At 51.6% G+C, this 57,671-nt stretch carries 54 protein-coding genes and 1 other annotated feature (1 of these 55 running past the window's edge); of the genes, 11 read left to right on the top strand and 43 right to left on the bottom strand.

The genetic code is table 11. The features are described 5' to 3' along the window. Positions 1-142, bottom strand: the 5' end (the start) of a protein-coding gene (locus PT964_RS09620; protein WP_274363146.1) for a dihydrodipicolinate synthase family protein. Its footprint begins 788 nt before the window's first position; only the first 142 of its 930 coding nucleotides appear in the window; it begins with the start codon at positions 140-142; its stop codon lies beyond the left edge, outside the window. Between the two features lie 285 nt (positions 143-427). Here PT964_RS09620 and PT964_RS09615 point away from each other — a divergent pair, with 285 nt between their 5' ends. Together PT964_RS09615 and PT964_RS09610 are read left to right on the top strand one after the other, a co-directional pair. After that, positions 428-1,102: a FadR/GntR family transcriptional regulator gene (locus PT964_RS09615; protein ID WP_274363145.1), complete on the top strand. Its 675-nt coding sequence runs from the start codon at positions 428-430 to the stop codon at positions 1,100-1,102. 19 nt (positions 1,103-1,121) lie between these two features. Further along, the gene (locus tag PT964_RS09610; protein WP_274363144.1) at positions 1,122-1,823 is read left to right on the top strand and encodes a FadR/GntR family transcriptional regulator; all 702 of its coding nucleotides are present in this window, start codon (positions 1,122-1,124) and stop codon (positions 1,821-1,823) included. A gap of 77 nt (positions 1,824-1,900) precedes the next feature. Here the strand turns inward: PT964_RS09610 and PT964_RS09605 are convergent, their stop codons facing one another. The 23 genes from PT964_RS09605 to PT964_RS09495 form a co-directional block, all read right to left on the bottom strand. Continuing rightward, the gene (locus tag PT964_RS09605; protein ID WP_274363143.1) at positions 1,901-3,661 is read right to left on the bottom strand and encodes a glycoside hydrolase family 2 protein; all 1,761 of its coding nucleotides are present in this window, start codon (positions 3,659-3,661) and stop codon (positions 1,901-1,903) included. A gap of 62 nt (positions 3,662-3,723) precedes the next feature. Next, positions 3,724-4,836 (bottom strand): Gfo/Idh/MocA family protein, encoded by a 1,113-nt coding sequence (locus tag PT964_RS09600; RefSeq protein ID WP_274363142.1) that lies wholly within the window; start codon positions 4,834-4,836, stop codon positions 3,724-3,726. A 133-nt stretch (positions 4,837-4,969) separates the two neighbouring features. Then, entirely contained in the window at positions 4,970-7,180 is a 2,211-nt protein-coding gene (locus tag PT964_RS09595; RefSeq protein ID WP_274363141.1) for a DNA topoisomerase III, read from the bottom strand. Between the two features lie 122 nt (positions 7,181-7,302). Continuing rightward, positions 7,303-8,385, bottom strand: coding sequence for a hypothetical protein (locus PT964_RS09590; RefSeq protein WP_274363140.1), 1,083 nt, complete (start codon positions 8,383-8,385; stop codon positions 7,303-7,305). Between the two features lie 215 nt (positions 8,386-8,600). Continuing rightward, the gene (locus PT964_RS09585) at positions 8,601-10,475 is read right to left on the bottom strand and encodes an Ig-like domain-containing protein (RefSeq protein ID WP_274363139.1); all 1,875 of its coding nucleotides are present in this window, start codon (positions 10,473-10,475) and stop codon (positions 8,601-8,603) included. 13 nt (positions 10,476-10,488) lie between these two features. Beyond that, positions 10,489-12,582: a hypothetical protein gene (locus PT964_RS09580; protein ID WP_274363138.1), complete on the bottom strand. Its 2,094-nt coding sequence runs from the start codon at positions 12,580-12,582 to the stop codon at positions 10,489-10,491. Positions 12,583-13,063: 481 nt separating this feature from the next. Further along, positions 13,064-13,876, bottom strand: a complete 813-nt coding sequence (locus PT964_RS09575) for a carbohydrate ABC transporter permease (RefSeq protein ID WP_274363137.1) — start codon at positions 13,874-13,876, stop codon at positions 13,064-13,066. Further along, entirely contained in the window at positions 13,876-14,760 is an 885-nt protein-coding gene (locus PT964_RS09570; RefSeq protein WP_274363136.1) for a carbohydrate ABC transporter permease, read from the bottom strand. The genes PT964_RS09575 and PT964_RS09570 overlap by 1 nt, the downstream gene beginning before the upstream one ends. 104 nt (positions 14,761-14,864) lie before the next feature. After that, positions 14,865-16,169, bottom strand: a complete 1,305-nt coding sequence (locus PT964_RS09565; protein WP_274363135.1) for an ABC transporter substrate-binding protein — start codon at positions 16,167-16,169, stop codon at positions 14,865-14,867. Positions 16,170-16,188: 19 nt separating this feature from the next. Further along, a complete protein-coding gene (locus PT964_RS09560) occupies positions 16,189-16,983 on the bottom strand; it encodes a sugar phosphate isomerase/epimerase family protein (protein WP_274363134.1) in 795 nt (264 codons plus the stop codon). After that, complete coding sequence (locus PT964_RS09555) at positions 16,980-17,816, bottom strand: helix-turn-helix domain-containing protein (protein ID WP_274363133.1); 837 nt, start codon at positions 17,814-17,816, stop codon at positions 16,980-16,982. Before PT964_RS09555 ends, PT964_RS09560 begins: the two co-directional genes overlap by 4 nt. A 33-nt stretch (positions 17,817-17,849) precedes the next feature. Further along, positions 17,850-18,908, bottom strand: a complete 1,059-nt coding sequence (locus tag PT964_RS09550) for a zinc-binding dehydrogenase (protein WP_274363132.1) — start codon at positions 18,906-18,908, stop codon at positions 17,850-17,852. A 252-nt stretch (positions 18,909-19,160) separates the two neighbouring features. Beyond that, the gene (locus tag PT964_RS09545; RefSeq protein WP_274363131.1) at positions 19,161-19,463 is read right to left on the bottom strand and encodes a DUF3846 domain-containing protein; all 303 of its coding nucleotides are present in this window, start codon (positions 19,461-19,463) and stop codon (positions 19,161-19,163) included. Between the two features lie 3 nt (positions 19,464-19,466). After that, entirely contained in the window at positions 19,467-19,646 is a 180-nt protein-coding gene (locus tag PT964_RS09540) for a small acid-soluble spore protein H (protein ID WP_274363130.1), read from the bottom strand. Between the two features lie 72 nt (positions 19,647-19,718). After that, on the bottom strand, positions 19,719-20,636 hold the full coding sequence (locus PT964_RS09535; protein ID WP_274363129.1) for a response regulator: 918 nt from the start codon (positions 20,634-20,636) through the stop codon (positions 19,719-19,721). Further along, on the bottom strand, positions 20,608-21,906 hold the full coding sequence (locus PT964_RS09530; protein ID WP_274363128.1) for an ATP-binding protein: 1,299 nt from the start codon (positions 21,904-21,906) through the stop codon (positions 20,608-20,610). Before PT964_RS09530 ends, PT964_RS09535 begins: the two co-directional genes overlap by 29 nt. Before the next feature lie 106 nt (positions 21,907-22,012). Then, positions 22,013-22,663 (bottom strand): amino acid ABC transporter permease, encoded by a 651-nt coding sequence (locus tag PT964_RS09525; RefSeq protein ID WP_274363127.1) that lies wholly within the window; start codon positions 22,661-22,663, stop codon positions 22,013-22,015. Continuing rightward, the gene (locus PT964_RS09520; RefSeq protein ID WP_274363126.1) at positions 22,651-23,337 is read right to left on the bottom strand and encodes an amino acid ABC transporter permease; all 687 of its coding nucleotides are present in this window, start codon (positions 23,335-23,337) and stop codon (positions 22,651-22,653) included. Before PT964_RS09520 ends, PT964_RS09525 begins: the two co-directional genes overlap by 13 nt. A gap of 76 nt (positions 23,338-23,413) precedes the next feature. Continuing rightward, positions 23,414-24,220 (bottom strand): transporter substrate-binding domain-containing protein, encoded by an 807-nt coding sequence (locus PT964_RS09515; protein ID WP_274363125.1) that lies wholly within the window; start codon positions 24,218-24,220, stop codon positions 23,414-23,416. A gap of 23 nt (positions 24,221-24,243) precedes the next feature. Then, a complete protein-coding gene (locus PT964_RS09510) occupies positions 24,244-24,972 on the bottom strand; it encodes an amino acid ABC transporter ATP-binding protein (protein ID WP_274363124.1) in 729 nt (242 codons plus the stop codon). Between the two features lie 203 nt (positions 24,973-25,175). Then, positions 25,176-26,132 carry a D-2-hydroxyacid dehydrogenase gene (locus PT964_RS09505; RefSeq protein WP_274363123.1) on the bottom strand — a complete coding sequence of 319 codons (957 nt, stop codon included), beginning with the start codon at positions 26,130-26,132 and terminating at the stop codon, positions 25,176-25,178. Between the two features lie 18 nt (positions 26,133-26,150). Then, complete coding sequence (locus PT964_RS09500; protein ID WP_274363122.1) at positions 26,151-26,984, bottom strand: phytanoyl-CoA dioxygenase family protein; 834 nt, start codon at positions 26,982-26,984, stop codon at positions 26,151-26,153. Between the two features lie 46 nt (positions 26,985-27,030). After that, positions 27,031-29,586: a PEP/pyruvate-binding domain-containing protein gene (locus PT964_RS09495; protein WP_274363121.1), complete on the bottom strand. Its 2,556-nt coding sequence runs from the start codon at positions 29,584-29,586 to the stop codon at positions 27,031-27,033. 195 nt (positions 29,587-29,781) lie between these two features. Between PT964_RS09495 and PT964_RS09490 the strand changes: the two genes are divergently transcribed. Together PT964_RS09490 and PT964_RS09485 are read left to right on the top strand one after the other, a co-directional pair. Beyond that, on the top strand, positions 29,782-30,717 hold the full coding sequence (locus tag PT964_RS09490) for an ABC transporter permease subunit (protein WP_274363120.1): 936 nt from the start codon (positions 29,782-29,784) through the stop codon (positions 30,715-30,717). Further along, positions 30,714-31,634, top strand: a complete 921-nt coding sequence (locus PT964_RS09485) for an ABC transporter permease (protein ID WP_274363119.1) — start codon at positions 30,714-30,716, stop codon at positions 31,632-31,634. The genes PT964_RS09490 and PT964_RS09485 overlap by 4 nt, the downstream gene beginning before the upstream one ends. Before the next feature lie 48 nt (positions 31,635-31,682). Here the strand turns inward: PT964_RS09485 and PT964_RS09480 are convergent, their stop codons facing one another. The 4 genes from PT964_RS09480 to aroC form a co-directional block, all read right to left on the bottom strand. Then, complete coding sequence (locus PT964_RS09480) at positions 31,683-32,432, bottom strand: phytanoyl-CoA dioxygenase family protein (RefSeq protein WP_274363118.1); 750 nt, start codon at positions 32,430-32,432, stop codon at positions 31,683-31,685. A gap of 115 nt (positions 32,433-32,547) precedes the next feature. After that, the gene (locus PT964_RS09475) at positions 32,548-33,750 is read right to left on the bottom strand and encodes an enolase C-terminal domain-like protein (protein ID WP_274363117.1); all 1,203 of its coding nucleotides are present in this window, start codon (positions 33,748-33,750) and stop codon (positions 32,548-32,550) included. A gap of 71 nt (positions 33,751-33,821) precedes the next feature. Further along, positions 33,822-34,604 carry an SDR family NAD(P)-dependent oxidoreductase gene (locus PT964_RS09470; protein ID WP_274363226.1) on the bottom strand — a complete coding sequence of 261 codons (783 nt, stop codon included), beginning with the start codon at positions 34,602-34,604 and terminating at the stop codon, positions 33,822-33,824. 377 nt (positions 34,605-34,981) lie between these two features. Then, on the bottom strand, positions 34,982-36,037 hold the full coding sequence (gene aroC / locus PT964_RS09465) for a chorismate synthase (protein WP_274363116.1): 1,056 nt from the start codon (positions 36,035-36,037) through the stop codon (positions 34,982-34,984). A gap of 110 nt (positions 36,038-36,147) precedes the next feature. On the opposite strand from aroC, the gene PT964_RS09460 reads away from it, so the two are divergent. Then, positions 36,148-37,044, top strand: coding sequence for a LysR family transcriptional regulator (locus PT964_RS09460; RefSeq protein ID WP_274363115.1), 897 nt, complete (start codon positions 36,148-36,150; stop codon positions 37,042-37,044). Positions 37,045-37,120: 76 nt separating this feature from the next. Here the strand turns inward: PT964_RS09460 and PT964_RS09455 are convergent, their stop codons facing one another. Continuing rightward, positions 37,121-37,663, bottom strand: coding sequence for a 50S ribosomal protein L25 (locus PT964_RS09455; protein ID WP_274363114.1), 543 nt, complete (start codon positions 37,661-37,663; stop codon positions 37,121-37,123). Positions 37,664-37,972: 309 nt separating this feature from the next. Between PT964_RS09455 and PT964_RS09450 the strand changes: the two genes are divergently transcribed. Next, positions 37,973-38,881 (top strand): mechanosensitive ion channel family protein, encoded by a 909-nt coding sequence (locus PT964_RS09450; RefSeq protein WP_274363113.1) that lies wholly within the window; start codon positions 37,973-37,975, stop codon positions 38,879-38,881. A gap of 266 nt (positions 38,882-39,147) precedes the next feature. Beyond that, positions 39,148-40,434 carry a glycoside hydrolase family 18 protein gene (locus PT964_RS09445; protein ID WP_274363112.1) on the top strand — a complete coding sequence of 429 codons (1,287 nt, stop codon included), beginning with the start codon at positions 39,148-39,150 and terminating at the stop codon, positions 40,432-40,434. A gap of 120 nt (positions 40,435-40,554) precedes the next feature. Here the strand turns inward: PT964_RS09445 and PT964_RS09440 are convergent, their stop codons facing one another. The 14 genes from PT964_RS09440 to PT964_RS09375 form a co-directional block, all read right to left on the bottom strand. After that, a complete protein-coding gene (locus PT964_RS09440; RefSeq protein WP_274363111.1) occupies positions 40,555-41,523 on the bottom strand; it encodes an aldo/keto reductase in 969 nt (322 codons plus the stop codon). 121 nt (positions 41,524-41,644) lie between these two features. Next, on the bottom strand, positions 41,645-42,334 hold the full coding sequence (locus tag PT964_RS09435; protein WP_274363110.1) for a tetratricopeptide repeat protein: 690 nt from the start codon (positions 42,332-42,334) through the stop codon (positions 41,645-41,647). Beyond that, a complete protein-coding gene (locus PT964_RS09430; protein WP_274363109.1) occupies positions 42,324-42,677 on the bottom strand; it encodes a hypothetical protein in 354 nt (117 codons plus the stop codon). Before PT964_RS09430 ends, PT964_RS09435 begins: the two co-directional genes overlap by 11 nt. Positions 42,678-42,751: 74 nt before the next feature. Beyond that, positions 42,752-43,033, bottom strand: coding sequence for a hypothetical protein (locus tag PT964_RS09425; protein WP_274363108.1), 282 nt, complete (start codon positions 43,031-43,033; stop codon positions 42,752-42,754). A 31-nt stretch (positions 43,034-43,064) separates the two neighbouring features. After that, the gene (locus PT964_RS09420) at positions 43,065-43,595 is read right to left on the bottom strand and encodes a hypothetical protein (protein WP_274363107.1); all 531 of its coding nucleotides are present in this window, start codon (positions 43,593-43,595) and stop codon (positions 43,065-43,067) included. Positions 43,596-44,177: 582 nt separating this feature from the next. Further along, positions 44,178-45,263 carry an aspartate-semialdehyde dehydrogenase gene (gene asd, locus PT964_RS09415; protein WP_274363106.1) on the bottom strand — a complete coding sequence of 362 codons (1,086 nt, stop codon included), beginning with the start codon at positions 45,261-45,263 and terminating at the stop codon, positions 44,178-44,180. A 118-nt stretch (positions 45,264-45,381) separates the two neighbouring features. After that, positions 45,382-45,657, bottom strand: a binding site (T-box leader). A 59-nt stretch (positions 45,658-45,716) separates the two neighbouring features. Beyond that, positions 45,717-46,178, bottom strand: coding sequence for a RidA family protein (locus PT964_RS09410; RefSeq protein ID WP_274363105.1), 462 nt, complete (start codon positions 46,176-46,178; stop codon positions 45,717-45,719). A 24-nt stretch (positions 46,179-46,202) separates the two neighbouring features. Next, positions 46,203-47,345 carry a trans-sulfuration enzyme family protein gene (locus PT964_RS09405; RefSeq protein ID WP_274363104.1) on the bottom strand — a complete coding sequence of 381 codons (1,143 nt, stop codon included), beginning with the start codon at positions 47,343-47,345 and terminating at the stop codon, positions 46,203-46,205. A 17-nt stretch (positions 47,346-47,362) separates the two neighbouring features. Then, complete coding sequence (locus PT964_RS09400; RefSeq protein ID WP_274363103.1) at positions 47,363-48,514, bottom strand: aminotransferase class V-fold PLP-dependent enzyme; 1,152 nt, start codon at positions 48,512-48,514, stop codon at positions 47,363-47,365. Between the two features lie 15 nt (positions 48,515-48,529). Next, the gene (locus PT964_RS09395; protein WP_274363102.1) at positions 48,530-49,432 is read right to left on the bottom strand and encodes a carbohydrate ABC transporter permease; all 903 of its coding nucleotides are present in this window, start codon (positions 49,430-49,432) and stop codon (positions 48,530-48,532) included. A gap of 12 nt (positions 49,433-49,444) precedes the next feature. After that, the gene (locus tag PT964_RS09390; protein WP_274363101.1) at positions 49,445-50,389 is read right to left on the bottom strand and encodes an ABC transporter permease; all 945 of its coding nucleotides are present in this window, start codon (positions 50,387-50,389) and stop codon (positions 49,445-49,447) included. A gap of 95 nt (positions 50,390-50,484) precedes the next feature. After that, positions 50,485-52,116: a type 2 periplasmic-binding domain-containing protein gene (locus PT964_RS09385; RefSeq protein ID WP_274363100.1), complete on the bottom strand. Its 1,632-nt coding sequence runs from the start codon at positions 52,114-52,116 to the stop codon at positions 50,485-50,487. Between the two features lie 122 nt (positions 52,117-52,238). Then, complete coding sequence (locus PT964_RS09380) at positions 52,239-53,219, bottom strand: N-acetylglucosamine kinase (RefSeq protein WP_274363099.1); 981 nt, start codon at positions 53,217-53,219, stop codon at positions 52,239-52,241. A gap of 2 nt (positions 53,220-53,221) precedes the next feature. Further along, on the bottom strand, positions 53,222-53,983 hold the full coding sequence (locus tag PT964_RS09375) for a DeoR/GlpR family DNA-binding transcription regulator (RefSeq protein ID WP_274363098.1): 762 nt from the start codon (positions 53,981-53,983) through the stop codon (positions 53,222-53,224). Between the two features lie 119 nt (positions 53,984-54,102). Here PT964_RS09375 and PT964_RS09370 point away from each other — a divergent pair, with 119 nt between their 5' ends. Genes PT964_RS09370 through PT964_RS09355 form a run of 4 tightly spaced genes read left to right on the top strand, consistent with a single transcriptional unit; the run spans position 54,103 to position 57,625 of the window. Then, positions 54,103-54,834: a sugar isomerase domain-containing protein gene (locus PT964_RS09370; protein WP_274363097.1), complete on the top strand. Its 732-nt coding sequence runs from the start codon at positions 54,103-54,105 to the stop codon at positions 54,832-54,834. Between the two features lie 38 nt (positions 54,835-54,872). Beyond that, positions 54,873-55,607: an SIS domain-containing protein gene (locus PT964_RS09365; protein ID WP_274363096.1), complete on the top strand. Its 735-nt coding sequence runs from the start codon at positions 54,873-54,875 to the stop codon at positions 55,605-55,607. Positions 55,608-55,663: 56 nt separating this feature from the next. Further along, positions 55,664-56,518: a phytanoyl-CoA dioxygenase family protein gene (locus PT964_RS09360; protein ID WP_274363095.1), complete on the top strand. Its 855-nt coding sequence runs from the start codon at positions 55,664-55,666 to the stop codon at positions 56,516-56,518. Positions 56,519-56,521: 3 nt separating this feature from the next. Further along, positions 56,522-57,625: an amidohydrolase/deacetylase family metallohydrolase gene (locus PT964_RS09355; protein ID WP_274363094.1), complete on the top strand. Its 1,104-nt coding sequence runs from the start codon at positions 56,522-56,524 to the stop codon at positions 57,623-57,625. Positions 57,626-57,671 lie beyond the last annotated feature (46 nt).

Below are 57,671 nucleotides of genomic sequence, written 5' to 3'. Positions count from 1 at the left end.
CATATAATCCTTTGATGCCGGTATCGACATAATAGCGCGCTAGTTTTCGTACTCGTTCCGCACAAATGTCCCCCGCCTCATCGTAAGCGGAATACATTGCAACAAAGACACCTTTAAATTTGCTCAAATCCCATGCTGCCATGAACTTCATCTCATTTCTTCAGGGTGTAATAGCCGGGTGAATCGTTCGGTTTCATCAAAGGGATGATCATCACCCAATCTTCTGGTCAGACCAGCTGATCATACGAAAAGAGTAACGCAACCTTGCAACCGCTGTCAATACCGTTTTTGAGTTTTGTTTTCGGGTCCTCTCGCCCTATACTTTCTTACAATATTGTTTTTATTGACAATTTCTTCGCCAAAACGTACGATCATAGTCAGGTGGTATGACCATTGGAGCGAAATTAAGAAAAGTGTGTGGTGCACTATGAATCATAAAAGGCCTTCTCTCGTAGAAATCGTTCATGACCGCATTAAGGATTACATCGTAGATCGTCGGCTGAAGCCGGGAGATCGGCTTCCCTCCGAGAAGGAAATGATCGAAGTGCTGGGCGTAAGCCGTGCGGTCGTCCGGGAGGCGCTGAAGTCGCTTCAAATGATGGGCATCGTGGATATTAAGCCCGGCCAAGGCATTGTTGTCGGCGAGCTTTCGGTTAAACCGGTATTTGAACAAATCGCCTTCCAGTGGAAGGTCGACGGGAAGAAGTTTAAGGAGCTGCTCGATACCCGCTGTGTGCTTGAACTCGGAGCGATCGATCTTGCAATCGAACATTACGATCCGACCGCCATCGAAGCGATAGAACATTGGAACCAGGTGCTTCTGGATAAGATTCGCCGGCAAGAAAGACCGGAGCGGGAAGATCTGCAATTTCACCATGCTCTCTTTGAGGCAACCGGCAATCATACTTATAGTCAGCTTAGTCAAGTCGTGCATGAGTATTTTAGCCGAAGCCGGCTTGATAAAATTAACGACATTGACGCTTATGAAACGGCCTATGAGCAGCACAGTTTAATCCTTCATTGGATCAAGAAGAAGGATGCTCCCCGGGCTAAGCAATGCATGGTTGAGCACCTGCAGCCTTTGTATGAATACTTGAAATAGAATAAAGGTGATCGTCCCTATGAAACCGATTCAAAAAGACGAGCGTTTGACGCTTAGTAAAATTGTGAGCGAAAACCTCAAGGAATACATTCTGGATCATCGCCTTGAACCCGGCCAGAAGCTTCCCTCCGAACGGGATTTGGTCAAGATGATGAATGTTAGCCGCTCCATTCTCCGTGAAGCGCTCCGCATCTTGGAAAGCACGGGGATTATTGCAATCAAGCACGGCGAAGGAGCTTTCGTTCAAGGAGACCGCGACTTATCCTCCTTGTTTGAACACATCTTCTTCATGTGGAAGGTCGGAAATAAAACTCGCGGCGACTTGCTGGAGCTGCGTTATATTTTCGAATTGACCGCTATTGAACAAGCCGTGCAGCGGGCAACCGACGAGGACTTGTCCGAATTGGAGAAATTGGCGCTTAGAATGCAAGAGGTTACCGATACGAAATCGATACAAGACGCTGACATCGAATTCCATCGCGGAATGCTTAAGACAACCCATAGCGAGCTTTTCATCCAAATGACCGATCTTATCATTGAATATTTCTCCAATGTCCCCCATGACCATATGGATATCAAGGAACGCGACAAATCGGTACGCGACCACCTGCAAATCGTAGAGGCCATACGAAAGCGCGATGCGGCTAGAGCCAAACAATTGCTGAAGGACCATTTGGATTATTCCAAAGCGCGCCTTCTATACGTCAACGAAACATTGTGAAGCGTAAAAAAGAGGCCCTTTCAAGTCCGTAGGACTTTGAAAGGGCCTTTTCTTTTTTCATTTATAACGGGTTCATTTCACCCTTCCTCTTCAATCGCGGCTTTTCGCGAATTGATCTGGCGAATGATCGAAGGATCAAACTTTGCCTTGCGTTCATAAGTGTACAAGCCGTTGACTTCTTGTTCAATATCGTACAGCTGCGTGTAGCAAAATCCGAACATCATCGGGTTTTCCAGCAGCACCTGCGTCAAGCCCTCATACCGCTGCAAAAACTCTTCTTCGCTCTGCGGTCTGTTGCCGTACCCCCACCCTTCATTGTCCTTCTGGCCGGGATTCCACCAAATTCCGCCGTACTCGCTTACGAAATAAGGCTGTCCCGCGTACGATTGCCGGTCGGCAAACGTAACGAAAGGCTTTCCGCCTGTTTTCATCGGTTCGTAACGCGCTTTGAACGTTTCGGGATTTTGATCGTAGTCGTGCACGTCGAAAATATCGGTCTCAACATGGAAGTTGCCGCTCGTGTCGATGACCGGGCGCGTAGGATCCAGCTTCTTGGTGACCTGGTAAACGATCCGCAGCACTTCGTTGTTTTGGCGGGCGCCGTTATGATCCCATGTTTCATTGAAGGGGCACCATCCGATGAGCGAAGGATGATTGAAGTCGCGCTCCACCGCTTCCATCCATTCCGGCAAAAACCTCTCCAGTCCTTTCGACGTCGTAATATCGAGCCCCCAGTTGGCGTGTTCCCCCCAAACCAAATAGCCGAGCCGATCGGCCCAATACAAAAATCTCGGCTCGAAAACTTTCTCGTGCAGCCGGGCGCCGTTAAATCCCATCGCCATAGACAGCTCGATGTCTTTCCGTAAATCGTCGTCCGTAGGCGCCGTATAAATTCCATCGGGATAAAAACCCTGGTCAAGCACTAATCGTTGGAACACGGACCGTCCGTTAATCCGGAACGCCATTCCGTCCAATCGAATACTGCGTAAGCCGAAATAAGAATCAATCGAATCGACGACCGAATCTTGCCGAATGAGCCGCAGCTTGAGATCGTAGAGCGACGGATTTCCCGGCTCCCATAAATGAGTTTCCGATAAATCAAGGGACATTCTTGCGTCAGGGCCGCTCAATGCGGCGCGGCGAATCCCGACTGAATTTCCGTCGAAGAACGCTTCGGCTTCGATAAACGTATTTGCGACGTGCCCCGCGATTGCAGCCTCGAGGTGGACGGAGGCGTTGTCCGCATCGGGGACGACTTTGAAGCTTTTCACATACGTTTCGTTCACAGCCTCCAGCCACACCGTCTGCCATATTCCCGTCGTGCGCGTATAATCGCAGCCCTGCGAATGAAATGTTCCGCTCTGTTTTCCGCGAGGCTGCAAGCCGGAACGCAAACGATCCTGAGCGTAGACGGTGACCGTATTGCTGTCGCCGGAAAGCTGCTTCGTAATATCAAAGGCGAATGGGGTATAACCGCCCTTATGAGTGCCGACCGATTGGCCGTTGATCCATACTTCCGTTTCGTAATCGACGGCACCGAAATGAAGAAGAATAGTCTTGCCGGCCCACGGTTCCGGAATCGTAAATTGCCGTTTGTACCACACCGCTTCCATGAAATCTTTATGCTCGATACCCGACAGCTTGCTCTCCGGACAAAACGGCACCAGGATGCGGCTGCTCATGGCGCGGTCGATTTCATACAAGCCTCTGGCCTTACCGCTGTTGCCGTGATCGATTTCAAACTGCCATTCGCCGTTTAAATTTATCCACTCGGAACGCACCATCTGCGGACGCGGATACTCCGGTCTCGGAATAGCCTGCGGGCTCTCTTGAATCATGACAAGTCCTCCAATCATTGTTACGTATAAATAAGGTTATCGACCTTCCGGAACACATCGATTTAATCGTTCAATTGATCCAAAGACAACGGAGTGAATGATGTAGACAAATCTTGGGCCATTCCCGTGCTCGCCGCCCGATACCCGGATTCAATGATATCTACTACGTGTCTTGCATGCTCCGTGCTCGCTATGGTAGGAATTCCGAGCGTCACCCAGTCGACCAACTGCATAATGTCTTCATAAACATGGGATTCAAGAAGTTCCTGATGAACCCCCGTTACATGAGGCTGGTGGTCGCCTTCGCGAACCAATTGTTGATCGCCGAATTTCGTTCCGATGATGGAGCCGCGCGTTCCGTAAATATTGGGAGTCCATCCTGTAATCGTTCCGGCAATCGTAGTGTATACCGTTGCATAGAACGAATTTCCGAAATCAAGCAGCAGCATCGTGGAATCGTCCATCTCATTTACGATCGTTTGACCTCTGAATGGATGTTCCGGAATTCCAATGCCTGAGAATGCGGTAACGCGTTTCGCCGGTCCTAAAATACCCGTCAGATTGTGCAAGGCGTAAACCGAGACGTCGTACATCGGGCCTCCGCCGGGCTTCTTGTAATACCATTCGGGATTAACGTTCGTTAGAATGTCGTTTCCGGTTCTGAATTCTTCGTTTAAGTGGTATGTGCCGCTGCCTGCGGACGTACCGGTAATAGCCCAAGCCAATTGGCCGAGCGAGCCGTCCAAGACAAGCTTTCTCATTCTTCGGTTCACCGGATGCAGCATCATGCCGGGGGATGCTACGACTTTTACGTTTTTCTCGGCTGCCCTCCGGATAATTTCGTCCGCTTCGTCAACCTGGGTGGTCATCGTTTTATTGAAATGCACATGCTTCCCCGCTTCAATTGCCATTAAGCCCTGCTCATAGTGGAGTCCGATCGGCGTGCAGATCGTTACGATGTCCACATTCGGGTCGGCGAGCAGCTCCTCGCAGCTTTCATACGCCGCATCGACGCCGTATTTGTCCGCCGCAGCCTTTGCCCTTCCTGGAACGGTATCGCAAATAGCCGCCAACCGGACTTTCTCCTGCGCATCCTCCTGGCTTAAGTGCGTTAACGCTCCCCGAATCGCAATCGCCCCCGCGCCTACGATGCCGATCCCAACCTTCTCCCTCATCTCAACCTCTCCTTCTATCAGAAAAATGTAACCGCTTCCCCTTCCTCTAACATTACTAGTTTTGCTGCGACAAATAAATACATAATTTATTAAAAATACCACCTGCAATTGGCATGCAAGTGGTATATATCGCTTATTTCCCCTGTTTATCCGCGCCAAGCTGAAGTTTTTTCAAAGCTTCCGCCAGCGCATTGTTGATCGGCTCCTCTTCCTTCTGCTGCGATTTCAAAAATTGCTGAACCGACCGCTTATCCATCTTGCCGCCGCCACTTTCTTTTTCGCGCCGCGCTTCGAACGCCGAAAGCTTCTCGCGATAGCCGCATGCGCATACAAAGATTCGCCCTTCGCCTTCCCCGCGCAGCTCCAGCTTCTTTCTGCATTGCGGGCAACGAGCGTTCGTAACGAGCGAAACGTTCTTCCGGCGGCCGCATTCGCGGTCTTGGCAGACGAGCAGCTTCCCCTTCTTCCCGTTTACTTCCAGCATCGGTTTTCCGCAGTCCGGACAAGCCGTGCGGGTCACATTATCGTGCCTGTACGTCTTGTCGCTGCTCTTGATGTCGGATACGATCGTTTTCGTATATTGCTTGATCTCGGTTATGAAAAGCTCCTTCTTCAGCTCGCCTTTCGCGATCCGCTCGAGCTTTCGTTCCCATTCCGCCGTCAGCGCCGGGGACTTCAAGTCGGACGGGACGAGCTCCAAAAGCTGCTTTCCTTTCGACGTGAGGTAGATGTCCTTGCCGCGCTTCTCGATCAAGAACGTATTGAACAGCTTTTCGATAATATCCGCGCGGGTCGCAACCGTCCCGAGGCCGCCCGTCGACTTCAGCGTATCGCTCAGCCGGCGCTGATCCGAAGGGAGAAAAGGCGTTGGATTTTCCATTGCCGACAGCAAAGTCGCTTCATTAAACCGCGCAGGAGGTTTCGTCTGTCCCGACGTTTGGGTAATGAGGCGGATCGGAAGCGTTTGGCCCTTTTCCATACGCGGAAGAAGCTGCTCCCTGATGTCGTCCGCCGCATCCTCCTCGTCAACCGACAGGTCGTACACCTCTTTCCAGCCAGCCTGCAGCACCGTCTTTCCGCGAGCTGCGAAATGTTCGCCGCCGATCGCCGCGTGCACGGTCAGCTGCTCATATTCGAACGGAGGGTACAACACGGCTATAAACCGCCGCACAATCAGGTCGTAAATTTTACGCTCCTTATCGCTCAGTGCGGACAGGTTCACCGGCACCTCGGTCGGTACGATCGCATGATGATCGCTGACCTTATTGTCATCGACGAATGCGGCGGATGCCGAAATCGCCTTATTCCGCACTTTTGCCGCCAGCGATCGATACGGACCGGCTCCGCAGGCTTGGAGGCGATCCTGAATCGTGTTTACCATATCCGATGATAAGTACCTCGAGTCCGTACGGGGATACGTGACCGCCTTATGCTGCTCGTACAGCTTCTGCAAAATACTAAGCGTCTCCTTAGCGGAATAGCCGAACAGCTTATTGCCGTCGCGCTGCAGCTCCGTCAGATCGTACAAGGCCGGTGCATACGTCTTCTTCGGCTTTCGGTCAATGAGCGTTACAACGGCATGCTGACGGCCGAGCTTGTTCACGATCTCCGCCGCACACTCGGCATCGAAGGTGCGGCTATTCCCATTCCCGTCCTGCCACGTTAAAATCAGCTTGTCGTTCGTGTGCGCTTCGATGCCGTAATACGTTTTCGGTTGAAACCGTTGTATCTCGTCCTCGCGCTGCGCGATAATCGCCACCACCGGCGTCTGGACCCGGCCGCAGTTGAGCTGCGCGTTAAATTTCGTAGACAGCGCCCGGCTTGCGTTCAGTCCGACATACCAATCGGCCTCGGAACGTGCGACCGCGGAATAATATAAGTTCTCGTATTCTTTACCCGGCTTTAGTTTGCGGAATCCGTCTGCTATCGCTTTGTCCGTGACGGATGAAATCCATAGCCGCTTAATCGGCTTATGGACGTTCGCTTTCTCGATAATCCAGCGTGCGACCAGCTCTCCTTCTCTGCCTGCGTCCGTCGCAATTACGACCTCGCTCACATCTTTACGGGTCAGCTGCGATTTCACCGCGGCGAACTGCTTGCCGGATTGACGGATAATCGTCAGCTGAAGCCGCTCCGGCAGCATCGGCAAGTCTTCCAGCCGCCACGATTTATATTTTTCGTCGTAGGCTTCGGGATCCGCCAGCGTCACCAAGTGACCGAGCGCCCAAGTAACGATATCGTTCGCCCCTTCGATAAATCCGTCTCCTTTTTTATCGCATTTCAGCACGCGCGCCAAATCCCGCGCAACCGAAGGCTTTTCCGCCAAAATCAATCGTTTCGCCATACCGTGTTGACTTCCTTTCCTTGCAAACTATAAACACTATAACATAAATCGATTGAGCGGCGTCTTGGACCGCACTTACGAAAAAAAACGGAGCGGCGCGAGTGCGCGGCTCCGGTATCGGATTATTTCCTCTCTTTATTCGTGAAATAAAGCGTCTGTGGGCCGGAGGAACCGCCGACCAGGCTCATTTTCGCTTTGATCGTTCCCCCGTTTGCTCCTAGCGTAAAGCTATTGAAGTTCCATGCGTCCATGTAAGACAACCAACCGGATTCGTGCACTTCCTGATTCCATTGCAAAACATAGCTTCCCCAACCGCCGGATGGCGTGAGGTACATGTTTATCGTGCGAGGGTTATGAGCGTCGTTGACGAAATCCATCGTCCAGTGATAAATAACGCCGTAATTGCCGTTATTGATTACCGGTTTGCCGTCGACGGCATCCCAACCGACTTCATATTCGCCCGGCATATCGTCCTGCCATTGACCGTATGCGGCGGAGTCTACCGGACGGACGGCGTTCCCCATCGATGTGCGGTATGTAATCGTGCCGATCCGGTCGAAATGCGGGAACGTGCCGCGGACGAGCTGGCCGCCTTCTTCCGGAAGGATGGGGACTTGTTCCGGATGCTCCGGTTTCGTTTCGTATCCAAGGACGGTGACCGTAACTTCCGCCGGATTGTTTCCGTTTTTGGTAACCGCGTTAAACTGGGCAATCCCGCTTGTTGTCAGGCCGGGGTCGGTCGCAGCTTCTACGAAATAGCTTTCGCCCGGCGACAAGGTTGCGAGATATTTGGTCGTGCCGTAGGTTTTCATGAAGGCTCTTAGCGCGAGCTGACCCGCATAATTGACGTAAATGCTTGTTCCGACGCCGCTTCCTTTGGAAAACAGCATCACCTCTTCGGACGACAAATTCGTTACGGCTGCCGACACGGTATGCGTCGTATCCTCGGATACGTTCTGGTGATGCCAGAACACGCGGAACTCGCCTTCCGCAGAATCTCGGTAAAAAGCTCCGGTTTCGCTGAACATTTCCGGCGTGTCGCTAAAGATCAGCTTTCCTCCGACGGGAGTCAGCGTCGGTTTTTCGATCGTCACGGCCGGCTGAAGCGAGCTTACCGGTATGACTTCGCCTGCTGCGCTGGCAATACTCGCCCCCAGCAACGAGACGATCAGTGCCATTGTAAAAAAAGTTTTTCGTTTGAACACGCAAAAATCCCTCCCTAATAATGGATAAAAATAACAGGACAAGGACATTATACACTGCAAACGCTTCCGGGTTTGTCGAAATAACGGAGATATCTATAAAAAATTATTAAAAAGAAGGATTATACCTTGATTTGGATTCTACTGCAGCATCCAACAACAGGAGTGCCGCAAGCAGGCTTTCCAGCCGAACTGCGGCACTCTTATGGCGTTACTTATTAATGCGGCACCGTAACCGTCGCGGTACCGGTTCCCGTTAATCCTGCCTGATCCGTTACGGTATACGTAATCGTATAGATGCGGCCGTCCCCTTTGCCGGACCGTTCCGCCCGCAGGCTGAACGTTGTGTCGGCCGTGCCGAACTCCGCGTTCTGAATGTCATTCACCGTGTTCCCGTCACCCGTTCCGTTATCCGACTCGTTATGCGTAATCGACGTCAACGCGAACGAGTCGACACCGGAAATACCGTCGCTTGTCGTAACGGTTGCCTGAATGTCCGCCAGATTATGGTTCGGCGTTTCCAATATCGTTTTGTCCAGAACGATTTCGATTGCCGGAGCGGTTTTGTCGATTCGGATCGTTGCCGTCTTCACGGCCTCTACGTTGCCGATCATGTCCACGCCGCGGTACTCCAGCAGAGTATCGCCTTCTTCCGTTATCTCGAATTGCCCGTCGTAGACGTTCCATTCGCCGCCGTTCAACCGGTATTCCGTTCGGTCCGCTCCGCCGATCCGTTCATCGCCCGTTGTCGTCAGCGTCACCGTTACGTCGGATGTGTACCATCCGTTGCTTCCGTTCGGCTCCGCCGGATCCGGCATAACGAATGTCTCCGGTTCACGGATTACCAACAGATTGACCGCCGCGGTCGCCGAAGCGCCGGCCGCATCCGACACCGTCACCGTAAACCGATCGTCGCCCGTAAAGTCCGGGTTCGGCGTATACGTCCAGCCGCCGGCTGCATCCACCGTCGCCGTTCCGTTCGCAGGTGCCGTGCCGAGCGCATACGTCAGTACGTCGCCGTCCGGGTCCTCCCCGAAAATGACGCCGCCGGCCACCGTGTTGCGGAGCGCGACGTACGTGACGTCCGTTACCGTCGGCGTCGCGTTGTCGCTGAACAACGAATTCAAAACATAATTCATTCGCGAGTCTTCCGCTTCGTAGCGGAACTCGAACCAGCGCTCTACATTTCGGTAAAGCGCATCGATTTCCGCCGCGCTTAACGAATCAAGGTTCGACACTTGGCTGCCGTTCGCTTCCTCTTGCGCGATCAACGGTTGGATTCGGCTGTTAAAAAACTTTGCGTTATCCGGGTTGCCGTTCAGCCACGTTGCCCGAAGCGATGCCGCGGTATCGTTAAACTTCTCCCATGCCTTCCGGATGATGTGCTTTTGAATTTCCGTGCGCTGCTCGGCACTAGGCGTCTGGAAGTCAAGCACGTTGAACCGCCCGACTTGATGCACATGGCCGCCCCAGGTCGGGGAATTCGACGGCGACCAGCGAATCATCGCAAACGCCCAATCCTCGCCGTTCAGCGGAACATATTCGTAATACGTCTCCCATGGAATGTGCACCGTCGTGCCCCATCCCGTCGGAATTTCTTCGTTGATGATTGTCACGTTGCCCTTTAACGGGCGGTTGTTGCGGTATTCCGTCTGCCACTCGTAATATTCGATCGGGCCGCCGTTCGTCGGAATAATCATCTGGTGGTACGGCACGTCATCGAGTCCGGTTTGCAGGAACATTTCGATCGAGCTGTTTTTCAAGACGCCGTTCGCTTCCCTCTCCGCTTCGTTCGATTGGAAAAATAGGTTTAAACCTTCCTCGTTGTACACCATGTAGAAGCCCGTATCCCGCGGGCCGCCCGGCGTAATCGGGGTTTCCCACCAATACTGCACGAATCGGTTTTCTTTGTATTCCGGATTGTTGAAGTAGCTGCTGTTATACCAGTCCGTCGGCGTCGACAAATCCTCAGAGGCATACTTCACATGATACACGAGCTTCGTCGGTTCCGCCGCGATCGCCGAGGGCAAGCCGGAGACGATAAGCGCGATCATCATCAGCAGCGCTGCAATGCGTTTCGATTGTTTCGCCATAAATATCTCCTCCTTATTCCGCGTCGGTCAGATCGAGCAGCTTCATAATGTGATGAATGAGTTCGAGACGAATCATGTCCGCGCTTGTCGAACGCTCATCCGTGACTTCAAGCCAATTCAATGCATCGTTCGCGGCGGCGGCGCGTTCTGCATTTCCCGAAGCGATCGCTTCCTCAGCCAATTGCTTTAGCTTGGTTGCATAACGAATATCGTCGATGCCTTCGCGGAAGCCTTCCCAAGCAAGGGTGTCGATGACGTCCGTTTGCGTCGGATACACAAAGTTTAACGCCCGGAACGTTGCATCAATATCATCGTTCCACGTATTTAAGAAATTCTCGTAGTAGATGTAATTGTATGTTGCGTCATAGTTCGCTTTGTACAGCCACATGCCGTGGCGCTGACGCATCAAATCCGGATTTTCCGGGCCCGAATGCGGGTAGGCGTAGCTTGTGATCATGCGGTCTTCCCCTGTCGCGTGCCAAGCGTCCGCTCTTTCGCGCGTCATTTCCCCGGCCCAGTTAAGGAAGTTTTCCTTCGTTTCCAAATCCAAGTGCGATTCTTTGCCTGTCGCGAACACCTTCGCTCCCAGATGATCTTGAACATAACGCCAAATTTCTTGTTGGAACTGGAGCATCCCCCAGCTCGCTTCATCCCAGCCGTCAAAATACAGATTCGTATGACCGACATAGGAAGAGACGGCTTGATAAGCTGCGTCTAGGGTCGGTAAATAATTGTCGACGCCTTGGCGCCAGAGCGTGTAATAACGGTCCATCGTCGCTTTGTTCGCATCCGTCGGATTGGCGTCATACGCGGTTTTCGCATTCAAATAATTTGCATAATGCGTGTAAATCGTATATTCCGGATACGTCTGTTTGACGCCGAACAACGGATCCAAGTCGAGTCCGGCCTGCCGCATCAAATCGAGCTGATGGAAATAAAGCTGACTGTCCGCCGAGTTATACAACGGCCCCGGAATATTCACGGCATTATGCTCAGCCATGTTCCGGTACTCGTTCGACAGCTTCTTGTCGACAAGCGCGGCATTCCCGCGGGTTTCGCCCATATATTCCCGCACCCGGCTTTCATGGAACAGCATGACGTAGAAGTCTTTGTTGGTGTCGTAATACGTCTTCGGTGCAGGAAGCTCAAACGGAAGCACGCGGATTTTGAGCGTAATTTGTCCGGCAGGAACGCCGTCCGCCGAAATATCGATCGTGCCGGTATAGATGCCTTCCGGTGTACCGGCGGGAACCTTCGTCGTGATCCACATTTGCTTCGACTCGCCTTGCGTAAGCGCGATCGGCAGAAGCGCCGGACTATCCGCAACCGGCTCCGACAAATGATCGAATTTTTTCGCCGGTTTGGTGAATACATCTACGTATTGCGAACCTGTCGGGTAATCGACGCGAACGTAGTTTTTCTTCAAGGCATGATCGACCTGAATTAAGTTTTCGTCATGCAGCAGCAGTTCGGGAGTCAATACGTCCTTTTTGTCGTCGAAGAAATAGCTTTGCCATGCCGTCCCGCCTTGGTACCATGTTTTCACGACATACATGTCGACCGCGCTTGCCGGGATGACGCCGTCATTGCTTTGCAGGTCGTTCACCGTAAAGGTTACCGAGCCTGCGTCCGCTAACGGCGCGAGTACGAACGAAGCCGCTTCGTATTCGTTTTGCGCGGATACGACCTTAATTTCATTCCCGAACGTACCGTCCTCAGGAATGGTGTTTGGCAGCCGCTTCTCCGGACTGAGCGCCGGAACCGTGTACACGGCGAACGGCGTATTCGCCCGCAATGAATCGGTTGATGCGGCGGCATCATTCGCCAGCCTTAGCGCATAATGGAGCGCATTGTTCGTTTTCAATCCGGTTTCGGCGGAAATATCCGAAGACGCGAGCACGGCCGCCGCGTCATCGCGTACGTGCTCAAGAAACCGTTTTAATAGCGGACGGCTTTCCGTGTCGATAAAGCCTTGGAGCTGTTCTGCCTGTTGCATCAAGCCTTCCCTGGACCAGCCGGAATGTGCTTCGCTGTTCGCAAGCGCCGGGGAGATCGCCGTCAGAAAGACGCAAAGCATGAGTACAATCAGCGACAAACGCTTTTGCATAGGAACGGTCACTCACTCTCGTTCAAATTTTTGAGTGCAATGAAAACGCTGTCAAAAAAGATGCAGGCAAATAAACCTTTTCCATCATGAACCCGTAACCGAAATCACTTCCCTTCTTCCGGATGCGTCATGCTTTGAGGCTTTCGACTTGCGGTATGTATGCATCTTGCAACCGTTAATCGATATATTTCGCTCCCCCGCGGACGCTCGATCTTCCGCAAAGCAGGAAATAACAGTTGTCATTAACCCCCAGTTAATTGTCGGATTTATTTCATATTATAGAGTAGTTTTCATAAGTGTAAATATATTTTCTAAATAAAAAAATAATTTTTTCGTTTTATTATTTTCTAAATAAAAATGACCCCAACACAGGGGTCATCGTTGAAGTTATGACGATGTTGCAAATACGGTTTGAGCGGGTTCGTTTCGATCGTTTGTACGGCGCTTCAACCGATGTAAGCTTGGACTTGCTCCTCTGCCGTTAAAATTTCACGCTGCCCTCCTGCATGCCGGTGACGAATTTCCGCGTCATAATCAAAAACAAAATGACCATCGGAATGACTGTAATGACGCCGCCGGCAGCCATCAAGCCCCAGTTCGTTCCGTACTTGCTCGTAAAATTCAAATAAGATACGGAAACGGTGCGAACTTCTTCCACCTGCAGAATGGCGTTCGACAAAAAGATTTCGTTCCACGTCCCGAGCGCGGAGAAAATCGCCGCCACCGTAAACACCGGCTTGCAGAGCGGCACTACGATGCTGATAAAAGCCCGAAAGCTGCCGCAGCCGTCGACTTTGGCGGATTCGAGGAGTTCCTTCTGAATGCCCAGCATGAACGCTCTCATCAAAAATACGTTAAAGGCAAAACCGCCGCCGACATACGGTATGATCACCCCCCACCAGGTGTTGATCAGATTGAGCCGAACCATCATGAAGAAAATCGGAATAAAACCGATCGGCATGCTCATGGAAATAAACAAATACGCGATGAACGCCGCCGATCCGCGAGTTCTTAAATGCGTGAGGCCGTAAGCGGCCAGAGCGGACAGCGCGCATACCAAGCTTACCGTGAAGCCGGTAATCACAATGGTGTTCAAATATGCGACACTGTAATTTCCCTGATCCCAGGCGTTGAAATAGTTTTCAAGCGTCCAGCGGCCGGGCAATCCTAACGGATTTTTAATGATTTCGGATTTAGTCTTAAATGAGTTCATAAACAGCAGCAGCATAGGAAACAAAGCGAATACCGCGACGGCAATCAACGGGAGATGGCGCCAATTGAACCGAAGTTGCATTACACATCCCACCCTTTCCGCTTTCTCAGCGCCACATAAACAATAATCAACAAGAAAGAGATTACCATCTGGAACAATGCGATCGCGGAAGCGTAGCCCGCCCTGCGGCCGGCAGTGCTCAAGGAATAATAGTAGGTGGACAGTGTCTCTGTAGAATGCGCCGGACCGCCGCCCGTCATAACGTAGACCATTTCGAAGGCGCCGAAAGAACCGATGACCGTTAAGAAGGATAAAATGACGATCGTCGGCCGAAGCTGCGGTAAAATAATGTTCCACATCACTTGCCGCCGCCCCGCCCCGTCCAGCCTGGCGGATTCCTCCAGCGATTTGTCCAGCTGCGTCATCGCGGCCAGCAGCCAAATTACGTTGCCGCCGAAGCCCTTCCACATGTCGGCGATAAGAATGGAAACAAGCGCGAAGGAAGGAATTGTCAATCCCGGCCAAGCCAGAAAATCGAGTCCGGCCTTCTCCAAATAAAAATTGACTCCGCTAAACGGATTGTACAGCCAAAACCAGATTTGCCCCGCGACGGTGACCGTAATAATGGAGGTCGAGAAAAAAACCGCTTGGTATGTAACCTGTCCCTTCTTTACTTTCGTTAACAGATGGGCAAGACCGAAAGCAAAGACGAGAGGAATCGTAATGCAAAACAGCATCCACTTGACGTTGTTCATCAGCGCCATCCCGACAACGCGGTCCTGCAGCGCTTCCGCAAAATTCGCAAGCCCGATAAATTTGGGAACGTTCAACCCGTTCCACTCCGTGAACGGCATAAACAGCGACATCACCGCCGGGATCGTAACGGCGACGATGTGAAACAGCAGGCCGGGAAGTATGTACCACCAGCCGTTGGAAACAACCGCGCCGGTCGTCTTTCTGCTCAACGCATTTCTCCCTCGCTTTCGATGAGTGTAATCGCAGCAGATAAGGATGCAGTGTAAAAAGACGAAGAGCCGCAAGGCTCTTCGGAGTTGAGTTAACGTCTTCCCTAATAGTTCGATAGGCTGAATACATTATTTTCGCTCATATCCTTCTCTTTCTTCTTCTGCAAATCCTCAAGCCATTTCTCGACGGTCATTTTATCCAGATAAATGCTGGCCACATCGGATTCCAGTACGCTTACGACGCTCGGCGATCCGTAGGACCAAGCGACGTACCCGGTTTTACCGTCCTTGGCCGCGGTATTGATCAGATCTAGCGCCTCGGCTACGCTCGGTTTTAATTCGAACGAGCTGTAATCGGCTTCCACAGGCTCCGGAATGCCGTGTTCCGCCATCGATTTCAAGACGTCGGCGTGAAAGAAGTAGTTGAGCAATTTGGCGACCTCATCCTTGTGTTTGGATTTGGCGTTGATGACCAGCCCTCCTCCGACTCCGAGCGGAATAACCGGTTCTCCGTCTTCCTTCCAGCTCGGGAACGGCGCGAAGCCGATGTCAAAGTCCGTTTCGATATCGGAAGCCAGGCTCCAAGTGCCGTCCAGCCTCATCGCCGCGCGTCCCGTCGCAAACAGCTGCATGCTGTCTTCCTGGGAAATCGAGTGCGACTTTTTATCCGACAAATTGCCTGCTTTCCAAAATTCCGCGAACCTCCGGAGCGCATCGACAATCACAGGGTCGGTCCATTTCCCGTCTCCCGAGAACAGCTGCTTCGTTCCTTCGGGTCCGAGCACGCTGTTTACAATGCTTGTAACCCACCAGTCGTCGCAGCCGGGACAGTCGGAGGTGCCCCACGCGAGCGGGATCAAATCCTTTTGTTTCATTTGTTCCGCCAGCGTCACCAATTCGTTGTAATTGGAAGGCACGTTCCATCTGTTTTCTTTAAACAGCGTTTCGTTATAAACAAGCAGCAGCCCTTCGTAATTCCACGGGATTCCGATCGTCTTCCCGTCTATGGAGTAGGCGTTTTTGGCCCATTTGTACATTCCGTCCCCCCAGCCGTACTGGTCGTAGTACGTATCGAGCGGCTCGACATAATTTTGCTTATAGCTTTCTTTCGCCACGAACGGATCCATCAGCATTAAATCCGGCGCTTTTCCGGCAGCCAGCGCCGGAGCGTAATCTTCTACCGACGTTTGTTTTACCTTGATACCCGGGTTTTCCGCTTCGAATAAATCGTACATCACTTGCAGGGCGGAGCTTTCCTCTCCCCAAATCTTAGAATCCGGAACCGTTAACGTAATCGTTCCGGCATCTCCCGTAGAAGCGGCTTCGGGGTTGGAGCAAGCGGCTATCGTTAAGCATATCGCCAGCAGAACCGGCATGGCGAACCGTCTCCCCTTTACAAGTCTCAGCATCTCGGCAATCCTCCTTGATTTATCGATTCGTGCACTCGGTCAAAAACCGGACGGACTCGATGTAGGCTTGCTCCGGATTATCGCGCAGCTCGCATTCAATCGCCATATACCCCTCGAAACCGATCTCCTTGAGGGCTTGAAAGCCGGATCGGAAATCCGTGTGCCCGAGCCCCGGCAACAATCGGTTGCTGTCGGCGAGATGGACATGAGCGATCAGTTCGCCCGTTTCCCGGATGCTTGCGGCGATATCGCGTTCCTCGATATTCATGTGGAAGAAGTCGGCCATTACTTTTACCGATGAGAAATTTCCTTCACGGATGAGACCGGCCGCATCGGAGAGCCGGTTGATCATGTGATCTTCGTAGCGGTTAAGCGGCTCCAGTAAAAGGAAACTGCCTGCCTGCTTTGCGAGCCGGTCGATTTGATCCAGCGCATCCAGCAGAACGGCTCTCTCCTCTTCCTCGGATCTGGGGGAGCGAAAAGGCGGCAGTTTTCGGGAGCATATGCCGAACGCCGCGGGCGCGACAACGCCGGCCGCCCCGATCTCCGCGGTATACTTGAGGATTTCGCCGATATCCTCAATGGCGCGCTTTCGCTCCTCCGGCTCGAATGCGCCGATCCAGCCGCGATATCCCCCGCAGATCGAGCTGATGCCCGTCCCCGTTTCTTTAACGGCGGCGCGAATTTCTTCAAACTGTTCCATTAACCGTTTGCCGTCGATTTCCAGCCCGGCAAATCCCAACGTACGGATCTTGGCCAATTTTTCCGTAAAGCTGTTTCCGAAGAAAGCGCGATCCTGCGTTGCGAGCTTCATCCATTATCTCTCCATTTCTTTTGTAAATCGCGGTATTGCTTCGGGGATACCCCGACATACGACTTGAACAGTCTGGAAAAGTTTTGAATTTCGCTGAATCCGAGCGCATTCGATATTTCCGTCACCGACAACATGCCCGACTGCAGCAGCGCTTTGGCGCGTTGGATCCGCATCTCTCTCTGCATCTGCATCGGAGACTTCCCGAACAACTCTTTGAAGCGGTTGCAAATATAGGTCGGATGCATATGCATCCCTTCCGCCAATCCTTGCAGCGATACGGGATTCTCCGGCTGCTGAATGATGCGGGCCAGAATGCCGACGAACGTTTTCGACGAAAGCTTATCGGGCTCTTCCTGTTTCTGGGATAGCGCATTGTCCAGCAGAATGTATAGCAGCTCTAACGCTTTCGCTTGTTTCAACACCGATCTCGGCAAAAATCCGCTTGTAGAGGTCGATTGCTTGAATTGCAGAAATACCTCTTCGAAATGTTCCTTGTCTTGCAGCTTGAACGTATAGGGGATTTGGAACATCTTCATTACGTCCATTACGCCTGCGATTTCATAGGTGAAATGCCACCGGAGAAAGACGGTCTCCTCCTGCGAGTCTTTGTAATGGTCATGCTCCAAATGGGCGGGAATATAAACCACAGTTCCCGGTTCGATGGAAAGCGTCTCATTGCCGACCCGCAGCTTTGCGTGCCCTTCTTTATGGTACGACATGACATGGTAAGGAAGGGTCCGTCCGAACGTTTTCATTTCCTTGCGGCGATGGATATCGAATTCTACTACGTTGAGGTCAGCGCTATTTAATAGAAAATCCAATTGTTCGTCCACCGATATCCCCCCGCAGATGCGTCGTGTCGCAATTTAGAATGCTACGCCCAGTTTTATGCTCTTAGCCGGCTCCCTATCGACATACGTCTCGTAAGCTTCCGCGCTTCGCTCAAACGGCACGATCGGGTGGATGATATGGTCGCAGCGGATCAAGCCCTTCTCCAGCATGCTCCAGCACGTTTCTTCAATGCGGCGCCAGCTCCAGCGCGGATGGTCCGGATTCGGCTCGCTGCAAGCTCTGGAGAATACGATCTTTGCGTTGTTAAAATGGGCCTCGCGGCCAAGGTCGAGGCCTCCTTTAAACGCACGCGCCCATCCGACGTATGCGATCGTTCCGCCGTACGCCAGCCCGCGCAAGGAAGCTTGAAGCGCTTGTTCGCTTGCGCTTGTTTCGATAATGACATCGACTCCCAGCTTTCCGGTCGCTTTTTTCAGCTCCAGTCCGACGTCCTGATGTACCGGATCGAAGCCTTCGTCCGCACCGGCTTGAATCGCGGCAATTCTTCTGTGTTCGATTGGATCGATTACGGCCACATAGCTCGCTCCGGCGAATTTGGCCATCTGGGCGGCGATTTGCCCGATAGCTCCCAATCCGAACACCGCCACCCGGTCGCCGGCGCGAACGTGGGCGTCCCGAATCGCGCCAAGTGCGAATTGGGCCGGATCGAAGCAAAGCGCGTTTTGCCAAGTCATATGATCAGGCATCTTCAATAAGTAATAATTGTTTACTGCATTGACCGTATGAAACTCGCGGATCCCGCCGTAGCCGCAGACTCGGTCGCCTATGGCGTAGTCTTTCACCTGATCTCCCGCTTCGGTGATTTTTCCTACCCACTGGTTTCCCAAGTTCCACTTGCCGAAATGACCGTGCTCTTCTTTCTCTCTAAGCTCTCTCGGCAGGAAGGTGTGCCAGTCCTCATCGTAATAATCCGACAAATGAGGGCTTTCGTTCCGAAAAGCGGCCAGTTCCGAGCCGTGCTTCGGCGATGCGTATAAAATCCGCACGCGAACCTCGTTCGGTTTTAAATCGGGCAAGTCGTATTCCGCTATATCCGCTTTTCGCGCTCCTGATGCAACAAGTTGTCTGGGCATTCCGTTTCCTCCCCGTCGTTTTTCATAAGTTCCAATGTATGAATCCTCGGTTATAAGCGCTTACATTTGCAATTATAAAGGAATTCGACAGTCCTGAAATTAGCAGGCTTACATTGATATTTATCATTTTTAAAGGTTGATTGATAGAAGCAATAGTATGCGTGCCGGAAACGGAAAAAAAGAAACTTCACGATATTTCAACTAATGAAATGTCGTGAAAGTTTCTTCAATTATTGCGTATGCTCCAAATAGCTAATCGGTTCGAATATACGTATCGAGGATGATCGGAAGGTCGCTCTCCTCAATTCCTACGATTTGATCCGATGCGACTGCTCTTGCGATGACGAACGGGCCTTTAATAATCCCTTGGCTGAAATGCGGATTGACGGGCAAATCCTTCTCATTCCCTTCGCTGTTGCAGTACAGCGTCAACTCGTGATTTAACCGAACGCATTCGAGCGGACCGCCGATAAGTTCGGAAATCCCGCCTTGTCCTTCGTTAACGTTCGTTATCGCGACGGGATCTCCAGGAACGGCCAACAGCACCTTCGGCATCGGTTAATGCTCCTTTAAGCTTCTAAGCGGGACGTCATACTCGTTCTGCCGATCGGCAAGCGGATATACTCTAGCGGTTTCGTTCGCTTGATCCACATGCTGGATATAAATCGGAACTCCTTCATGCGTTACGTTCGCCATTACGGGAGAATCAGCTATTTCTTGAGCTCGTTGTATGTTCATGGGGGAAGCCTCCTTTCAGGTTGCATTCCTATTTTCTTCGTTAGTTCATAAAAATATCCAACGGGTTTATAGCTATGATTTAACGGAGCGCGCCTCCATGTAAAATACATACAAAAACTTTCGAATATTCAATTTGGCCGATGTCGTCTTGCCTCCACCCTCCAACTCCCGCATGCGGAGGCGAACCTCTTGAAAATCGAACAACCGGGAAGCATAGTACTCGAACGTCGGATTCGCGTAATCGTTCAAGCCTAATGACGAAAGCGAGGTAAGCGTATGCGACGCCAACCGGCGCACTCTTTGCTCCATCGCGCGGGCGTCCTTCTGCAAGCCGTCTTCTCGATCCCCCCGATTGATTCGGACCACTTGCTCATAAATTTCTTTGAGCGGCGGCAGTTCGGCAAGCTCGCGTCCATCCCGCTCTTGTTCCGTCAACCAATTGACGATATCGATCAAATCGGAGGCGCCCGCTTCCCCGGCGATTCCGAGCTGCAGCAGCAAGGAACGCGCTTGCCGCTCGACCGAACGCTCTTGCAGCCCCACCCCTTGGCGCATCGGTTCCTCGGCTCCTTGCAGATCGAAGACGCTGAGCGAATGCCGGATCGTCTGCAACGATTTCTCCAGTAACAGATGATCGGCCACCCGCTTCAAAACGGCATGAACCTCCAAACGGTTAATCGGTTTTTGGATAAACGTATCGATCCCTTGCTGGTACGCCTCACCGACCATTTGCTTATTTTCCACTTGGGAAACCATAATAAATCGGCCGCCGTAGCCTTCTTCGCGGAGTGATTTTACCGTCTCGATTCCGTCGCGGCCCGGCATCAGCAAATCGATGACGACTACATCCGCTTTCCGGACCGCTTCGTACGATGCGCTCCAACCGTCGGCCGCTTCGCCGATGACATCGCCTAGACCGCTTTCGGCAATGATGCGCGAAACCATTTTGCGGACCGCCGGATCATCCTCCACCAAGTAAAACCGGAGCATGCTCCGCCACCTCCTTACGAATCAATCGTTCCGTCGGAATGCACACTTCAAATCTCGTCTCTCCCGGATTGCTCCATATCCGGATTTGTCCCCCAAGCAGCTTCGTAATGTCCGATGCGTGGGAAAGCCCGATGCCCGTCGACGAATTTCCTTCCGCGTCGAATTTCGTCGTGTATCCCGGCTGAAAAATAAGCTCCCGTTCGTCCGGCGATATGCCCGGGCCGTTATCGGTGATCGTAAACACAACGCTGTCTTCTTGAAGCTTGACATCCATATCAATATGTCCTTGCCCGTCGATCGCTTCCACGGCATTCGAGACAATGTTGTTCAATACCGATAGCAGCGGGTAAATTTCGTCGGTGGACAGCTTTACGTCGCACCTGGTAAAGATTCGGATTTTTTTGCCGAGCAAGAGCGCATAGTTTTCATTGGTGCTCGCCACCATGGCGCAGAGCGCCGGGATGCCGATCCGCTTCGAAAGCATCTGCTCCTGGCGGATGATCTTGGCAAGTCCGGACAGTATGCGCTGCGAATCCTTCTTTACTTCATGCACGTTCTCCGCGATGAACAAAGCTTGCGACGCGTCGGGAAACGAAATCTCTTTCAGCCTTCTATATAACTGATAGCTCTCTCTCGTAATATCTTCGATATGGCTCATCGACTTTCGAAGATAGAACGACTCCACGAATAAATTGGAGTTGATCATCATCAACCGCTCCAGCTCTTGGCGGCGCTGCTCCCCAAGGGCGCGAACCTGCCGGATGGCGAGCATGTTGCAGAGGCCGACGACAAAGAAGCTTCTTAGTAAGCCGACCAGTATAATTAACAAAAAGCCCCCGGTCGTTATATTCGACGGAATGCCCGATCCGTAGCGAGCCAACAGCTCCACACAGTTCGAAGCGATGTCGGCCAGCGCGCCGTACAAACCGACCTTTAACGGATATTCGACGTTCGTTTTTATTTTCAAGACGGAGATAATGGCCGCGAAAGAAACATAGTAAAAACAGGTGGGCATATGCTGTACGACGCCTTCCACCCACGGCGTGCCGTACAGCGCGGCATCGACGCCGATCCGAAAAAATACGATGAACAAGCCGGCGGAAATACCCGTTACAAGCACAGGTACGGAGAACCAAAGCAAGCCGAAGAAATAAGCGGCAATCCCGAGCGAAAACCGAAAATCGCCGCCGAACGGCGTAATTTTCACTTCCCCAAGCAGCGCGGTCGAAAGAAGAATGACAATCCAGATCAACAGTCTTTGGTCTTTCATGAAACGGACCGCTCCTTTCACTTTCGTTTCGCGTACCAAAAATGCTCTATCCCCCTAATGGTAAAGGAAGAAAGAGCATTTTGTCTCGTCCCGGAGCCATAGCATATTATGGATGCTTATGCTCCAGTCTTCGCGAAATGATTGAAAGCAAGTAATTTACGGCAAAATATAACACCGCCGCAAAGAGGAATGTCGGGATGACATAGTTGATGTTGTGGCCGTTTATGATTTGAACGTGATTCATCAGCTCCGGCAGCGCGATGACGACTGCCAGCGACGTATCCTTCAGCAGCGAAATGAATTGGCTGACCATCGGAGGCACCATGCGGCGAAGCGCGATCGGCAGCACGATGTGCCATAACGTCTGCGCCCGAGTGAGTCCGGAGGAACGTCCCGCTTCGACGAGACCTTTTTCCACCGAATTGAGTCCGCTTCGCACGATTTCGGAAATCATCGCGGATTCGAATATGACGAGCGCAGTAACCGCAGCCGTAAATTTATCGAGTCTGATCCCCACTTCCCGCAGGGCAAAATACGTGAAAAATATAATGAGCAGCAGGGGCAAATTCCGAATCGTCTCCACAAGAACGGCGAAAATCTTCGACAGCACCGGAACTTGGGCGTAGCGTACCGTTCCCACAATAACGCTAATGATAAAGCTCAATACGATCGATACGACCGCTACTTGGATCGTGAGCAGGAAGCCTTGCAGCAGAAAGTTTATATTCGCAGGAGATAATGCGCCTAAGAAGTCCATTGCGTGCTTCCTCCTCGCTGCGGTGAATCATATCTTTTTTCAAGGTAACGAACGCCGAAGCTGAGCGGAATCGTCAAAATCAAATAAAACACGGCGGCAAAAATATAGGTGCTGAACGTCTTGTACGTATCCGCGTTGATTAAATCGGCTTGATACATGAGATCGGCCGCGCTGATCACTGTAAAAATCGAAGTGTTTTTTACGAGGTTCAAAAATTGATTGCCGAGTGGCGGTACGACCATCTTGACCGCTTGCGGCAAAATGACGTGCCACATGGCCTGAATATACGTGAGTCCGGCGGAACGGGCCGCTTCCATCTGCCCTTTGGGAACCGCCATAATGCCTGCCCGAATCGCTTCGGCAATAAAAGCGGAAGTATAAACGCTTAGAGCCATCACGCCGGTAGTGAAATTATCGAATCGCACGCCCGTAAGCAGCGGAAAACCGACAAACACGAAAAATGCGATCAAGATAAGCGGGATATTCCGTATAAACTCCACATACGCCGTGCCGAACCATTGAAGCGGCTTAAAGGGGGTGATCCGGAACACCGCAATAATCGTGCCAAGAATGAAGCTTGCGACAAGGGATAAAACGCTTGCAAGTGTCGTTCCCCAAAAACCGGCCAAATAGCGGTCGAAATTTTCCGTGAGAACCGTTATATCGATGATCATATCCCTTTCCCTCCTTTATTCCGTAAGTAAGCACGATGGGGACGAGCGGTATGCGCTCATCCCCTCGAATGCTGCGTTATTGCGGTTTTTTGCCGATCCATTTCTCGTAAATCGCGTCGTATTCCCCGCTCTCTTTCAGCTCTTTCAACACGTCGTTTACGAGGTTGACGAATTCTTCGTCGCCTTTAGCAATACCGATGCCGTACGGCTCTTCCGTGAACGTTTCATCCAGCACGCGGAAATTCGGATCCTGCTTCGCCATGCCGAACAGCAATGCATTGTCGGTGGTCAGCGCGTCCCCTTGTCCGGCTTTCAACGCCGTGAATGCTTCGGCATAGTTTTCGAATTCGAGAACTTGCGCGTCCGGCGCCGCTTCGCGAATGTTGGCTGCCGATGTGGAGCCCTTCGCCGTCAGCACTTTCGAACCGGACGTCAAATCTTTAATGGAGTTGATCGGGCTGTCCTTAGGGACGAGCAGCGATTGTCCGGCAGTGAAGTATACGTCGGAGAAGTCGATCTCCTGCTTGCGTTCTTCCGTAATCGTCATCGTCGCCGCGATCAAGTCGATGTCGCCGTTCTGCAGCATCGGAATCCGCGTCTTCGAGGTCACTTCAACCAGCTCGATCGCGTTCTCGTCGCCAAGCACCTTCTTCGCGATTTGCTTGGCGATGTCGATGTCGAAGCCTTCGACATTACCCGTTGCCGGATCCTTCAGACCGAACAAGTTCAGATCGTACTTGACGCCTGCAACGACTTTGCCGCGCTCTTTAATCTTAGCGATCGTTCCTTTCTCGGCGGAACCTTGGGCTCCGCAGCCTGCCAGTGCTCCTACCGCCAATACGGCAGTCAATGCAATACTTACGACTTTGCCCCATCGTTTCATGTTCCAACAACCCCTTCTCCTATTTAGTGATTTAAAATACGGCTAAGGAACAAACGGGCGCGCTCCTCGCGCGGGTTTGCGAAAAACTCAGCCGGTGCCGCTTCCTCCACAATTTGACCGCGGTCCATGAACACGACCCGGTCGGCCACTTCTTTCGCGAATCCCATCTCATGGGTGACGACGACCATCGTCATCCCTTCGCGCGCCAGCCGTTTCATGACATCGAGCACTTCGCCGATCGTCTCCGGATCAAGCGCGGACGTCGGTTCGTCGAACAGCATAATCTTAGGCTTCATTGCAAGTCCGCGCGCAATCGCTACGCGCTGCTGCTGTCCGCCGGACAGCTGCGCCGGAAAAGCATGCGCTTTGTCGGGAATGCCGACCTTCTCCAGGTAAAACATCGCCGTTTTCTCGGCTTCTTCCTTCGTTTCCCCGGCTACTTTCACGGGGGCGAGCGTAATATTTTGCAATACGGTTTTATGAGGGTATAAGTTAAAATGCTGGAACACCATGCCGATATTCCGGCGCAGCTTGTTGATATCGGCGGATTTGTCGTTCACTCTCACACCGTCTACCAGCAACTCGCCGTCCGTGATCGTTTCGAGCCGATTGATGCAGCGAACCAACGTGCTTTTTCCGGAACCCGACGGGCCGATTACGACAACGACTTCGCCTTGTTGAATCGATAAGTTAATGTCCTTCAGTACATGAAAATTGCCGTAATGTTTGTTCACTTGATGAAAATGGATCATCGGACTCCCCCCTTCGCTGTCAGAATACATCACGCGTTACAAAGGATCGTAAACGCCAGCCTACGGAAAACTACGAAAACCTACACAAAATTTTAAAAAAAATTAAAAAATCAGTCACAATTGCTGACATAACGGGAACGTCAATGACATAGACGCACAAAAAAAGAGAGGGTATTCCCCTCCCTTATTGCGGTATCAATTTATTATTTATTCACAACGTTAACCGGCTTCCCGCTAAGAAACGCCCGGACGTTGCCTGCCGCAACCTCCATGAGCCGGCCTCTCGCTTCGCGCGTCGCCCATGCGATGTGCGGCGTAATGATGCAATTCGCCGCAGCGAGCAACGGGTGATTCGCCGGAAGCGGTTCTACCGACAAAACATCCAAGGCAGCGCCTGCAATGATGCCGCCGTTAAGCGCATCCGCCAAGTCTCGTTCCTTTATTAGCTTTCCTCGGGCGGTGTTGATCAGGAACGCCGACGGCTTCATTCGTTCAAGCAAGGAGCTGTCGATCATCCCTTCCGTTTCCGCTGTAAGCGGGCAATGAAGCGATACGACATCCGAAGTACGCACCAGCTCATCCAGCGAGACCATCCGCACCCCCTCTACCGGAGAAGGCTTTCCCGAACGTGTATAAGCGACCACATTCATGCGGAACGCCTGGGCGATTCTCGCGACCTGCTCTCCGATGCGTCCCATTCCTACAATACCTAACGTCTTGCCGGTCAGCTCGATAAGCTCCGATTTCCAGAAACTGAAATCGGCGCTGCTCGACCATTCGCCTCCGCGAGATGCGTCGCTGTGCATCCCGGTGCGGTGGCATAGCTCGAGAAGCAATGCGAATACCAGCTGCGCCACCGAATCCGTGCTGTATGCCGGCACATTCGTTACCGGGATTCGCAGAGCCGCCGCTTCCTCCACATCCACAACGTCGTAACCGGTCGCAAGCACCCCGATATACTTCAAGTTCGGCAGCTTTCTAAGCGTGTCGCCGCGCAGCGGAGTTTTGTTCGTCAGCACGAGCCCCGCATGCTGCGCACGTTCAATGATGAGATCGGGACTCGTCCGTTCGTAAACGGTAACGTCTCCCAACTCTTGGAGCGCACTCCAACTAAGATCGCCCGGGTTCAGCGTAAATCCGTCCAATACTACGATTTTCAAAATAACGTCCTCCGTCCTTTATAACGCCGACTCCGGTTGATGCTCTTTCAGCCATACACGTAATGGAACATCCGCATCCGTAGGCGAGTAGTATCCGTTGCAATTCACGCCCGCGCCGAGCAGCTGCCGTCGAATCGGATCGCAGCGTTCCCATAAATGCTGAACCGTCATATCGTCCTTCGTGCGAATCCAGCGATACCCGTACCCATAGAACAGCACTTTGCGCGTAATGTCCGACCAATTCGGCGAGGCGGCGTGCCACAGCCGTCTGTCAAAAAACACCGCCGTTCCGGGCTTCACGCATACGGGGATCGCTCCTTCGGGTTGTCCGTTCCTCTCTGCGGGCAGCTCGAGGGTGTCCTTCAAGTGACTTCCGGGCACAATCCAAAAATTCCCCCTGCCCGCTTCGGACGTATCGGACAAGAAATAGGCCACCTTCAGCGATAGACGCGGCCGCGGATGAGATTCCATCTCTACATTGACCCTGCCGCTGTCCTGATGCCATCCGAACGTTTTATCGTGCTTCTCTTGATTGGAGGGAGGAGTGACAATCATGTGCGCGTGATATAAATAAATGTTCCATCCGAGAATGCCCCACACCTTCGGCAAAACCTTCTCATAGTCCACCAGATTGAGGAACAAATCGTGATCCGGGATAAAGTTCGGATAAAACATCGCCGATTTCGGATCGTGTCCCTCGCCGAGCTTGCGTTCGTAGATACGGTCGGTTTCTTCCGTCAGCGCCGCGACCTGCTCAGGAGACAAGGCGTTCTCAACAATCAAATAGCCCGTTTCGTTAAACGTCTTTCGTTCGTCTTCCGTTAAAGCGTAACGCAAGCATGAAATGTCCACGAAATTGCCCTCCTAACGATTGATATCTTTTGATATAAGATATGAATTAACGGGCAATGCATATGAGCCGCTGCGTGACAATATCCGAGAACAGTTCCATCCCGTCCGTCGCGGCTATATGGATCACGTCGGAATACTGCGAGCTGCCCGGCAGGACGGATTCCAATATATTCTCACGTTCTAAAACGACTTCCGGACGGTATACCACATCGTCCCGCCCCGCAAAAACGGCCGAATAAAATATGCCCGTCTCCACCAAATCCTGAAAAAAGTGGCTGCCATAAGACAATTCGGGCATCAATCCTCCTTCGGCCGATGCGACCTCGCAGATGACCGACATGTTGCACAGCTCCGTGAAATGCACCGGGACGCCGAGCGACGGAGTCGTAGTGCCCCATCTACCGGGGCCTATGAGCATCGCATTTTTTCCTTTCAGCGCCGAATTGATTTTACCCACCTGCCTGGCCACCGCGTATTTCCCCTGCTCGTTGCGTTCCAAATAAGGCTTCGCATGGATAAACACGACATAGTCGATCGGCAGACGCACGTTCCCTCCCATAAAATTGCCGTTTGTAGAGAAGAAGCAGTTCCGCCCGTCCGACGCCTTCGGAAAAGCGATCGATTTCCCCAAGCCTCTCGTTTGCAGCGGACGGCATTGGACAAGATTTACCGTAAACCGCTTATCTTTCGTAAAATTCGCCGTAAACTCTATATCGACGGGATATTCATAAACGTTGGAAAGCAAAGACAGCATGTCTCGCATTAAAGAAGGAAATTCCGTATGCTTCAGCACCTGCTTAAAATCAAGTATATAGGGGGTATTCCGGTTCGTAATCCCGCGCTCCCTCAAGCGCTCCTCCGTCAGGTAGTCGACCGAAGCAAACAGGTCTTTATTTACCTTTACGTCATGCCGCATGATTTCATCCAAGCTGCACGTTGCGAGCCTGTTTTCTTTGATCGATAATACATCCACATCGTGCTGCGAAAACTTCTTCAAATCTTGAGCGTTCATTAGCGGCAAGCGCGAAGGATCATCGAGACTCACGATGCGAGCATAGTCGCCGACGGTACGATCTACCGCCCTAGTGCCCAGCCCGAACACCAGCCTCAGCATACCTGCATCCATATCGATGCTCTTGTCCCACACATACAGATTCGATGAATTTCCGACGCCTGCAATGTGCGGGAAAAATACGTCGTTATAATGATCGCCGGAGACGCGCTGCACGAGGATGGCCATCTGCTCGTCTTTTTCCGCAAGCCCCCGATTCATTCGATACGCGAGCGCATCCTCGTTCATGGTGCTGGCATATACGGTTCGGACCGCCTGTTCGAACGCCTCGCAGCGCTCTTCCAACGTTCCCTGATTGACGCAGAATACGCTTTCGTACTTCCCGGCGAAGGCGTTGCCGAAATTATCCTCAAGCAAGGAGCTGGAGCGTACGATGATGGGGGATTGTCCGAAATATTCCAGAACTTGAACGAATTGCTCCCGAATATGATCCGGAAACTTTCCGCCGAGCATCTTTTCTCTCAGCTCAGGCGCGTATTTATAATAGCCCCTCTTCGTCTTTTGCTTTGTGCGCAGCTTCCACCAGCCGTTCTGAACAATATAAGTGTAAAAGACATCGGACCCGATATAGAAGGAATCGTGGGGCTCCATATAAGGAGCGAACCGCCCTTCCCCGTCTCGTTCGATAATTTTCCTTGCGAGCAGCATTCCGACGCTCTTCCCCCCGATAAAGCCGCTGCCCACCTCCCGCGATGCGATCTTTAGAATGTCGGACAACGTGAAATACCGGTCGCACAGCTCGAACATTTTGGATTCGCTGCCGATGAGCATCCGCATTAACAGCCGCTTGGCCGCCTCTTTATGTTCCGGATCCGTAACAAGAACTTCTTCCGCGTTTTTAAACAGGGCATCCCAGTAATCCAGCCGCTCCTCCCCGCGCCGGATGCTGGAAAACAGCTTCGTCGCTTCAACGCTGGACGTAATGGGAGCGGCTTTCTGCCCCTGGATCAGATGCGGGAAAAACATCGTTGAGGAATATCGATTCCACACCTTTAACGGATGGATATAGTAATTGTGGTTTACTTGGTATAAATCCAGCAACAGCTGGGTCGTTTCGCGAATTCTGCCGATGGTGCCGTAGGTGTGGACGTTGCGGATGACGGCAAAATACGCAATCGTTTCCAGTTCAAATAAAAGCGGGCATGTAACCGTAAAGAAATTCCCGATCATCAAATCGGAATGCCAGTATTCCAGCAATTCCGTCAAGCAGTCGAAAATATAGAACGTTCCTTTGCCTTCTTTTTCTATTAGGTGATTCACGGCCAAGGCAAAGCTTTCGAAGCCGTTCTGCGCCATCAAATGATATACTTTAATCCCATCGAAATTGTCCAAAATCGGAGGATGGCTGCCAAAACGCACATAAACCAGCTTTCTCCCATCCAGCTTAGCCTGTGTCACGTAAGGATCGACCATCATCCGATAGCTCGAAACCGAATCCACCTGCCACACTACATTGTCGCCTAGACGAAGGTAATCGATCGCTTGATCGAACCCTTTTAACCCCGTGCTGACCTTCTCGTGAAAATTCATACTGAAGCCCTCCCTCGCCCTTGCGGACGGAGCAATGATGTCCTAATGGTCATTATACTCTTCGGCAAAAATGAAGTCATTTATTTGATCTGGCAAGAAAATTCACGTAGTGTTACAATTCTTGTGTAAAATCCTTCCATAATCGGAAACAACTTATTCCAATTGAATATTTCAGTCGGAAAGGATAAATCTCCTATGGCAAAAATACTAAAAAAAGCGTTGGTTCTGCCTTCGGTGATTGTTTTTGTTTTCATTCTCTCCATGATGCCGCTCGTTATTTTTACTCCAAGAGAGTTTGAGGTCGATCCCCTTATGGGAGAACGCACAGCGGCGCAGCTTGATCGGATTGATTTTATGTGGTCGAACGGGTTTCAAGCGATTCGAGATTATATTAACGGCGTGAAAGGCGGCGAATCGTTCCGGTTTTACTCCGGAATGAACGAATATTCGTTCTGGCAAGAAATTGGCGGTTATTTGAAGATGTCGATGTTTTATGTTTCGTTCGGGACCATTGTCGGGCTAACGGCCGGCATTATGTTCGGTATTGGCTTCGCTCTCTTCCGAAATGAATGGGTAAAGCGAACGATGGAAATGATCGGCGTATTCCCGGATTTCATGTTGATCATTTTGCTTCAATTCGTAATCGTGCAAATCGCGAAAGAAACGGGTTTCGTTCTTTTTAAGGTAGCGAACGTATACGGAAGTCAGCCTGCGGCAATCGCCTTGCCCATTGTGTCCATGATTGTCATTCCCGGCTTGTATATTGCCAGAAACGTCGCCGTACATATGCGCTTTACACTGGCGGAGGATTATATTTCGGCAGCCAAGTCCCGAGGACTGGGGAAGCTATACATCACTTTTTTCCACGCCCTTCCGAACGTGCTGCCGTTCATTAAAGCGGATTTGCATAAGTTCATGGGGATTTTAATGGGGAATCTTTTTATCGTAGAGTATCTCTATAATATAAAAGGAATCACGAAGCTGTTATTCAAAGATGCAATGATCTCCATAGCCGGTTATCAGTTCGCCCTCGTCGTAAACGGAATGATTTGTTTACTGCTGATATACGGCGTTTTGTACTTTCTGCTGCGAATGTACTTATTCGGTTGGGAGAAGGTGTTTGCGCGATGAACCGCACGTTGACCGCCGGGATGGCCATCACATTACTTATGATCGTTACGGCATTTTTCGGACCTTTATTTGCACCCTACGATCTGGAGATCCAAGTCAAAAGTGAATTGACGATTAGTGAAGACGGCAACTGGGATATGGTCGGCCCGCCGCTTCCTCCCAGTGCTGCATTTCCGTTGGGAACCGATCTGAGCGGACGCGATCTGTTGACCCTCATGCTGCATGGGGCGAAGTACACGCTCTTTTTTTCGTTGGCTGTTGCCCTGGCGAGAGTGGGCATTGGCGGATTCATCGGCGCTGTTCTTGGATATAACGCGAAGGCGGATGTCGGCAAGGTAAAGAAAGCTTCCTCCTGGGGAGTGTTGAACGGTATTCCGGCCTTTCTTGTCGTTTGGTTTATTTTGTACAGCATATCGTTTAATCCTTCCGTTTCTGCTTGGAAGCTGTCGGCCATAACGGCCGTCTTATTCATTGTCCTCGGTTTGCCGAGCATCGTATTTAGCGTGAAGGATAAAACGATCGAAATCAAAAAAAGGCCGTTCATCCTCGCGTCAAAATCGATAGGAGCCGGCCGATTTCGGATCATTTGCACTCATATTTTCCCGCATTTGAAGGAAGGGTTTCTGATATTAATTGTAAATGAAGTGATCTTGACGCTGTCGCTGCTCGGCCAATTGGCAATCTTCGATCTATTCATAGGCGGTACGGTCATGAGCTACGACACCAATAAGTATTTCAGCCGCACATACGAATGGGCAGGGTTGATCGGTGCGGCAAGAAACGGTTTTCTAGTGCACCCGTGGATCTTATTTGTTCCGTTGACCGCATACGGTATCTTGTTAGTAGGTTTTTATTTCATTTCCAAGGGATTGGAGACACGATATAAAGATACCTACAGCAGATATAGTCAAGTGTAAATATCAAACCGTCAGGAAGCCGATCTTCCTGACGGTTTTTAATAGTCCCTATTCTTCGATAATTTCCCGAATCCCCGGCCAATCGAGCCAAATATTCGTCATAGGCGGGTACAGCTCATGGTCCACACGAGTTAAGCGGTAAAAACAAGCGTATCGGGTATGCGGCGATACGTTCGGAGCGGCTCCGTGCGCAATCTGATAATGCACCAGCACCGCGTCTCCCGCTTTGCCGGTAATTTGTACGGGCTCCGGCAGTTCAACCGGAGGCATTCCTTTCAGAAGCGATTCCGGGCCATGTTCTCTGAAATACTGCTCGTAGATCCGATGAGTCCCCGGCCATACCGTAAAGTTACCGGAATAAGGTTCTGGAGTATCGCTTAAGAAAATGCCCACCAATGCGGTAAAAGTGGAGATCGTACCCTCTTCCATTCCGTTCAGCGGCGTATACATGCCGTCCAGATGCGGGGACGGTTTTCTTGGCGGATCCTGCATGCTCGGGAATCGGAGCGCGATCTGCCCGCCTCCCACCGGCTTGAGTTGACCTTTGCCGATGACGGATTCCGCCAAATCCGAGATCGGGGTTTTGTTGTACAAATCCGCAATCACCGGCGAATTTACGAGCTCGGGACAGTAGGATTGCGATCGGAACGTCGGCATATCCGATACGTTCATGCCTTCGCCGACGGAATGGTTAATCGCTTGCAGCGCTTTGTCAATCATAACCTTCGGCACGACGCCGGGAATCTTTATGTAGCCGTTCTCCAAAAACTGCTTTTTCTGCTCGTACGTTAGTTTCAAAAATGTTACCTCCATTCACATGTATTGTCTTGTTCTCCATTTCGCTGTCGATCGCAGGATTCCTTTTTTATTTCTTAAAAATTCCAACCTGTGATTTCTTCATCGGAACTCACTTTTACGGTCTGACGGACGTGCCGTCCGGGGTGCGCGCTAACGTCCATTCGGGCAGCTTGTTGTGACAAGGAAACTTCGCCGCTAATTGTTCATCGATATCGATGCCGAAACCGGGGGCTTCATTTACATACGCATAGCCGTTCTTTATTTCCGGACAGCCCGGGAACACCTCTTTCATCCGCTCCGAGAAGCCGCTCCATTCCTGGATTCCGAAGTTAGGCGCCGCCAAATCAAGGTGGATGTTGGCGGCATGCCCTACAGGAGAGACGTCGCCGGGTCCATGCCATGCGGTGCGAACCCCGAAAGCTTCGCATAAAGCGGCTAACTTTCTGGCCGGTGTCAGCCCGCCTATGGCGCTTATGTGGCAGCGGATATAATCGATCAATTTTTCAGCGATTAACGGCGTCCATTCCATAGGATGTACGAACAGCTCCCCCATCGCCAGAGGGGTTGCGCTTTGCGCCCGCATTATTCGGAACCATTCGATCTGCTCCGGCGGCAATGCGTCTTCCAGGAAAAACAAACGGTAAGGCTCCAGCTGCTTTGCCATACGAACGGCCTCGATCGGCGACACGCGTTCATGAATATCATGCAGCAGCTCGATTTCGAAGCCCACTTCATTTCTTATATGCTCGAACAAACGCGGAACGCTTCGCGCATAGGCGTCAGGATCGTAATAAGCTCCGGGCAGCGCGTTGTCCGGGGAATGTATCAATTGCTCCCGCCCGCCGTAGCCCCCCATTTGGCAACGAATATACCGGTAGCCTTGCTCCATATATCGTCTGACGTTATTCTCTACTTCCCGGACGTCCCTGCCGTCCGCGTGTCGATACACCGCCGCCGCTTCACGGCACTTGCCGCCCAGCAGCTGATACACAGGCATTCCCGCGAGCTTTCCTTTTATGTCCCATAATGCCATGTCTACTCCCGAGAGCGCGTTGTTCAATACCGGTCCGTTGCGCCAGTAGGAGTTGACCATTGCAGACTGCCAAATATCCTCAATCCGCTGCGGATCCTTCCCGATCAGAAACGGCTTCATATAATCTTCGATCGCCGACTGCACGGAAAGGTAACGCTGCGTAAACGTGGCACAGCCAAGACCGTATAAACCGGGTTCGTTCGTCTCGATCTTTACGACGACAAGATTGATCCCGTCCGGGGCCGTTACGATCGCTTTTACATCTCTAATCATTAATTCCGTCACGATTTTTCATCTCCTAACGATTAACCGGATGAATAATTAAACGAGTGAATGATTCATTATGCTGCGTTTCCTTATATGCGCCCCCAACCCAAGCTTGCATCGGCGTTCACGTGCTCAGGCATTCCGGGCAAAATGAGTCCGCCGTCCACCCGAATCGTCGTTCCCGTTATGTAAGAAGCGGCATCGGATGCAAGCCATACCGCCGCACTTCCGATATCGTCGGGCGTTCCGACTCTCCCTAACGGAATTTTTTCGCCGAGTTTTTCGTAGAATTCGTTATTACCGTCCCTTACTTTAATTGCGCCCGGGGCAATGCAGTTTACGCGAATATGGTGGGACGACAATTCAAGCGCAACGGATTGGGAAGCGCGAATGAGCGCAGCTTTCAAACCGCCGTACACGGAATCGACAGGATATGCTCTCTCTCCGCGGCTTGATGCGATATTGACGATGCTGCCATGAATGCCTTGATCGATCATATGCCGGCCGACGGACTGCATCAGCAGCATCGGCGCTTTAAAATTGAGATTGATCAGTTTATTCAATTTGTCCATGCTCATCTCTACAATCGGGCTGAATATAGATACTCCGGCGTTGTTTACAAGAACATGAATTTTCTCGAAAGCTTCAATGGCGTCTTGTGCAAGTTTTCCCGGCGCGTCTTCCCTCTCTAGATTTGTCTGAAAGACAACGCACTTTCTCCCGTATAGCCGGCGAATGACATCCGCCACATTCTCGGCTTCCTCCGGCTCATTCACATGGCTGATCGCAAGGTTGTAGCCGCTTCCGGCCAGCGCCAAAGCAATTCCTTTGCCGATTCCCATACTCGCGCCTGTGACAAGCGCATTTTTCATTTCCAATAATGCCCGCCCCCGTCCGTTTTTTTTAAAAGTATATGAACGAATAGAGTAGGTAGTCCTTCCGTTTTGAATGCAGCATAAAAGGACAATTGCAAGTACATGCGGACGATCGTTATAACGGACATAGATGCAGCTATTCGGCGTTTTGAATGGAGTTTGCAGTTGTAACGGACACCACTGCAGCTATTGCCTTGACAAAACAAGGATAAGCGCCAAAAAACGGGGTTTAGCGTCTGGTGTGTCCGTTAGCGGTTTGACAGTGGGTAAATTGGCGATTTAACGTCTGTGGTGTCCGTTAGCACCGCGGGGAGTAGCGAGGGACGGTGAGAACCAGTGGGGAAATTGTAAAGAACTTAACCGTTTCGGATCGGTTAGTCCAGTAAAGCTGCCTGCCGCTTGTAATAGTCTTCAATGACCATACATGCCATCGCTTCAATTACTGGCACAATTCGGGGACAAATACACGGATCGTGTCTGCCGATGGTAGTAATTACCCGTTCATTGCCTTCCGCGTCGACCGTTTGCTGGGGAACGGAAATAGACGAAGTCGGCTTAACGGCAACTCGGAATACGATGTCCGCGCCATTGCTGATGCCGCCAATGATCCCGCCTGCATGGTTCGTCCGATATCCCTTTGAGTCCATCTGATCGTTATGTTCGCTGCCGCGCATGAATGCCGACTTGAACCCGGTTCCGAATTCAATGCCTTTCACAGCCCCGATGGACAGCATTGCCTTTGCCAATTCCGCGTCTAATTTATCGAACACAGGCTCGCCTAGTCCCGCCGCGACACTGCTAATACGGCATTCTACAATGCCCCCGCAGCTATCGCCCATGGCAGCGAGTTCTTCGATCCGCTCGATCATTCGTTCCGCCGCCGCCGAATCGCACGCCCGAACCGCATTCCGCTCAATGGCATCGGCATCGAACGTTTCGCAATGGATACCGCCGATCATTGTAGTATACGCCGCTATTGAGACGCCTCTAAGCTCCAACAGTTTACGCGCCACCGCTCCTGCAGCGACCCTTGCGGCCGTCTCTCTCCCCGAAGCTCTCCCGCTGCCTCGATAATCGCGGAATCCATATTTCTTTTCATATACGTAATCCGCATGCCCGGGCCTGTACATCGATTTGATTTCGTCATAGGCCGACGGCCGCATATCCGTATTGTTCAGTAGAATACAAATCGGCGTCCCCGTTGTTTTGCCTTCGAACAGTCCCGATACGATGCGAATCTTGTCATATTCCTTCCGGGTTGTCGTGACGGAGGATTGCCCCGGCCGTCTGCGATCCATCTGCATTTGAATATACATTTCGTCCAATTCGACACCAGGCGTAACGCCTTCTACAATGACACCAACCGCTTCTCCGTGCGATTCTCCGAATGTGGTCATTTTTAACCGCTCTCCAAACGTACTCCCAGACATATGACTACCCCCGACTCTCGTATTGATTACTTCTCCATTAGTTTAAAGGTATAATTGGCATAAAAGAAATTGCATTTTTATATGTTTGTCATAGAGAGGATCAATGTCATATGAACGTAAACATCGAATGGTATCGTATTTTTCTGCATGCTGCGGAGGCTCATAATCTGACCAAAGCAGCGCAAAAACTGCATATGACGCAGCCTTCTGTGAGCTATGCAATGAAACAGCTTGAAGGATCGCTGGGAGTCGAGCTGTTCGAGCGGTTATCCAAAGGAGTTCGGTTAACGGAGGAAGGGCAAGTCTTGTGCCGGCATATCCGGCAAGCCTTTACGCAACTCGACGCTGCCGAGCGTCACATAAACAATATGAAGCGCCTGAATGAAGGTCGAATACGGATCGGAGCGAACGGGGCAATCGTCAAACATTTCCTCCTCTCCTCGCTTGAATCGTATCATGCACGGTTTGCGGACATCCGGATTCAGCTGTCTCAAGATCGGACGAGCCGTGTCTTGGAACGGTTAAAGCAAGGCTCTTTGGATGTTGGCTGCATTTATTTGCCTGTTACGGACGAAGAGATCGAAGTCGTCGCTTCCTATACAACATCGTATTGCGCGGTAGCAGGAGCGGCATTCGCGGATCGATCGCCAGTACCTCTGTCAGCGGAACGGCTTGCAATGCTTCCTCTTTTGATGCTCACTCCCGGCAGTTCGACTCGCTCCTTTATTGAAGCGTGGTTTCGCTCCCAAGGCGTTGAGGCGGAAGCCGACTTCGAACTGAACAGCCTGGAAATGATTGCCGAATTCGCCGAACGCGGATTTGGGGCTGCATTTTTGCCTAGGAGCTTTGTGGCGTCCCGAATTGCCGACGGTTCGTTAATAGAGCTTCGCACGGAGGTGCCGCTGCCCGATCGACAAATTGGGATCGCTGTCCGGAAGCATTCTTCCCCCTCCCTTGCCACGAAGGCGTTTTTGGGAATGATGCCGAACCTGCAAAGCGGTTCATAAACACCGGGAAATAAAAATAGCCGTGCCTGCAACCAAGCTGCAAGCACGGCCGAATATTTATCTACGAAACTATCGGTTATTTCACAACGTTGAGAAGAAACTCGTGAGGCTCGGAAACGACGGTCACTTCCGCTGAAAACTCCACATCTTTTACAAGCACAGCGTCACCCACGTTCATCGCGCTTATGTCCATTTCTATTTCCGGCGGCAAATGCTGAGGCAAAGCTTCCACTTCGATAAAAGAGCTCTGAATTTGCACAATCCCGCCTTGCTTCGTACCGATCGGCGTCCCTTTAAACTTGACGGGGATTTTGGTTCGTACCATCGTATTCGTCTGCACCCGCTGGAAATCGACATGAATCGGTTCCCGAGTCCGCGGATCGCGCTGGAAGTCCTCCAACAATACGGAAATGGCGCTGCTCCCTTCCACTTGCAGCTCGATTACGCCGGACCCGCCTTGCCTCAACCATTTTTGAAATTGACTGGTAGAAATATGGATCATCTCGTTATCCGCATTTTTGCCGAAAACAACACTTGGCAAGCGGCCGGATTTCCGCAGATTTTTAAGTCCCGATGCGTTCAAATGTGTGCGCTTATTTGCTTGTAAACGGATCGTCATGCTATTCGCTCCTCTTTATAGTTTGATTTATACGATCTTCTTTCGGCCGCAAAATCTCCCCGTAACGGGGAACCAAAGAGAAACATAGCATCACCACCTCCGATGTCCCGATCCTATGAGACATTAAATGTAAAATTCCCAGTAATAAGCATCAAGGCACCCCGCTCTTATGGAGCGGAATGCCTATGGGAATGATATCAAGATACCATAAATACCAAGGATTGTCTAATACGGTATAGCTTCTTTATTTTGAACTTCCGAAGCATATATATTAAAATGAACGGAAATTCAGTTTTCGGAGGTTGATTTATGGAATGGCTGCAACAGGATAACTTGTCGGATTATTTTACTTTGGAATTTTGGACGCCCTATGTGATACTGCTCTTAAATAAGTCGCTAGTTCTTGTCTTTGTTTTCATTCTTACTTGGCTGGCTCTTAAAGTTCGGAAAATCGTTATATCTCGCATCTTTATATTTACCCGCTTGGATGTAAAACAAAAAAATACGCTAGAATCGCTATTATTGTCGTTTACTAAATACGTCTTATTCATCATCGCAATGCTCATGTGTTTAAGCAATCTGGGACTTGAAGTCGGACCGATCATTGCGGGAGCGGGAGTATTAGGCTTGGCGATCGGCTTTGGAGCTCAAACGTTAGTCAAAGATTTAATCACCGGCTTTTTCATCATCTTTGAAGATCAATTTTCGGTCGGGGACTATGTCACGATTAACAACGGACAAATCAACGGAACGGTTGTCAGTGTCGGGCTTCGCGCTACCAAAATTAGAACTTGGGCTCAACATGTCGTCGTCATTCAAAATTCCGAAATTAAAGTCAGTCAAAACTATAACCGTGAAAGAATGAGAGCGATCGTTAACGTAACGGTTCCTTATGAAACGGATCCTTCCGAGATCGAGAAAGCCGTTCATTCCGTTTCCTCTCGGTTAGTGACCCAAATGAAGCATCTTTTTTTGTTGGACGACAAAGAGCAGGCTATCGAACCTCCGCAGCTTTACGGGATTACCGACGTGGAAAACAATGCGCTTGGCGCCAAATATACAGTAGTCAGCTTGGTCAAGGATGATCATTACTGGACCGCATGCAAAGAAATACGTAAAGCACTTATTCAGGAGTTGAAAACGAGCGGCATCCACATCTCTTATCCGCGCAGGGTGGAACGGAAAGATTTCGAAATATTTTACAATTCAACGCCATAAACGAAGAGGGACATCCCCCATGAATTGATCGCGGGTGTCCCTTCTTTTTTATACCTTTCTTTAGGATTCCTTTTATAATAACTCCACTAATTCACTTAATTTGTTTATCGTATATTTCGGCTTCGCGGTTAATCCTTCCTTCCACGGCTGACTCTCCATAAAAATGAATGCGTATCGGCTACATTTTCAACAATTCCGCGAACACCTATTTAACACCATAAGAATATAGTGAAAAAAACGATTCTGTAAATACATGGAGGTTCGCTATGCAAATCCATGTTGTGATGCCCGGACAATCCCTTTACGGCATATCGCAGGCATACGGCGTAACCGTACAAGTGATTACGAGTGCAAATGAAATATCTGCGGAAGACACGCTCGTCGTCGGCCAGGCGCTTGTCATTCCGATTACGGGGCGATACTACTGGGTCCGGCGGGGAGACAGTTTATATTCGATCTCGAGAAGGTTCGGCGTGCCGGCTGCAACGATCGCTGAGGTTAACAGGCTTCAGGCCGATCGGCCGCTGCAGGTCGGCTTGCGGTTGTACATCCCCCCGGCTCCCAAGCGAAATGCGGAAGTTAACGCCTACGTCGAGCCGCGCGGAGAGCAGTTTGCGCAAAATTTGATTAATGCCTCAAGGGAAGCTGCTCCTCATCTCACGTATTTGGCCCCTTTCAGCTTCCGCATTCACCGCGACGGCTCGCTTGTCGCCCCGCCGCTCGATAACCTGCGTCAAATCGCCGACAGTCAGAACGTGACACTCATGATGGTGTTAAGCAATCTGGAGGAGGATCGGTTCAGCGCTGAATTAGGACACATATTACTAAACAACGAGCAGGTACAAACGGCATTTTTGAACAATATTGTCCGCACGGCGAAACAGCTCGGATTCCGGGACATCCATTTCGACTTGGAATTTATTCGGCCTGCGGATCGGGAAGCTTACAATCGGTTTCTTCGCAGAGCCTCCGAACGTCTTCACCAGGAAGGGTTCCTCATGTCAACGGCATTGGCACCCAAAACAAGCGCCGCGCAAACCGGGGAATGGTATACCGCTCACGACTATAGGGCCCACGGACAATATTCCGATTTTGTCGTAATTATGACGTATGAATGGGGATACAGCGGCGGACCGCCGATGCCGGTTTCACCGATTGAACAAGTGCGCCGTGTACTGACTTACGCGGTTACCGAGATGCCGGCTTCGAAAATTATGATGGGACAAAATTTGTACGGCTACGATTGGACGCTCCCTTATGTCCCCGGAGGGCAATATGCCAGAGCGTTAAGTCCGCAAGCGGCCATCGCCTTGGCGCGAAGGGAGCATGCCGCGATTCAGTACGACTCCCGCGCGCAAGCTCCGTTCTTTAACTATACGGATAATGCGGGTAAAGCGCACAGAGTTTGGTTTGAGGATGCGAGATCGATTCAGGCCAAGTTCGACCTCATTAAGGAGCTTGGGCTGAGGGGCATTAGCTACTGGAAACTGGGACTTAGCTTCCCGCAAAATTGGCTGCTGCTGGAAGATAATTTTAATGTTGTAAAAAGATAATTCCGTTACAAAAATCAATCGAAAGAACCGTCATGGAACCATTCGTTCACGACGGTTCTTTTGCGCAATCTTGTCGAAAATTCGTATATCGCGCGCTTTCTCGGGAAATACTCGGACGGCTTACGCTTCTTCCGAACGGTCCGTAGCAGGCGGCGGGTCGATCGATAACGCCGATATTTCTTGCCGCCATTCCGGAGTCATATCGATCCGCAGCGAATCGAGCGACGGCTCCAATTGTTCTACGCTGCGGGCTCCGATGATCGGCGCCGTAATGCCGGGATGCGACCTCGCCCACGCCACCGCGAGCGTTGCCGGGTGAATGCCACGCTCGTTCGCATAAGCTGTGAATCGATCCGCTATTTCGTAATATTGATGTTCGCGGTATCGGCGCGCGTAATTGTCCTGCTCGACGATCCGGCCGGATTCCGGTCTTTTGCCGACTCCGTACTTTCCGGTCAGCAATCCGCCTCCAAGCGGACTGTAGGGAATTACACCGATTCGTTCCGATTGAGCGAGCGGCAGCAGCTCGACCTCGGCTTGCCGCTTCACAAGGTTGTACATAGGCTGCATACACTCGAACCGCGCGAGGCTTTCCTTCGCCGAAATGCCGAGTGCTTTCGCGATCTGCCAGGCCGCCCAGTTGCTGACCGCCGGGTATAGTATTTTGCCTTGGCGCTGCAAATCGTCCATTGCGCGAATGGTTTCTTCGATCGCCGTCGCGGAGTCGAACTGATGTACAAAGTAAAACTCGATCCGATCGGTGCCCATTCGTCTCAAGCTCTCGTCGATGGCTAACGCTATATGACGGCGGGATAAACCTCTGTCGTTAACGCCGGATCCCATATTGCCGTACACCTTCGTCGTAAGCACCACTTCATCCCGGTGGCCCCGGATGCAGCGGCCCAAAATCTCCTCTGCCCTCCCGCCGTTATACACGTTAGCGCAGTCGAAGAAGTTGATGCCGGCTTCGCGGCAGCGGCGGTACATTGCCATCGACTCCGTTTCATCGGCATTGCCTCCGAACGACATCGTGCCGAAGCAAAGACTCGACACCCGAATTCCCGTTCTCCCTACAACGCGGTATTCCATAGGTAACAACCTCCAATCGAGAATGTTTCCTTTATTGTACTAGTTTTACTCTTCGTAAAACACACCGAAGACGATAAAAAACATCCCGAATCGATCGTTTGGGATGTTTCCTTGGCGCCGTTCAAGAAACAGAGCGCTCCTTGCGAAGCTCCTCCTCGCAGCGTTGTTTGCGTTTTATGCAGTCCGCATGGTTACGGTGATGCTTCAAAAAAGCGTTATACCCTTGCACCGCCTCCTCCCAACGCTCCAGCTGTTCGCTTATGACGCCGATTTGATACCAAGCGGCCGTAAATCCGGCATCGCATTCGACTGAATGCCGGTAATGAGCCAGAGCACCTTCCCGATCGCCGCTTGCGGACAGCAAATAACCAAGATTGAACTGTGCGGCTGCACTATCGGGGTATTGCTCAGCGCTTACGCGCGCTTTCGACGTCGCCTCGACCAGCTTGCCTTGATAGGCGAGTACCTTCGTCTCCGTAAGCATCAATTCCAGCTTGCCGTCCGGCAGCGCGTCGGCGGCGGAAGCCAGACCCAGCGCATCCGCAGCTGCGGGAATCCGCGGATTTCGTACACGTTCAATGTCGTTCATGATTAAATAAACGAAATTAATAAATCCGCACATGCATTTCATGCCGACCTTGTAATAACGAACGGCATCCGCCTGCCTTCGCTTTCCTTTATCCCCCGAAAGATACATGCCGATTTTGCCGCATGCGAGGCAAGCATGCTCGGCCAGCAAGTCGGTCGCTTCTTGGGCCGTCGACGGAATGTAAGCGTCTGAGAGGCTCAACCCTTTGCTATCAATCGTCATTTCGTTGTTCCTCCAATGGCTGGGATGCTACTCCCGAATGTATGTTAATGGCGAGGGTCGGCCGCAGCGAGAGCTTGATTCTCGATAGAGGTAACCCCTCAGGCACTTGCACTTGGCCGTCCTCCTCCGGAATGTCGTGCGTATGCGGGAACCTGACGTATAGCGTGCCCGCTACGTCCTTATGATCCGTAGCGCATGAAGTATAAAGCGGAAGATCGACCGTCATTTCGGTAATCGTGTAAGGCGTTCCGCGTTCGTCTCGCAGCATTGTGTCGTTGGAGCGTTGGAGCGAACGATGCAGCAGCGTGTGGAGTCCTTCGAACGGAATCCAGCCTGATTTCATATTGACAACCTCCGTAAGATCGGCGATAGGTGGCGGGAGCGACCTTTTGCGACCGCTCCCGCTTATGAATTGCGCTAGTTCAATGTGACGGTCGGTACGATTTTGCAGCCGATATTAATTTTCCATGAATTGTTCATATTAACGGTAATGGTTTCGGTCAATGACAGCCTCCATACGTTCAGCTTCAGCTCCGTTTGGGAAGCGACCTCGATCGACGACGTAATTTCGATGTCGAACGAATATTCGGATATGGTCATCGGGTCCGTCCCGTCCGACAAAATAAGCTGCGCCGCCTTAGCCGCTCCGGCGAAAGAAATGATATATGTCGATAATTCTACGGTTTCCACCACTGCCATAAGGATCAATCTCCTTTTTTATATGAAATGATTATTCCGGATTGCCGATCATGCCGACTGCGTACAGTGTATGATTGGTAAAATATTTTTTAAGCTTGATGTCGCTCTTCAGCTCTTTCACGGCTTCGTCGATCTGATCCTGGCTTGTGGCAAAGAAAATACCGTAACCTTTTGCAATATTTTTAGCTTCAATATGGCTTGCCAACACGAGGAGATCCATATAAATCGATTCCAGCTGGAAATCCGTCTTGATTTCGATCGCATTTTTGGCGGTCAATTTGCCGCTTCCGTCAAATTCAACGAACATGATATCGGCGCGGTTGTCATTCGAGGTTTTCGAGTAAGGCTCCTCGAGAAAAAATAGCTGGCGTTGTCCTCTGGCTGCGTAGTCGAATTGGCGAACAAGATTGTAGTAAATAAATCCTTGAATGGTGTACTCATAGAACCAGGGCTTAGAGGAATTCGACATAAACTGGTCGATCCAGGTAAACTCTTCATATTTCTTGATGTATAGTTCCACGTCATCCTTTAAATTTCCGACAATATAAATGTGAACGGTCATATGTACCTCCGCGGCTGGCAACCAGCCTTCAAATTGATATGATGCAACAGACGGGAAACCTATTCTCCGGCCGGATCGGTATTACTTACGTCCTAGCACCACAATCTGAATATATTTACATAAATAGCCATCTATACCTATAAAAAGGAGTGTTCGGTATGAAAGGATTTCGTTATTGGCAAAATAAATAAACGCCCGACGAAGTTCTCAGAATTTTGAGCATTAAGTTATTACGAGCATAGCATGGTGCGGGATAACCTCCGGACTCTGATGCTTTCGGACGGATTGCTCTAACGTAACGGACAGGGATGCAGTTATTCGGCGTTTTGAATGGAGTTTGCGGTTTTAACGGACACAGCTGCAGTTATTGCCTCGAAAAAGCGGGGATAAGCGCCAAAAATCGGGGTTTAGCGGCTGAGGTGTCCGTTAGCGATACGGCGGTGGGAAAAACGGCGATATAACGTCGCTGGTGTCCGTTAGCACGCGGGGGGGGGGGGGGTTAGCGAGGAGAGAAGTTTCTGTTCGTAAAAAAAACCTTGAACGGCAGGAAGCCGGTCAAGGTTCGGGTACAATGGATATAAATTATTTAGCCTGAATGTAGCCTTCTGCTTTCAGCAGCTCGGCGATCAGCACGGCGCCGCCGGCCGCTCCGCGCAGCGTGTTGTGCGACAAGCCTACGAATTTGTAATCGTAAACGGAATCCTCGCGCAATCTGCCCGCCGAAACGCCCATGCCGCGCTCGATATCGCGGTCGAGCTTCGTCTGCGGACGGTTCTCTTCCTCGAAGTACGTAATAAATTGCTTAGGCGCGCTTGGCAAGCCAAGCTCCTGAGGACGTCCTTTATACTGCATCCATCGCTGGATAATTTCTTCTTTCGAAGGCTTGTTCTCGAAAGAAACGAACACCGTAGCCAAATGCCCGTCCGTTACCGGGACCCGGATGCATTGCGTCGTAATCAGAGGCGCGTTGGCCTTAATGATTTCGCCGTTTGCTACGCTTCCCCAAATACGAAGCGGCTCCTGCTCGCTCTTCTCTTCTTCGCCGCCAATGTACGGGATCACATTGTCGAGCATTTCCGGCCAATCGGTAAAGTTTTTGCCGGCGCCGGAAATCGCCTGATACGTCGAAGCGATGACGGTCGTCGGCTTATAATCCAACAACGCATTCAGTGCCGGAACGTAGCTTTGAATGGAGCAGTTCGGCTTAACGGCGATAAAGCCCGTCGATGTTCCCAGACGCTTGCGCTGTGCGGCGATGACGTCGATATGGCCCGGATTCACTTCCGGAATGACCATCGGTACGTCCGGCGTCCAGCGATGAGCGGAGTTGTTGGAAATGACGGGCGTGCCCGTCTTGGCATAGGCTTCCTCCAACGCTTGAATTTCATTCTTCTTCATGTCCACTGCGCAAAAAATAAAATCGACTTGGGAAGCAACCTCTTCGACTCTCGAAGCGTCCTGTACAACGATGTTTTTCACGTCTTCCGGGATCGGTCCGGAAAGCTTCCATCGATGTTGGACGGATTCTTCATATGTTTTCCCCGCAGAGCTGCTGCTAGCCGCAATGGCGGTTACCTGGAACCAAGGATGCTGATCCAGCAGCTGTACGAAGCGCTGACCGACCATGCCCGTGCCTCCGACGATGCCGACTTTCAGTTTCTGTGCCATACTCTTCAGTTCCTTTCTATTTAACATGATGAATAAGCTTGAACGGCGGTTATCGTATGTTACGATAGCCGGTTTTCTTTTGCTACATTAAAAAAATCCCACCCCTAAGACGAATTGTCTAAGGGACGAGATTTGTTTTCCTCGCGATACCACCCTGTCTTCGCCAATATGTCGCCATATTAGCCTCTTCAAGTACGGCATTACCGGCGTATACCGGCGTTATGCGTATACTTTAGCTCTGTAACAGGAGCTCCTGGCACGCCATCCCCTTTGAACAAGGTTCCGAAGTGCTGCTCTGAGTCTTTTTTCAATAAACGATCCAATGCTCCTTTTCAGCTGCCGGAGCTCTCTGAGAAAGTATCCGTTTATTTACTCTTCTCTTCGTCGCATTTTAATATTGTTGATTATCTTATCAAAAAAATGCGCCGGGGTAAACATCATTTTCAAATAACATTATTCGATTTCTACGATGAGTTCGATTTCCACCGGCGTGTCGAACGGCAGCTCGTTGGCCGATATGGCGGAGCGCGCATGGCGGCCTTTCTCGCCGAAAATTTCTACCAACAAATCGGATGCGCCGTTCACGACGTAAGGCTGCTGTACAAAGCCTTCGGCGGAATTGACGAACGCAAGCATTTTGACGACTTGCTTGATTCGATCGAGATCGCCGAGATGGTCCTTGAGTACGCCCAGTATATTGATCATGACCTGCCGCGCTGCGTCGTAGCCTTGTTCGATCGTCAAATCTTTGCCGATTTTTCCGGTAAACATATGTACCCCGTTGATCCGGCAGTCGCAGCCCGACGTATAGACGAGATTGCCTGCGGTTTTGGCCGGCACGTATTGCGCGACCGGTGTCGGCGGTTTTTCCAAAATAATGCCCTTGCTTTCCAACACTTGTTCAATGATTGCCATGTGCCATCCCCTCCAGCATTAAAGTCACAAGAATGTCAAAGCCTCTTCCAAATCTTCAATTAATGAATCTGTATGCTCAAGCCCGATCGATAAACGAACGAGCCCTTGCGGGATGCCGGTCATTACCGATTGTTCGCTTGTAATTCCTACCCCCGGAGTTGTTATCAAGCTTTCAAACCCTCCCCAGCTCGGACCTTCCTCGAAATAACGAAGCGCCTTTACCATGCTCCTGATCCCTTGGGCGGTGCCTTTCGGAATAAAGCTGAAAAGTCCGGAATAACCGGAAAGCTGGCGCTTCGCAAGCTCATATTGCGGATGGCTTGGCAGGCCGGGATGAAACACCTGCTCCACCTTCGGATGATGTTCCAAAAATTCGGCAACGTCCAGACCGGCGGCTTGATGCTGCTTCATGCGAACAGGCAGCGTTCGAAGCCCCCGCAATAGAAGCCATGAGGCGTGCGGATCCATAATTCCGCCGAACAAAGCTCTTTCGGAGTAAGTCATTTGCGTAATCATCTCCCGATTGCCGACGATGACGCCGCCGATAATGTCGCTGTGCCCTCCTAAATATTTTGAGGAGGAATGCACGACCAGATCGACGCCGAGCGACAGCGGATTTTGAAACAAAGGCGTTGCCCATGTATTGTCGATGATCGTGCGGATGCCGTGAAGCTTAGCCAATTGAGTCAAGCTGCCGATGTCCTGCAAAGAAAACACGAGCGAAGCCGGGCTTTCCAAATAAATCAGCTTCGTATTCGGGCGAATCGCTTCGGCGAATTCATCGACGGACGTTCCGGTAACGAACGTCGTTTCGACTCCGAACCTTCGCAAATAGTCGCTAAGGAATGCTTTGGCCGGAGGATATGCATGGATCGGGCAAATGACATGAGCATCCTTAGCTATCGTATGCATAATCGCCGACGAAATGGCAGCCATTCCCGATGCCAAGCATATGGCCGCTTCGCCGCCTTCCAATGCGGCAAGCTTCTCCTCGGCGATTTCCGTCGTCGGATTCGAGATTCTCGTATAGTCGTAGCCGGAGTATGCCGTTTTTCTCGTAAACAATGAGTTTTGAAAGATCGGCGGAACGATGGCCCCTAAAAAACGGTCATATTCATCCCCTAAGTGCGTGCAAATGTCTTCCTTCGTCTTATATTGTTTTTCCATCCGCGCGTCCCCCGCCCTCAAGCTTCCGACGATACGTACTCAATGGGCCCAAGCTGCTTAAACCGTTCGATAATGACCGGAATTTCTTCATCGGCAACGTGAAGCGGATTTAAGCAAAAATGGTTTTCCTTCTCGCGGGCCAAAGCGACCAATACCGCCGGTTCGCCATCCTTCATAAGCCGCAGTATGTCATCCGCGGTCAAACTCGCGCCGCGCATATCGAACATGGCGAACGCATAGTCTTGCCCGGTCGGGCCGGGGTAAGCTCGTTCGGCTTTGTATCCGAGGCTTCCCAGCTCCTTCATAAAAATTTCCGTCACTCGCTCATGCCGATTGCGAACGGCGGCGTGATCCAGCTTCACATACCGCTCGATCGCCGCAAGCAACCCAGCCATCTCTTCCCTGCCCACCTTCATCGGCCGGCCGACGGCGTCGGCTGCCGGTCCCGCGTGCATGCGGCATGCGCGAACGAGCTCCTTCTTCCCTACGATAAATCCCGACGACTGCGGCCCTTGCAGCGTCTTTCCCCCCGAAAAAATTACAAGGTCGGCGCCAAGCTCCGTATACCGCCATAGATTGTCTACCGGCGGAAGCTGTGCCGCGGCATCGACAATGAGCGGGACTCCCCGCTTTCGCGCAATATCGGCCGCCTTCTCTACAGGAATCGCAGCTTTCGCGTACTGAGAGGTGTCGAAATACAGAATGCAAGCCGTTTTCGGTCCGATGGCGCCCTCCAGCTCTTCGGCGTACGTTGCGCGTTCGTCTCCGACTTCAATCATATGTACTCCCAGCACATCCGCCGCCATGTCGAAGCCGTTGCGCTGACAGCGGTGAATAATAACCTCATTCTTCAATTGCTCCAAGTGAGGAAAGCTGCGCTTCCGGCTCGGGTCGAAGCCCGTAACGCAAGCCGCTACGCACAGCGCGATGCCGGCTGCGGCGCCGCTTGTGATCATCGCCGCTTCATTGCGGGTCAATCGGGCGATTTCCTCGCCGATTCGGTCGTGCAGCGCATCGAGCTCGACAAAGTGCTCCGCCGCTTGACGCATCGCTTCGAGCACCTCGTGCGGCATTCGTGATCCCCCGATCGTCGTGTACGAATCCGCAGCATTGATGAACGGGCGCACGCCCAAGCGGCGGTAAATATGGTTGTCTCCCAGTTTAGTCATCACCGTTTCCCCCGACTATCCTTTTATCGAGCCGACCATAATGCCTTTTACGAAATAACGCTGCAAGAACGGGTATACGCAGATGATCGGGATGACTACGACGATCATCGTCGCCATCCGGATCGTTTCCGCGGTAAACGTTTGTGCCGCATAGGTAGCCGCCCGCTCCATGTCCGATCCTTGCACGGCCGTCAAATTCGCCTTATTGATAAGCTCCATAAGCATAAACGAAATCGTCTTCAAGTTTTTATCCTGAACGAAGAACGCCGAATCGAACCAGCTGTTCCAGTGCTCCACTCCGGCAAACAAAGCGATCGTGGCAAAGACAGGAGTCGAAATCGGGATTACGATGCTGAAAAAAATGCGCATGTCGCTGGCGCCGTCCATTTTGGCCGACTCCTTGATTTCGTACGGAAGCTCCCTGAAAAAGCTCATCATAATAATGGCGTAAAAAGCGTTAAGCAGCAGCGGAATAATATAAACCAAAAACGTGTTCATGAGATACAGCTTCTTAAGCAAGATGAAGTACGGAATCAAGCCGCCTGAAAAGTACATTGCGATAATTAACAGCGTGACATAAAACTTTCGGAACAGCAGCTGGCTGTTTGAGATGCTGTAGGCGAACAGTCCCGTAAACAGCAAGGTGGAGAAAGTTCCGACCAACGTGCGGGATACGGTTACCCCGAACGCCTGCAGCAGTGCGGAGTTTGAAAACACCGCTTTATAATTATCCAAGGAAAACTCGCGAGGCCAGAAAAAAATGCCTCCGCGCGACGCATCGATTCCGTTGTTAAACGAAATAATGAGCGAATAATAAAACGGATAAACGGTCATGACGAAAACAACGATTAACACGGTATAGACAAAAAAATCGATGAAATAATCCTCTGTACTTCGTTTTATCGCGCTCGAACCCATTTCGTATCCCCCTTAAAATAACCCGACCCCGGAAAACCGTTTGGATAGGAAATTGCTAAGGTAAATGAGCAGCAAGGAAATAACGGACTGGATCAATCCGATCGCCGTTGCGTATGAATACCGGCCCTGGGCAAGCCCCATCTTCAGCGTATACGTTTGCAAAATTTCCGACACGCTGTTATTTACCGGGTTCCCGAGCAAATAAGACTGCTCGAAGTTGGAGCCGCCTAAACCGCCGCCGAACAAATTGCCGATGCTCAGGATCAGAACAATAATGATCGTGCCTTTAATGCTGGGGAGCGTGATGTACACAATTCGCTGGATGCGGCTCGCTCCGTCCACAACTGCGGCTTCGTACAGCGATTGATCGACCCCTACGATAGCGGCTAAGAAGATGATGGTCCACCAGCCCATCTCTTTCCAAATATCGCTCAGCACGGCGATCGGCCAGAAATACGCAGGATCCGACAGGAACGATATCCCTTTGTCCGTCATTCCGCTGCCGACAAGCACCTGGTTCACGACCCCGGTTTGTTCGTTAAAGAACGAAAACAGCATGCCGGAAACGACAATCCAGGAAATAAAGTGCGGCAGGTAGCTGACCGTCTGCACGGTCCGCTTGACGCGCTGTCTTCGCACTTCGTTGAGCACAAGCGCGAAAATAATCGGAACGGGAAACGTAAACACAAGCTTTAAAATACTCACGACGACCGTATTTCGAATAATTTGCCAAAATCGAATGTCGTGATAAAATTCCGCGAACCACTTAAATCCGGCCCATTCGCTTGTAATAAAACCGGGAATCCCGGAGGACAGCTTGTAATCCTTAAACGCGATGATGATTCCTACCATCGGCGTATAAGCAAATACGAGCAGAAACCCGATCCCAAGTAACGCGCATACCTGATAAAACAGCTGGGATTTGAATTGCTTCCAAAGAAGTTTGCCGCCTTGCAATGGACACCCCTCCTTTTTACGAGTTCGGCTTCGAAGTGTGAAGAAATACCGGTAAATGGACGCTGCCATTTACCGGTACTTTGCTAAATGACATATTATTTGATGGCGTCGTACTTCTTCTTCGCTTCCTTGTATTTATTCGTCATATATTGCTGAAGCTTATCTACACCGATCTTTTTCGCGTCGTCGATCATCTTGTTATATTTCGCTACCGCTTCTTCCTCGCTCGAGGATGTGATGATGCCTACCTGGGTATTCGTCCACAAGTCCGCAAGCTTCACGCTGATGTTGAATTCCTCCGTGTCCGCAGCCGGCTTCGTGAAGGACAAGGCAGGGTCGCGCACATAACGGGTCTTTCTGAATTTGAGCAGCTCGACCCCGGCGTGATATTGACTGTTCAGAACGCTGGAGGAGACGGCAACCCCTTCACCCAATCCGCTCGCTTGGAAATACCACGGCCCGATCCCGGTTTCGGTCACATCTTTTTTGGCGACCTCGGGATCGCGAACGAGCAATCCGTCATCGTTCAGCTTATAGTGCTTCCCTTCAATTCCCCATTGCGTCAGCTGATCGCCTTCCGGGCTCTTCAGGAACTCGGCATAGCGGATCGCGCGTTTCGGATCCTTCACCTTCTTTGAGATAAAGAAGCTGGACCAGCCGACCGAAGCGTCGATAATTTTTAATTTATCCTCGCCCTTGTAGGTCAGAGCTTTGACGACCGGCACGAATTTGCCTTTGACGCCGCTCTCGTCGAAAATTTTGTTCGTATCGTCCGCAAGCCCCGAGTTATACGACGCCGCGAAAACTTTGCCGCTCCGGACAATTTGGAAAAACTGCTCCGGCTTATAAGCGAAGCTCTCCGCGCTTAAATAGCCTTCGCGGTACAGCTGGTTCATAAATTTGAAGTAATCCAAAAACTCCGGCTTCATAAATCCGTACGTAATATTTCCCGCTTCATCCGGGAACGCCGCCCCCGCGCCCCGCAGACCCAGGAAATCCATGAACGGATTCGTCCAAGTCGGATGAGGCAAATACGTGACCATATCCGGATGTTTTTCTTTCACCATGCGGAATACGGCGAGTACGTCCTCGAACGATTCGAGCGGCGGGTTGCCGAGCTCGTTCATAATGTCCTCGCGGACGTAGAAGCCCGGGTCGCCGGGCGACGGAAGATTTCTCTCGTCCGCCCATGCTTCCGTATTGTTGTAGTGCGTTTTTAACGTGTAAAAATGTCCGTCGGGAGCAGTATTGTTTACGATTTCGATCGGGTCGATCAAATGCATGAATTCCGGCGCATATTTTTTGATCAATTCATCCCATGGCCATACGAGATCCGAATTAAAGAACCGTTCCACTTGCTTATCCGTAAAAATTAAGTCCGGGAGCTCGTCGGCCGCGAGGAGCACTTGAAGCTGCTGCGGATCGGAGCTTTTCGTCACTTCCAGCGTCACGCCGGTTCTTTTCGTAATTTCTTGCGATACCTCGTCCTTGCCCCAAGTATCCACAGGATACCAGTCATGGTCTATATAAGCCGTAAAGCTTACCGGTGACGTATCTTGTTTCCAAGACAAGCCGGGGTCGGTCCATTCCATCTCTTCAAATTTCGCGAGCTCTTCTTCCGTATACTCCGTGTCGCCGCCTCCTCCTCCGGACTTATCGGAACAAGCCGACAAAAAGACGGATGCGAACAATACGAGCAGCGTAAATACGGTTACGACCTTCCTCATGTCCTTTCACCCTCCCGTTTCAAATGACTTTCGCTCATCTTCAGTTGTTTGCGGTTTCGAAATTAGTTCATTTTTATGTACTTGCCCGAAGGTACATTCATCATTTTCGAACATTTTGATTGTCAGACAATCGGAGGGAATACATATTCGCGGTACTCTTGTTTCAACAGGGATATCGATCGGTCAACGGAGCGGTCGCGCAGGCCGAGCAATATGCCGCCGACAACGGGCTCAAAGAGAGGCGTCATCATCTTTACTTGCGGATGCTGTTGTTTGACGAGTCGCGCGAAGGTGGAAAAGAGGATCGGATGAGCTTTCCAAACCCCGCCGGAAACGGTTACAGGAAACCCGGGGAACATCTCGTCACCGCACTTGGCAAGCAGGCCGTTCGTTTGAAAAGCAAGCCGTTCGGCCGCTTCCTGCAATATTTCCATCGAAACCGGATCCCCTTCTCTTGCGCACGCTCCGACCAAGCGGCAGATCGAGGCAATGAACGTTCTTTGTTCGCCGGCAGGAAATGAATAAATATCTACGATATGACTCTTTCCATGACGTTCAAGCTGTTCCGCCACCTTTTCATACAACATCGTGTACGGCCCGATTCCGTCCGACATATGCAGGCATCGGTTCAGCGCCAGCCGCCCGATGTCGTACCCGGAGCCTTCGTCGCTGAACAGCGAGCCGTAGCCGCCCACGTGATACAGGCTTTTGCCGGTTTGAGCGGCTGCGAACGATCCGGTGCCGGAGAGCGTCAGCGCCCCTTGTTCTTGCTGAATGGCGGCGTATAAAGACATGGCAAACTCCGAAACGGGCCGAATTCGAACGCTATTGTGAAGACTATCCATGATGGCTTTACAGTATATTTCCGGAGCGGCGGGCATGGCGCAGTATACGTCCGTGATGGAGGAGCCGTGCAAGCCGCTTCCGGCAAGCGCGGACTCAATCGCGTTCGAGATCGAAGCTGCGATCTGTTCCGGGCGGTTGAAGGTGGAATTGGCGGCTCCCCCGCTCCCTTGGCCGCAAATTTCCCCGTTTCGATCCGCAATCAGACAGCTTAGCTTCGTACCTCCCCCGTCCAGCGACATAATATAGACCGGCTTCATTCCTATCCCTCCGTCACAATAAGACGAATGTCGCGCCTTTCGAACAATTCGAGAAATTCCCGAGGAGGAGTTTGATCCGTAACGACCGTGCGGATCGATCTGAAATCGTCGATTCCAAACAATGTCCGGTTGTTTAGAAACTTGCTGTGGTCGGCCAGCAAAATCGTTTCGGAGGATGCGTCGATCATCGCTTTGCGGACGGAAGCTTCCATGATGCTGTTTTCCCGAAGTCCTTGCGGGAGAATGCCTTTAGGCGAAATGAAAGCTTTCGAACAGTGCAGACGGCGAATCAGCTCTTCCGCAATAGGTCCGACGAACGATTGCGTCGTCGGGTTCAGCACCCCGGGAATCGCAATCAGGTTCCCTTCGGTATATTCCTTAAACAGCTCAAACACCGGAATCGAATTGCTGATGATCGTAATGTCTTGAAGCTTGCGCATCTGCATGGCCAGAAACCAAGCGGTCGTGCTGGAGTCCAAAAATACGCTGTCTCCGCTTTGAATCAAGGCTGCCGCCGCGGCGGCAATGGCGCTCTTTCGTTCCCTGAGCAATTGATTGGAATGCGGAAACGGCAAAATGTCGCACTCCTTCAATACGGCTCCGCCGTACTTCCTTTCGATTTTCCCCGTTTGTTCCAATTCCCGCAGGTCGGAACGAATCGTAACCTCTGACACGTCGAAGCGTTTGCTTAAATCGGAAACCTCGACAAAGCCTTGCTCCTCGACCATTCGAATAATTTCCTTTTTGCGCTGCGGAGCCAACATGCGGCAACATTTCCCCTTCCCAAGACATAAAAAACCGAAAGCGACAATAAGATATGGCAACTAATGAAATCGAACAACGCTGCGCTTTTATCCCACAGTAATGTTTATGGAGGGAAGCTATGCTGAAAGAACAATTTTTTTCGGAACTGAACGGTTTGATTCGAAAGGTGTGCGAAACCCAAACGAAAAATATCGAAAGAGCCGCGGAAGCGATCGCGGATGCTATGGCTCGCGGGAGATGCATTCATATTTATGACACCGGACATATGCTTGACAGCGAGCTCATTAATCGGGCCGGAGGATTAACGGCTTTTCGCGCGTTAAGGGTGCGGTTTGAGGTGGACGACGACGTACGGCTGCGCCCGGATCATCCGGAGGTTGACCGCTCGTTAGACGGATACATGCGGTACGCGCTCAAAGCCAGCAGAGTACAGCCGGGGGACGTACTGATTATCGGCAGCGTGTCCGGGAAAACGGTCCATCCGGTCGATCTTGCGCTTGCCGCGAAACAGTTTGGGGTATACGTCATCGGGATGACCAGCGTAGCTTATTCCTCCCAATTAAAGAGCGATCATTCCAGCGGCATGCGGTTGTTCGAAGCGGCGGATCTTGTGCTCGATAATTGCGCTCCGCCGATGGATGCGATGGTTCAGGTGCCTGGCGCCGGCGCAGCGATTTGTCCCGCTTCGGGATTGGCCGCTTCCGCCATTATGTGGGCCGTAACCGCCCATACGGTAGAGCTGCTTCAAGAAAAAAACATCAAGCCTTCCATACTGAAATCGATCAACAATCCGGGGAGCGCCGAGCATAACGAGCTTTGCTACCGGCAGTATGCGGAAACCGGGTATTAAGCCGCGCGGCTCTACAGCGATAGAGGTGGTGCTATTTTGTGATCGAGCGTTATTTTTCCGTCATTCGCTCCGCCCTGGACGATGTGCTGGCGGCACAAACCGATGAAATGCGGCGGGTCGCCGATTTGTTCAAGCAAACGATTATGGACGGCGGCACTGTTTATATAACGGGCTGCAGCCATTCCAGCATATTCGCACAGGAAGTTTTCTACCGCGCCGGAGGACTGATGCTGATCAATCCGATCTTTGCTCCGGGCATGACGCTTGAGAGCGCTCCGGTGACAAGGACGAGCAAATACGAGCGCATTTCCGGCATCGCGGCGGCGGTGCTTTCGGAATCCGCCGTTCGACCGGGCGATGTACTGGTTATCGCCTCCATATCGGGGCGCAACGACGTTCCGATAGAGATGGCGTTATGGGCGCGCGAGCGTCGGATTACAGTCGTCGCGCTCACCTCCACCCTATATTCCGCAAGTGTTGCCAGTCGTCATTCCAGCGGCAAGAGGCTTTTTGAACTGGCGGATTACGTGCTGGACGTCCGATCGCCGGTCGGAGATGCTGTATTGGACATTGAAGGCCTTCCGGTGAAAACAGCGCCCAGCTCAACCGTGATCGGCGTCACGATGCTGCATGCCGTCATTTCGGAGACGATTGCGCAATTGCTGAAGGCCGGGGTCGAACCGCCCGTATTATTATCCGCAAATATCGACGGCGCCGATGAGCGAAATCGGAAAATGCTGGAGGATTATAAGGATCGCATTACGTATATGTGAGTAAAGAAAGTCCAATAGAGTTACAAAATTTAATGTGCATGGAGGGTGACAAACTTATGATCACAAAGGAACATGTGACGTTCTTCCGGGAAAACGGTTACGTCAAGCTTGAAGGAATCGTGCCGAAGGACAATTGCGACCGGGTGATCGAGGCGATCTGGGACTGTTTAGGGAAGGATCCGACCGACCCTGAAAACTGGTACGATCCGCCTAAGGGGGTCTTAAGCGGCGGCGGCATGGTGGAAATGTACCATCACCAATCGATGTGGGAAAACCGGCAGCTCCCGGCCGTTTACGAGGCGTTCGCCCAGCTTCTCGGCGAGAGAAAGCTTTGGGTGAGCATGGACCGCGTCAATATGAAGCCGCCTGCAAGAGAAGAGCATCCGGAGTTGAACTATGGGTTCATCCACTGGGATACCGATACGTCGAAAGTGACTTATCCGATTCAACGGCCTCGCGGAGTTCAAGGCGTATTGTATTTGGCGGATACGGCGGAAAATCAAGGCGGCTTTCAGTGCGTGCCGGGCATCTACCGGGAGTTGGAAGCGTATCTCCAAAGACAGCCTGCGGACCGGAATCCGTGGGTGCCCGATTTAACCGGCTACGAAGTCGAGCCGATTCCCGGAAAAGCGGGCGATCTCGTCATCTGGGATACGCTGCTGCCGCACGGAAACGGCCACAATCATGCGCAAACGCCGCGATACGCCCAATATATTACGATGTATCCGGCACGGGAGGACGACGCGAAAGCCCGTGAGGATCGCGTTGATAAATGGCGAAACCGGAAAGCTCCGGACGGAGCCGCGTTTCCCGGCGACCCGAGAAACTGGGAGCAAACGAATTTTGACGGCCCGCCGGAATTGACGCCGCTCGGACGCAAGCTGCTCGGTTTGGATGCTTGGGAGGAGTAGACGATGACTCTACCGGTCCCAGTAAAAGTCATCGACCCCGTTCAATCGACCGTTTATTCCGCTTATTTGGTTCACGCGAGCGACGGATACCGTCTCGACCGCTCCAAGCCGGTTATTGCGGATCCGGAGGTGTTCATCAGCCCCGGCTGGATCGATTTGCATGCGCACGTTTATGACGGCGTCGCTCCCCTTAGCGTTCTGCCCGATGAGGTCGGTTTGAATACCGGCGTTCATGTGCTTGCCGATGCGGGCAGCGCCGGCGAAGCGACCGTTAAAGGACTGCGGCGGTACGTAGCGCCGCAATTCGAAACCGAAATCGTCTCGTGGCTGAATATTAGTTCGATCGGGCTTGTGCACCTCCGGGAGGGGTCCGATTTGAGCCTGATCAATGTGGACCGGACGGTGCAAGCCGTACTTGAGCATCGGCCGTTCGTCTGCGGGGTGAAGGTACGGTCCAGCGGCATGATCGTCGGCAGCATGGGACTTCAGCCGCTGCAGCTGGCATTGCTTGCGGCGAAGGAAGCCGGTGTACCGCTCATGGTACATATCGGCGAAGCGCCGCCTCTCATTGACGATGTCCTCAATCTGCTTCGGGAGGGCGATGTGATCACGCATTGCTATCACGGCAAGCTCGGCCATCCGTGGGAAGCGGACGGGCGAGCCGGACCGGCTTTGGAGCGCGCGCTGGCGCGAGGCGTGCTGCTCGACGTCGGCCATGGAGCGGCAAGCTTTAATTTCGATATTTGCGAAAGAGCGCTTGCCGCAGGACATTTGCCGTTCTCGATCAGCACCGATATTCACATGGGCAACATCAACGGCCCGGTTTACGATTTGCCCACTACGATGAGTAAGTTTCTTGCTTGCGGAATGGACTTGGAGAAAATTATCGCTGCCGTGACGCTGGCGCCCTCCGCCGTGCTCGGCATTCAGGATCGGATGCGGATGGACGGCGTACTGAGCAACGCGACATTGTTCCGAGTGTCCGATGAGCCGATTCCCCGCCGCGTATTCCGCGACGCGAACGGCAACGACCGCATTCCATTGCAAACGATTGTGCCGACGGCGACGATCAAAGGAAGCCGGTATCGGGAAATTACGTATCCATAAAGAAAAAAAACTACGACTGACCAATTAACTAACAAGGATTTCCATA

The organism is Paenibacillus thermotolerans, from assembly GCF_028745515.1.
GTDB classification, from domain to species: domain Bacteria; phylum Bacillota; class Bacilli; order Paenibacillales; family YIM-B00363; genus Paenibacillus_AE; species Paenibacillus_AE thermotolerans.
The sequence above is the reverse complement of the archived record's forward strand: the minus strand, read 5'-3'. Positions and strand labels throughout refer to the sequence as shown.

What these genes read in the sequence shown, in the direction of transcription:
- PT964_RS09615 (WP_274363145.1), top strand. Translation starts at nt 428, where the DNA reads ATGAATCATAAAAGGCCTTCTCTCGTAGAAATCGTTCATGACCGCATT.
- PT964_RS09610 (WP_274363144.1), top strand. Translation starts at nt 1,122, where the DNA reads ATGAAACCGATTCAAAAAGACGAGCGTTTGACGCTTAGTAAAATTGTG.
- PT964_RS09605 (WP_274363143.1), bottom strand. Translation starts at nt 3,661, where the DNA reads ATGATTCAAGAGAGCCCGCAGGCTATTCCGAGACCGGAGTATCCGCGT.
- PT964_RS09600 (WP_274363142.1), bottom strand. Translation starts at nt 4,836, where the DNA reads ATGAGGGAGAAGGTTGGGATCGGCATCGTAGGCGCGGGGGCGATTGCG.
- PT964_RS09595 (WP_274363141.1), bottom strand. Translation starts at nt 7,180, where the DNA reads ATGGCGAAACGATTGATTTTGGCGGAAAAGCCTTCGGTTGCGCGGGAT.
- PT964_RS09585 (WP_274363139.1), bottom strand. Translation starts at nt 10,475, where the DNA reads ATGGCGAAACAATCGAAACGCATTGCAGCGCTGCTGATGATGATCGCG.
- PT964_RS09580 (WP_274363138.1), bottom strand. Translation starts at nt 12,582, where the DNA reads ATGCAAAAGCGTTTGTCGCTGATTGTACTCATGCTTTGCGTCTTTCTG.
- PT964_RS09575 (WP_274363137.1), bottom strand. Translation starts at nt 13,876, where the DNA reads ATGCAACTTCGGTTCAATTGGCGCCATCTCCCGTTGATTGCCGTCGCG.
- PT964_RS09565 (WP_274363135.1), bottom strand. Translation starts at nt 16,169, where the DNA reads ATGCTGAGACTTGTAAAGGGGAGACGGTTCGCCATGCCGGTTCTGCTG.
- PT964_RS09560 (WP_274363134.1), bottom strand. Translation starts at nt 16,983, where the DNA reads ATGAAGCTCGCAACGCAGGATCGCGCTTTCTTCGGAAACAGCTTTACG.
- PT964_RS09550 (WP_274363132.1), bottom strand. Translation starts at nt 18,908, where the DNA reads ATGCCCAGACAACTTGTTGCATCAGGAGCGCGAAAAGCGGATATAGCG.
- PT964_RS09545 (WP_274363131.1), bottom strand. Translation starts at nt 19,463, where the DNA reads ATGCCGAAGGTGCTGTTGGCCGTTCCTGGAGATCCCGTCGCGATAACG.
- PT964_RS09540 (WP_274363130.1), bottom strand. Translation starts at nt 19,646, where the DNA reads ATGAACATACAACGAGCTCAAGAAATAGCTGATTCTCCCGTAATGGCG.
- PT964_RS09535 (WP_274363129.1), bottom strand. Translation starts at nt 20,636, where the DNA reads ATGCTCCGGTTTTACTTGGTGGAGGATGATCCGGCGGTCCGCAAAATG.
- PT964_RS09530 (WP_274363128.1), bottom strand. Translation starts at nt 21,906, where the DNA reads ATGAAAGACCAAAGACTGTTGATCTGGATTGTCATTCTTCTTTCGACC.
- PT964_RS09525 (WP_274363127.1), bottom strand. Translation starts at nt 22,663, where the DNA reads ATGGACTTCTTAGGCGCATTATCTCCTGCGAATATAAACTTTCTGCTG.
- PT964_RS09520 (WP_274363126.1), bottom strand. Translation starts at nt 23,337, where the DNA reads ATGATCATCGATATAACGGTTCTCACGGAAAATTTCGACCGCTATTTG.
- PT964_RS09515 (WP_274363125.1), bottom strand. Translation starts at nt 24,220, where the DNA reads ATGAAACGATGGGGCAAAGTCGTAAGTATTGCATTGACTGCCGTATTG.
- PT964_RS09510 (WP_274363124.1), bottom strand. Translation starts at nt 24,972, where the DNA reads ATGATCCATTTTCATCAAGTGAACAAACATTACGGCAATTTTCATGTA.
- PT964_RS09495 (WP_274363121.1), bottom strand. Translation starts at nt 29,586, where the DNA reads ATGAATTTTCACGAGAAGGTCAGCACGGGGTTAAAAGGGTTCGATCAA.
- PT964_RS09490 (WP_274363120.1), top strand. Translation starts at nt 29,782, where the DNA reads ATGGCAAAAATACTAAAAAAAGCGTTGGTTCTGCCTTCGGTGATTGTT.
- PT964_RS09485 (WP_274363119.1), top strand. Translation starts at nt 30,714, where the DNA reads ATGAACCGCACGTTGACCGCCGGGATGGCCATCACATTACTTATGATC.
- PT964_RS09470 (WP_274363226.1), bottom strand. Translation starts at nt 34,604, where the DNA reads ATGAAAAATGCGCTTGTCACAGGCGCGAGTATGGGAATCGGCAAAGGA.
- aroC (WP_274363116.1), bottom strand. Translation starts at nt 36,037, where the DNA reads ATGTCTGGGAGTACGTTTGGAGAGCGGTTAAAAATGACCACATTCGGA.
- PT964_RS09460 (WP_274363115.1), top strand. Translation starts at nt 36,148, where the DNA reads ATGAACGTAAACATCGAATGGTATCGTATTTTTCTGCATGCTGCGGAG.
- PT964_RS09455 (WP_274363114.1), bottom strand. Translation starts at nt 37,663, where the DNA reads ATGACGATCCGTTTACAAGCAAATAAGCGCACACATTTGAACGCATCG.
- PT964_RS09450 (WP_274363113.1), top strand. Translation starts at nt 37,973, where the DNA reads ATGGAATGGCTGCAACAGGATAACTTGTCGGATTATTTTACTTTGGAA.
- PT964_RS09445 (WP_274363112.1), top strand. Translation starts at nt 39,148, where the DNA reads ATGCAAATCCATGTTGTGATGCCCGGACAATCCCTTTACGGCATATCG.
- PT964_RS09440 (WP_274363111.1), bottom strand. Translation starts at nt 41,523, where the DNA reads ATGGAATACCGCGTTGTAGGGAGAACGGGAATTCGGGTGTCGAGTCTT.
- PT964_RS09435 (WP_274363110.1), bottom strand. Translation starts at nt 42,334, where the DNA reads ATGACGATTGATAGCAAAGGGTTGAGCCTCTCAGACGCTTACATTCCG.
- PT964_RS09430 (WP_274363109.1), bottom strand. Translation starts at nt 42,677, where the DNA reads ATGAAATCAGGCTGGATTCCGTTCGAAGGACTCCACACGCTGCTGCAT.
- PT964_RS09425 (WP_274363108.1), bottom strand. Translation starts at nt 43,033, where the DNA reads ATGGCAGTGGTGGAAACCGTAGAATTATCGACATATATCATTTCTTTC.
- PT964_RS09420 (WP_274363107.1), bottom strand. Translation starts at nt 43,595, where the DNA reads ATGACCGTTCACATTTATATTGTCGGAAATTTAAAGGATGACGTGGAA.
- asd (WP_274363106.1), bottom strand. Translation starts at nt 45,263, where the DNA reads ATGGCACAGAAACTGAAAGTCGGCATCGTCGGAGGCACGGGCATGGTC.
- PT964_RS09410 (WP_274363105.1), bottom strand. Translation starts at nt 46,178, where the DNA reads ATGGCAATCATTGAACAAGTGTTGGAAAGCAAGGGCATTATTTTGGAA.
- PT964_RS09405 (WP_274363104.1), bottom strand. Translation starts at nt 47,345, where the DNA reads ATGGAAAAACAATATAAGACGAAGGAAGACATTTGCACGCACTTAGGG.
- PT964_RS09400 (WP_274363103.1), bottom strand. Translation starts at nt 48,514, where the DNA reads ATGACTAAACTGGGAGACAACCATATTTACCGCCGCTTGGGCGTGCGC.
- PT964_RS09395 (WP_274363102.1), bottom strand. Translation starts at nt 49,432, where the DNA reads ATGGGTTCGAGCGCGATAAAACGAAGTACAGAGGATTATTTCATCGAT.
- PT964_RS09385 (WP_274363100.1), bottom strand. Translation starts at nt 52,116, where the DNA reads ATGAGGAAGGTCGTAACCGTATTTACGCTGCTCGTATTGTTCGCATCC.
- PT964_RS09380 (WP_274363099.1), bottom strand. Translation starts at nt 53,219, where the DNA reads ATGAAGCCGGTCTATATTATGTCGCTGGACGGGGGAGGTACGAAGCTA.
- PT964_RS09375 (WP_274363098.1), bottom strand. Translation starts at nt 53,983, where the DNA reads ATGTTGGCTCCGCAGCGCAAAAAGGAAATTATTCGAATGGTCGAGGAG.
- PT964_RS09370 (WP_274363097.1), top strand. Translation starts at nt 54,103, where the DNA reads ATGCTGAAAGAACAATTTTTTTCGGAACTGAACGGTTTGATTCGAAAG.
- PT964_RS09360 (WP_274363095.1), top strand. Translation starts at nt 55,664, where the DNA reads ATGATCACAAAGGAACATGTGACGTTCTTCCGGGAAAACGGTTACGTC.
- PT964_RS09355 (WP_274363094.1), top strand. Translation starts at nt 56,522, where the DNA reads ATGACTCTACCGGTCCCAGTAAAAGTCATCGACCCCGTTCAATCGACC.